A 55,993-nucleotide genomic window follows, 5' to 3' on the forward strand; every position below is an offset into this window, starting at 1 on the left:
CTTATCCTTGTTTTTCAAGAAGGTCTTAAAAACAGTTTGAAAAATAGGATTTACATAAGAAATGGTATCTTCAATGAGTCCAAAGACAAGTAAGGGAGCAGGAGCTGGAGTTGATTTATTACGGTGAAGATTTTGCGGATGTTCTCTTGTCAGTCATGGAGCAGAAAGCAGAAGCGACTGATCAAGAGTGTCTACAGGCTCTACTTTACTATTATGGGCATGATGACTTTATGGATTTTGATAAAGATCCAGTTTTGAAGGAAGATGCTTATAAACAATAATTATCATTTTAGAAAGACAGGAGAGATGATGACCCCAAAAGAAATGTGGCAGGCATATAAGAAAATCAATCCAGAAATTGGCGACGAGATTGATGCCTGGGCCTTCGGTGTCCAAGCAGACCAACTGGCTGATTTGGTGCTACGTGGTGAGAAGACAGCGACGGTTTCGGCCTATGAGCTCTATAAGCTTGGAAATGAGCCCTTGCCACAGGTAGGAAGCTTTGATGTCATTTTAGACAGTCAGGATAGGGGAGTCTGTATCGTTGAAATCACCAAAGTCTCTGTGCTACCTTTTAATGAGGTTTCAGCCGAACACGCCTTTAAGGAAGGAGAAGGAGACAAATCCTTGGCCTACTGGCAGCAAGTCCATGAGGAATTTTTTACGGAGTGTCTGGTGGAAGCCGATTTGGAATTTTCCCAAGAAATGGGTGTCGTCCTAGAAGAATTTCGCAAGGTCTATCCGCTGGATCAAGCTTAAGTCTATTTTTGAATAGGCTTTTTGTTTGTCCTTGATAAATCGAAACAAAAATGTTACTATTAGGTATATAAAGAAATCGTAATTTGGAGGAGAAATGGACAAATTAATTTTAGGCTTACTCATGATAAAACATTTTACAGTTTATGAAATTCGTCAGGTGATGCGGCAAAATTTCAGCTCTATGTGCAGTGACAGTCTAGGTAGTATCCAAGCAGCCTTAAAAAAACTGTCCCAGCAAGGAGCAGTGACTTATTCGGAGTATGTAGAAAAAGGAAAAATGAAGAAGGAATATGCCATTACCGCTTCGGGACGAATCTTGTTTTTGGAGTGGCTTAAAACGCCTATCGACATGAGCAAGAACAAGAATATGGACTTGGGGAAATTCCTCTTTATGGGTTATCTACCTAAGAAAGAGCAGCTCCAGATGCTGGATTTGACCATTGAGGGACTGGAAGTTGAAGTCCAAGAGTTTGAAGCTGTCAAAGACGCGATTCGTTTTACAGAGGAACAGGAAAAAGTAAAGGCCTATCTAGAGCAGAACAGCCATCTGGCTACAGAGCTGATAGAGACCAGTCAGGCGGCTGATTTAGCTGAAAGTATTTCCCAGATTGGTTATTTTGAAATAAAGACGCTCGAATTTGGGCTGGATTCGGCCCGCTTTCAGTTGGAATGGTTTAGCAAGCTTCGCCAGCAGTTGGCTGAAAATGAGAAAGAGGACTGAGATATTAAGTATTTGAAAAGCAGTGGATACTTGCCATGTCGATACATTTGGCAATGACTTTGAGAGTTTGAAAAACCAATTAGCATTTCTTCCGCTACAGTCTACAAAGACCGTTTCTGAAAAAGATTGAAAATAGGTCTAAAAAAGCTTATAATATAAGCTATAAAACGACAGAAGGCTTCTAGGAGGATTGGTTTTGAAGAAGGTTCATTTTTTTATCATTTACGGCTGTGTCTGCTTTGTACTGATTGGCGGAACCTTTCTTTATACCTACTTTAAACCTGGAGGAATCGCAGAAGCTCTTGAATCCCGCTTTAAGCTGTCAGCTGTAGTGGATGCATCCTTGAAAAAATTCGACCATGATAGCTTCTACATGGATCGGCTGTCTGAGTCGACCTATCTAGAAGGCTACAAAAAAAGAAAAGCTGAGACCGTTAAACAGCTGACCGTTTCAGAATCACCTTATTTAGCTAAGCTTTATGAAACCTATGATGATCAAGAACTGACCCATTATTTCAGTGAAGATCGGATGTACTTGGAAGAAAAAGACGGCTTTGAGACCATTGATGACACCGACTCCCGGAAACATATTGATGGCTATTCGGGCATGTCCTCTTTTAAGGCTTTGCTGCAGGTCATGGTAGATAATGAGTCAGAACTGACTAAGAAGAAAGTGGAAGGCGGCTATGAGTTTTCGGTGACAGCAGAAGGTGATTTGGCCTATGACCTTATCGATGCCTTCTACTTTGCTTATAATGATGAACATTATGATACGACCATCGATATTGAGAAGTGTCAGGTTGCCTTTGTGGTTGACCCTAAGACTCGGACCATTCGCTCTATTGATATGACTATGGATTTGGACGAAGATACAGCTTTAGATGGAGAATTGATTTACTTCAAGCAGCGGGCGGTCTTCAAGGACTATGGCAAAGCAAAAGTTCATCTTCCAAAGAAAATCAAAGAAAAAGAAGCAAAATCAGCTGTTTAAAGGCTGATTTTTTGTGCGAAAGGCTTTTATTGTAGCATTTTCTCTGGTATCTTGATTTTAATTTTTAAAAATTACCTTTTAGTGATATAATAAAGGTGATATCCTACAGAAAAGAGATAATTGATGACAAATTACGCGATTATTTTGGCTGCGGGTAAAGGGACTCGCATGAAGTCAGATTTACCAAAGGTTCTGCATAAGGTTGCAGGAATTTCCATGCTGGAACATGTTTTTCGCAGTGTCAATGCTATTGAGCCAGAGAAGACCGTGACAGTTGTTGGCCATAAGGCGGAGCTAGTTGAGCAAGTCTTGGCAGGTCAGACAGACTTTGTCCGTCAGACTGAGCAGTTGGGAACGGGGCATGCCGTTATGATGGCAGAGCCTGTTTTGGAAAATCTGACAGGTCAGACGCTGGTCATTGCTGGTGACACTCCCCTGATTACAGGAGAAAGCCTGAAAAATCTGATTGATTTTCATATCAACCACAAGAATGTTGCGACTATCTTGACAGCAGAAGCAGATAATCCTTTCGGATACGGCCGTATCGTTCGCAACCAGCACGAGGAAGTTTTGAAAATTGTCGAGCAGAAGGATGCTTCTGACTTTGAGCAGCAAATCAAGGAAATCAATACAGGGACTTACGTCTTTGATAATGCCCGACTCTTTGAGGCCCTCAAAAACATCAATACCAATAATGCTCAAGGCGAATACTATATTACAGATGTGATTGGCATTTTCCGTGAAAATGGTGAAAAAGTCGGCGCTTATACGCTGAAAGACTTTGATGAGAGTCTGGGGGTTAATGACCGCGTGGCTTTGGCGACAGCTGAAAGCATTATGCGCCGCCGGATTAACCAGCAACATATGGTTAGCGGTGTCAGCTTTGTCAATCCAGATGCTACCTACATCGATGTGGATGTAGAAATTGCGCCAGAGGTTCAAGTTGAAGCAAATGTGACCTTGAAAGGTCAGACCAAGATTGGGGCAGAGACCATCCTGACCAATGGTACCTACATCGTGGACTCTGTCATTGGAGAGCGGACTGTGATCACCAATTCTATGATTGAGGAGTCAATTGTTGCGGATGGAGTAACGGTTGGACCTTACGCTCACATTCGTCCGGGTTCTAGTCTGGCCAAGGATGTTCATGTCGGAAACTTTGTAGAAGTTAAAGGATCGTCAATTGGCGAAAATACCAAGGCTGGTCATTTGACCTACATTGGAAACTCTGAAGTTGGCGCTAATGTCAACTTTGGTGCAGGTACGATTACGGTCAATTATGATGGCCAGAAGAAGTACAAGACTATCATTGGCGACAATGTCTTTGTTGGTTCTAACTCGACCATTATTGCCCCAGTTGAGCTGGGTGATAACTCACTGGTAGGTGCGGGTTCTACTATTACCAAGGACGTACCAGCAGATGCCATCGCTTTGGGACGTGGCCGTCAGATTAACAAGGAAGATTATGCTAAGCGACTTCCTCATCACCCTCAAAATAAGTAGGTTCAGTCATGGAATTTGAAGAAAAAACCGTCCAACGTATAGAAATTTATCAGGGACCGATTTTTAAAGTGGTCCAGGACCAGGTAGAGCTGCCAGAGGGTAAGGGTCAAGCCCAACGGGATTTGATTTTTCATAATGGTGCTGTGGCTGTGATTGCTATCACTCCGGAAAACAAGATGATTTTAGTCAAGCAGTACCGCAAGGCGATTGAAGCGACTTCTTACGAGATTCCAGCTGGTAAGCTTGAGCTAGGAGAGAATGCAAATCCCCAAGCGGCTGCCCTCCGAGAATTAGAAGAAGAGACAGGCTACACTGGACAGCTGGAGTTGGTCTATGATTTCTACTCTGCTATCGGTTTTTGCAATGAAAAAATCAAGCTCTACAGCGCCAGCCATTTAACAAAGGTCGAAAACCCTCGTCCCCAAGACGAGGATGAAACATTGGAACTTTTTGAAGTCAGTCTGGAGGAGGCACATAAGTTGCTGCAAAACGGTGATATCTGTGATGCCAAGACCATCATGGCCCTTCAGTACTGGGAACAAAAAAATCTGAATAAATAGGAACGTAGATCAATGGGAAAAGCTTTATTAACAGATGAAATCATTGAGCGGGCTAACCGCGGTGAGGATATTTCGGGGCCGCCTCTCATAGATGACGAGGAAACCAAGATTCTTTCAACTGGCAGAAGCTCCTTTAGCTCGCAGCAGTCTAGCCAACAGGATACTCAGTTTGGTTATCAGAGTCCTCAAAACCGCTTTGGTTATGGAGAAGCTCGGTCTCAGCAGAATCAGAGTCGTTTTGGCTATCAGACTGCTCAAAACCAAGAGGAGTTTACAGATGAGACTCTGCACATTGAGGTAGATCCGACCGTGACTAAGAGCCGTCGGATTGAAAACCAAAAGCGGAGCCTCTTTCAAGCCAAACTCAATAAGATTCTCCTTTGGGTAGTCATCCTGCTGATTGGTTTGATTGCTGCTATTATTTGGTGGCCTTAAAGACCTGCTCTATTGCACTTAAAAGGAAGCCTAGCCTGTCTAAGCTTCTTTTTCATCAGATGATTTGAGGTATTATATGAAAATTGGAATTATCGCAGCCATGCCTGAGGAATTGAAGATTCTGCTGGAGCATTTAGAAAATCCAAAGAAGCACCTGCGTTTGGGACATGTCTATCATACAGGAACCATCGGCTACCATGAAGTGGTGTTGGTCGAAAGTGGGATTGGCAAAGTTATGTCCGCTATGAGTGTGGCTGTTTTGGTCAATGACTTCAAGGTTACAGCCGTGATTAATACAGGCTCAGCTGGAGCAGTGGCAGAAGGTCTAGCTATCGGCGATGTGGTGGTCGCAGATCGTCTGGTCTACTATGATGTGGATGTGACGGCCTTTGGCTATGACTATGGTCAGATGGCGCGGCAGCCACTCTATTTTGAAGCAAGCCGCTATCTGGTTGCTGAGATGAAGAAAATTTTGGAAAAAACCCATCAAAATGCAAGAGTAGGTTTGATTGCGACAGGTGACAGCTTTGTTGCAGGTCAAGACAAGATTGACCGCATCAAGGAGCATTTTCCAGATGTCCTGGCTGTTGAGATGGAAGGAGCAGCTATTGCTCAAGCTACACATTCGATTGGTCTGCCTTTTATGGTTATTCGAGCCATGAGCGACACAGCTAGCCATGATGCAAATGTCACTTTTGATGAATTTATTCTTGAAGCTGGTAAACGCTCGGCAGAAACCCTGATTCAATTTCTGAAAGAGTTGGTTTAAAGGGGGAGATAGTATGTACAAAGAGTCTTATTTTGATGGTGGTCTCTTTTCTTACATCGGTCATGTGATTTTAGCTACCTTGATTACAGTATTTACGCTGGGAATTTGTGCACCTTGGGGCATGTGCATTCTATATAATTGGAAGATAAAACATACAGTTATTGACGGGCACCGTCTTTACTTTGACGGTACTGCTATGCAGCTTTTTGGAAATTGGATCAAGTGGTGGCTCCTGACCATTGTTACTTTTGGTATTTATGGCTTTTGGCTGAAAATCAAACTGACCCAGTGGATTACCAAGCATACACATCATGCGAATTGAGAATAAGCAAGCGAGACTTCAGTGGCTCGCTTTTCCTTTTCTTCTGTCTTGCCAAAAAATCCCTTTTGATGGTATAATCAAGGAACTGCAATCAATGATAGAGGAGAAAAAATGAGTATTTTAGAAGTAAAAAATCTCAGCCACGGTTTTGGAGACCGGGCTATTTTTGAGGATATATCCTTCCGCCTGCTCAAGGGTGAGCATATCGGCCTGGTCGGTGCCAATGGCGAGGGAAAGTCAACCTTTATGAGCATTGTGACGGGTAAAATGCTGCCAGACGAAGGTAAGGTCGAGTGGTCCAAGTATGTGACGGCTGGCTATCTGGACCAGCATGCTGTGCTGGAGCAAGGTCAGTCTGTCCGTGATGTCTTGCGTACGGCCTTTGACGAGCTTTTCAAGACCGAGACTCGTATCAATGAAGTCTATATGAGTATGGCTGAGGAAGGAGCTGATGTTGATGCCCTGATGGAAGAAGTGGGCGAGCTGCAGGACCGCTTGGAGAGTCGAGATTTCTATACTCTAGATGCCAAGATTGACGAGGTCGCACGGGCACTGGGTGTTATGGACTACGGTATGGAGAGTGATGTGATGGAGCTATCTGGTGGACAGCGGACCAAGGTTCTCTTGGCCAAGCTGCTTCTTGAAAAACCAGATATCCTGCTCTTGGACGAGCCAACCAACTATCTGGATGCTGAGCACATTGATTGGCTCAAGCGTTACTTACAGAACTATGAAAATTCCTTTGTTCTAATCTCGCATGATATTCCTTTCTTGAATGACGTGATTAATATCGTCTACCATGTGGAAAATCAGCACTTGACCCGCTATTCTGGCGACTACTATCAATTCCAGGAAGTCTATGAGATGAAAAAATCTCAGCTGGAAGCGGCCTATGAGCGTCAACAGAAAGAAATTGCGGACCTCAAGGACTTTGTAGCTCGCAATAAAGCCCGCGTAGCGACCCGTAATATGGCCATGTCCCGCCAAAAAAAGCTGGATAAGATGGACATCATCGAGTTGCAGAGTGAGAAGCCAAAGCCTACCTTTGACTTCAAGCCTGCCCGCACACCTGGCCGTTTTATCTTTCAGGCTGAGAATTTGCAGATTGGTTACGACCGACCGCTGACCCAGCCCCTTAACCTGACCTTTGAGCGCAATCAGAAGGTGGCTATCATCGGGGCAAATGGGATTGGGAAAACGACCCTGCTCAAGAGTTTGCTAGGGATTATCCCGCCTATCGAAGGTCAAGTCGAGCGCGGGGACTATCTGGAGCTGGGCTATTTCGAGCAGGAAGTCGAAGGCGGCAATCGTCAGACACCGCTGGAAGCAGTCTGGAACGCCTTTCCGGCCCTTAACCAAGCAGAAGTCCGAGCAGCTCTGGCCAGATGTGGCCTGACTTCCAAGCACATCGAGAGCCAGATCCAGGTCCTTTCAGGTGGAGAGCAGGCCAAGGTCCGACTTTGCCTCCTCATGAACCGAGAAAATAATGTTCTGGTTCTGGACGAGCCGACCAACCACCTAGATGTCGATGCCAAGGAGGAGCTCAAACGAGCTCTGAAAGAATACAAGGGCAGCATTCTCATGGTCTGCCATGAGCCTGATTTCTATGAAGGCTGGATGGATCAGATCTGGGATTTTAACCAGTTGACTTAATACTAAACAAAAGAAAAGAGACGGTTCATTGCGAGTCGTCTCTTTCTATTACTAATAATTCAAAAACTGCTCTATTTCCTGCTTTTCAATCTGTTTGCCATGCTGACAGACAGGGCAGGTGAGGTAATGATTTCTACCGTAAGGAAAGGTAGGAATCCAATAAAGTGTAAACTTTCGGCCGGTTTCAATAATGTCCCAAGGTGCGACATTGTGGCAGTTGGCACACTCGATATTGCTTTGGGTCTGTCCTAAGTTTTTCTGATAACCTTTATATCCCCAGATAATCATATTGATTTCCCTCCTTTATTGGTTGGGCAGCAAGCTTATTTGCTGAAGTCATAGTCCTTGATAATCTCGATTTTTTCAATCTTGATATCTTTTTTAGGCTTGTCATTGTCGTCTGTTTCTGCGGCAGCGATTTTGTCGACCACATCCATACCTTCCAGCACTTGACCAAATACGGTATAAGCTCCGCCATCTAAAGTAGGATTTCCACCGTTTTTATAGGCTTCGATGATTTTAGCAGGGAAGGAATCCGTAGACATTTGGCTAGACAGGTCTTTCTTGCTTTGGTTGATGAAGAACTGACTGCCATTGGTACCAGGGCCTGCATTGGCCATGGATAGGGCACCACGAATATTATAGAGATATGGAGAATACTCATTTTTAAAGCCGTTTCCAGAGTCTTTAGACTTGTCTTTTCCCTTCCAGATAGACTCGCCTCCAGTGCCGTCACCTTTAGGGTCTCCGGTCTGAATCATAAATTCATTGATAACGCGGTGGAATAAAACGCCGTCATAGTAGCCTTCCTTGGCATGGGTCAGGAAGTTTTCAACGGCTAGTGGGGCTTGTTTTGGAAAGAGCTTGATGCGGATATCGCCTTCAGTCGTTACCAACTTGACCTCCGCTTCATCTTCAGCAACTTCTGTAGACAGCTGCGGGAAGTTGGCATTTTCGTTGGTCATGGCATCCTTGAATTGCTCACGGAGTTTGCTGGTTTCCTCTGGATCAGAGCTAGAGCTCACTAGAGAGGAACTGCTGGATGAGTTGGAGGAGCTAGTAGTCTCCTCTTCTTTGCCTTTACCAGAGCAGCCAGCCAAGATAAATCCTGATAAGAGGCCGATAAGAAGAATTTTTTTCATATAAAACCTTTCTCACATTTGATTGTAAACTACTGATATTTTACTACAATTAGGCTAGTTTTTCAAACCCTCCTGTGTCAGACAATCCAGAAGCAGATTTTTAAGTCCTGCTGGCCGTAAGTTCAGGCCGCAAATTGCTTCTATGTCTAGCCATTCGGGTTGATAGATATTCTGGGCATGCCTGCGAAGGGCTTCCTCACCCTGAATCATTGGAGCTGATGTATGGCTGATAGTGGCATGGAAATAGATTTCTAGGCGTTGGCCATTTCTGAAAGTAAAGGCTGGCTGCAGCTGCTTTTCAGACAAGCTCCAACCCAGCTCTTCCTGAATTTCTCGCTGGGCTGCTTGGACTGCAGTCTCACCTGACTCAGCCCTGCCGCCCGGTATCACAAAATACTCTTCTCCATTTTTCCAGCGGTGGATGAGCAGTATTTGCTTAGTTTGGGGATTGAAAAGAATGACTCCGGCTCGCATTATCTTCCTCCTGAAATATTTTTACTGTTTACTAATTAGAATTTCCTTTTATTCTAACACAAGAACAAGAGTTTTGCTTGGACTTGTTAAAAGTATGGTAGAGTGAACAAATTCATCTTGATGTAATTAAATTTTATCTGAAGAGAGAGCTTAATAGCAGGCGAACTTGTGCATTGAGAGATGTTATGGTAAAATAAACAGAGTAAAAATAATAAGGAGTGTTTTCCATGGAGAAAAGACTGACAAGAGATGTCAAAAACAAGAAAATCGCTGGTGTATGTGCTGGTATCGCAAACTACTTTGATTTAGATCCAACCTTGGTCCGTGTTATTTGGATTCTTTTGGTCTGTGTGGCAGGTACAGGTGTTTTGGCTTACTTGATTGCTTGGGCGGTTATGCCAGAGGCTTAATAAGAATTTTGTGATAGTGAAATGAGAACTGGTTAGCCCAGTTCTTTTTGCGTGGATAAATAAGTTTTTTTGCTTCTGATTTAGATAAAAGATTTCTCATCTAAGGCTCAAATATGGTATAATAAGGGTTATGGCAACTAAGAAAAACACGAAAAAAGGCCGGACAACTCGTCGGCCGACAAAAGCAGAATTAGAAAGACAAAAAGCAATAAAGAGAATGATTGCCACCTTTGTATTGGCTCTTATTCTTTTGTTTGCAGCAATTAAGCTGGGCGCCTTTGGAGTCACCATTTATAATATGATTCGCCTCTTGGTGGGAAGCTTAGCTTATCTGGCTATTCTGGCCAGCTTTGGCTATCTCTTTTTTTTCAAGTGGCTGCATAAGCACGAGGGGAAGGTTTCAGGATTTATCAGCCTCTTTTTGGGACTGGAGTTAATTTTCCAAGCTTATTTCGTCAGTGTGTTGAAGCTAGAAGGGGCAGCTGTCTTATCCACAACTCTAGGCAGGGTCTTGACTGATCTGACAGCCTTTAAGGTCAGCTCCTTCGCGGGTGGCGGCCTGCTGGGCTCTCTCCTGTACGCACCTATCTCTTTCCTTTTTTCAAATATCGGTTCTTATTTCTTCGGCCTGCTGCTCATTCTTTTGGGCGGTCTGCTTATGAGCCCTTGGTCTATCTATGACATTTCAGAAAAGGCTATGGCAGCTTTTCAAAATTGGAGAGAAAAGCAGGAAGAAAAGCGTCAGCTCCGTTTCCTGGAGCAGGAAGAAAAAGCTGCACAGGCAGCTATGCAAGCCATTGAAGTAGAGCAAGAGGAAGCTGAAGTCAATCCTGAAACAGGAGAGATTTTAGATGACGAGGACTTGTCAGAAACAGCTGTGGACTTTGACGAAGCAGACTATGAGGAAATAGGAGAGTATGACCCTCATGAGCCTCTGGACTTTGGTCGCGAAGAAGAGATGGAGGAGGCAGACGCGGACGTGGACGTAGAAGTGGACTTCACCGCCAAGGAAAGTCTGGACTACAAGCTGCCGACCATCAACCTCTTTGCGCCTGACAAGCCTAAAAACCAGTCTAAAGAAAAGCGCATTGTCCGAGACAATATTAAGATTTTGGAAGAAACCTTTGCTAGTTTTGGCATCAAGGCTGCTGTTGAGCGGGCTGAAATCGGACCTTCCGTCACTAAGTACGAGGTCAAGCCAGCTGTTGGTGTTCGGGTCAATCGGATTTCCAATCTGGCTGATGACTTGGCTCTTGCCCTAGCTGCTAAGGATGTGCGGATTGAAGCGCCGATTCCTGGGAAATCTCTTGTCGGGATTGAAGTACCCAACTCTGAAGTTGCAACTGTAACTTTCCGAGAGCTTTGGGACCAGTCGAAGACGGATGCTAGTAAGCTTCTAGAAATTCCTCTCGGTAAGGCTGTCAACGGATCTGTTCGCTCCTTTGACTTGGCTAAGATGCCCCATCTCTTGGTAGCGGGCTCTACTGGCTCTGGTAAATCTGTGGCCGTCAACGGTATTATTGCCAGCATTCTCATGAAGGCCAGACCGGATGAAGTCAAGTTTATGATGGTGGATCCAAAGATGGTGGAACTGTCCGTTTATAATGACATTCCTCACTTGCTGATCCCAGTCGTGACCAATCCACGTAAGGCTAGCCGCGCCCTCCAGAAGGTTGTAGACGAGATGGAAAACCGCTATGAACTCTTCTCCAAGGTCGGTGCCCGTAACATTGCTGGCTATAATGCTAAAGTAGCCGAGTACAATGCTCAGTCAGAGTACAAGCAGGTTCCCCTGCCTTTAATCGTCGTCATTGTGGATGAGTTGGCTGACCTTATGATGGTGGCCAGCAAGGAAGTGGAAGACGCCATTATCCGGTTGGGACAAAAAGCGCGTGCGGCTGGGATTCACATGATTCTGGCTACCCAGCGACCATCTGTAGATGTTATCTCGGGTCTAATCAAGGCCAATGTACCCTCTCGGATTGCCTTTGCTGTATCAAGCGGGACAGACAGTCGGACCATTCTGGATGAAAATGGAGCAGAAAAACTCTTGGGGCGTGGGGATATGCTCTTTAAGCCTATTGATGAAAACCATCCGGTTCGTCTGCAGGGCTCCTTTATCTCAGATGAAGATGTGGAGCGAATCGTAGCCTTTGTCAAGAATCAAGCTGAAGCTGATTATGACGATAGCTTTGATCCGGGTGAAGTATCTGAAAGTGATTTGGATACTGGTGGGGGCGACGATGAAGGTGATCCCCTCTTTGAAGAAGCCAAGGCTTTGGTTATCGAGACTCAGAAAGCCAGCGCTTCTATGATTCAGCGGCGACTCTCGGTCGGCTTTAACCGGGCTACTCGTCTTATGGAAGAACTTGAAGCAGCAGGCGTTATCGGTCCAGCCGAAGGAACCAAGCCGAGAAAGGTTTTGCAGACGAATTAATTCTAATTTCACTAGTCTGCTAGAAAGAAAATTATTTGATAAAAACAAATCTGCCAGCAGTCAGCCGGCAGATTTTCTATACATACACATTGCCAAGGAAAGGAAAATAAGGTATGAAACTAGACACCATTCACCATATAGCTATCATCGGTCATGATTATGCCAAGTTCAGGGAGTTTTATGTGGACAAACTAGGCTTTGAGCAGCTGGATGAGCACTGCCGGCCGGACAAGCAGGATATCCTCTTTAATGTCCGCAAGGGAAATCTGACTCTGGAAATTTTTATCAAGGAAGAAGCTCCCAAGCGGCCAGCCTTTCCTTCTCCAGAACATACTGGTTTGCGGCATCTGGCCTTCCGAGTGACAAATGTCGAAGAAATGCTAGCGGAGTTTGACCGTTTGGATATTCCTCATACCGAGCTACGCTATGACGACTTCGACGGTCGTAAGATGGCTTTCTTCTTTGATCCGGACGGCCTGCCTCTGGAGATTCACGAATAAGACTAGGAGCATAGGAAGATTCTTTTTTCTCGGTAAAAGAATGACTTGTGAATCTCACATATAAAAAATCCATCGGCTATCTGATAACCGATGGATTTTGTTTTACATTGTTACAAAAAGAGTCCAATGACCATGGCTAGGTACATGAAGAAGGTCAAAAGAAATCCAGCCCGCCAGAAGAACTTAAAGAACTTTGGATAGTAGAAGCTTCGTTTTTTCTTGAGAAAATAGATGGTGATGGCGATAGCGAGAACTGAGAGAGCTAGGGTCAGCTGGGGCAGCAAGCTATGATAGTAGGCCTTGTCTGAAATGATATAAAATTCCACAACAAAAAGCGGAAAAGCCAAGTCCGCAAAGTTTAAACCGTATTTTCTTAATTGAAAAACTCGCACAGTAATAGTGGTTAAAATCAAAGTTAAAAAGATAAATAAAATCGAAGCAATCTTTAATAGTGTCATAAGATTATTTTACCATAAAAAAATCAAAAAAGAAGATAAAATTCCTTGCATTTAAGAAAGTTTAGTGTATAATAGAAAGGTATGCGAAAAGCATACTTGTGGGAGGTAAAAATCTTTATTTACCGCCAAAACCACAAAGGAGGATTTAAAAATGGCTAAAAAAGTCGAAAAACTTGTAAAATTGCAAATCCCTGCTGGTAAAGCTACTCCAGCTCCACCAGTTGGTCCTGCGCTTGGTCAAGCCGGTATCAACATCATGGGATTCACTAAGGAGTTCAACGCTCGTACAGCTGATCAAGCTGGTATGATTATTCCAGTTGTTATCTCAGTATACGAAGACAAATCATTCACTTTCGTGACTAAGACTCCGCCAGCTGCTGTTCTTTTGAAGAAAGCTGCAGGTGTTGAAAAAGGTTCAGGTGAACCAAACAAAACGAAAGTTGCAACAGTTACTCGTGCGCAAGTACAAGAAATTGCTGAAACTAAGATGCCAGATTTGAACGCTGCAAACATCGAGTCTGCAATGCGTATGATTGAAGGTACTGCTCGTTCTATGGGATTCACTGTTGTTGACTAATCAATAACGCTCATCCCATTTGCCCGCACTACACTTGATCAGATTGACGAGTGACGTGGGAGATGAAAATCGATTGAACCACTTACAAGGAGAAAGATAAAATGGCTAAAAAAAGCAAACAACTTCGTGCTGCTCTTGAAAAAATCGACAGCACAAAAGCATACAGCGTAGAAGAAGCTGTAGCACTTGCAAAAGAAACTAACTTTGCAAAATTTGACGCAACTGTAGAAGTTGCTTACAACTTGAACATCGACGTTAAAAAAGCTGACCAACAAATCCGTGGAGCAATGGTATTGCCAAACGGTACTGGTAAAACTTCACGCGTTCTTGTTTTCGCACGTGGTGCAAAAGCTGAAGAAGCAAAAGCTGCTGGTGCAGACTTCGTTGGTGAAGATGACCTTGTTGCAAAAATCAACGACGGTTGGTTGGACTTTGACGTAGTAATCGCTACACCTGACATGATGGCACTTGTAGGTCGCCTTGGACGTGTCCTTGGACCTCGTAACTTGATGCCAAACCCTAAGACTGGTACTGTAACAATGGACGTTGCAAAAGCAGTTGAAGAGTCTAAAGGTGGTAAGATTACTTACCGTGCAGACCGTGCAGGTAACGTACAAGCTATCATTGGTAAAGTTTCATTTGAAGCTGACAAGTTGGTTGAAAACTTCAAAGCTTTCAATGACACAATCCAAAAAGCAAAACCAGCTACTGCTAAAGGTACTTACGTAACGAACTTGACTATCACTACTACACAAGGTGTTGGTATCAAGGTTGACGTAAACTCACTTTAAGAATTTGAATAGAACTGCCTGCGGGTGGTTCTTTTTTTTGCAATAAAAATGATGATAGCGGTTACAATTGCAAAGAAACATGTTATAATAATATCGAATCAATTTATTTTATAACAAAAGGAGACGGTGTCATGAAAAAAGGTCAGAACCAGCTAACTTGGCTGATGGTATCTCTGATTGCTTTTAATATGGTCTGGGGTCTGGGAAATGTGGTCAACAACTATTCCCAGCAGGGCATCTCAGTAATTGTTTCTTGGATTCTTATCCTGGCTATTTACTTTATTCCCTATGCTCTCATCGTGGGGCAGCTAGGCTCGACTTTTAAGGAGAGCGGAGGCGGTGTCAGTGACTGGGTGGAGAAGACCTCTACCAAGCGACTGGCGTATTTTGCGGCCTGGACTTACTGGGTGGTGCATATTCCCTATCTAGCTCAGAAACCTCAGGGAGTTTTGATCCCGTTGGGCTGGGCCATTCAGGGAAATGGAGACTTTTTGAGCAGTCTTGATATTCACTGGATCGTTATTCTTAGCTTGCTGATTTTCGGTGCCTTTCTCTATTTGTCTACCAAGGGGCTGTCCACGCTCAAGGTGATTGGGGGCTTGGCAGGAAGTGCCATGCTCATCATGTCTTTCCTCTTCGTCCTCTTAGCGGTCGGGGCACCATTTATCAAACCTGATATGCAGTTTGCGACGGCCAATATGGATAAGCTCAGCACTTACATTCCCAATTTTGATTTTTCTTATTTCACGACTATCTCCCTCTTAGTCTTTGCGGTCGGCGGGGCTGAGAAAATCTCGCCTTACGTTAACCAAACACGCAATCCAGCCAAGGAATTTCCAAAGGGGATGATTGTCATGGCTGTTATGGTTGGTGCCTCTGCTATCCTAGGCTCTTTGGCTATGGGCATGCTTTTTGATGGCAGCAATATTCCTGAGGATCTGATGCGAAACGGCGCTTACCAAGCCTTCCAAAAGCTGGGCAACTACTGGGGAGTGGGCAATGTACTAGTAGTGATCTATGCTTTGACTAATATGGTTGGACAGATTGCTGCACTGGCTTTCTCTATTGACGCGCCTCTGCAAATCATGCTCAATAATGCTGATGAAGAGTTTGTCCCAAGCTGGCTGCGCAAGCGGACATCAAAAGGTGTTCTCATTAACGGTTACATCCTGACAGGGATTTTGGTTAGCTTCTTGATTATTCTGCCTATCTTTGGAATCAAAGAAATTGACGGCCTGGTCAAATGGATGACCAATCTCAACTCTATCGTTATGCCCATGCGGTATCTCTGGGTTTTCCTTGCCTTCATGATGTTAAATAAGGCCTGGAAGAAGTACAAGAATGCAGAGTACAAATTTACCAAAAATCCAAAAGTTGGTTTTGCCATCGGAGCTTGGTGTTTCCTCTTTACAGCCTTTGCCTGCATTTTAGGGATGGTTCCCAAAGTAGACTATGCTACAGACCCTGCTGGCTGGCAATTCTCTCTCTTGACCAATATTTTGACCCCAATCGTCTTAATCAGTCTGGGTGTCATCCTGCCAATCTTGGCTAAGCGAGAAAAGAAACGGTCTCTCGAATAGTAAGCAGATCTTGCAAGGCATGATTGAAATCATCACTTTCCAGCCCTATCTTATGATGGGGCTGGTTTTTCTGTGAAATGAGCTTGTCTGCTCTGCTATTTCCCAAAAAGGAAAAAAGAAAAATTTCAGTGATTTAACTATATAAAAATTTCAAAATGTGGTAAAATAGTACAGATAAAATAAGGAGTAAAAAAATGGTAGAACCTAAGTATAAGCGTATTTTGATTAAGTTGTCAGGTGAAGCTCTTGCCGGTGAAAAAGGTGTTGGTATTGATATTCAAACCGTTCAGAAAATGGCGGAAGAAATCAAAGAAGTTCACGATTTGGGTGTTCAGATTGCTCTGGTCATCGGAGGCGGAAACCTCTGGCGGGGTGAGCCGGCAGCAGAAGCGGGCATGGACCGCGTGCAGGCCGACTATACTGGTATGTTGGGCACTGTCATGAATGCGCTGGTAATGGCGGATTCGCTACAGCAGGTAGGTGTTGATACGCGCGTGCAGACAGCGATTGCTATGCAGCAAGTAGCTGAGCCTTACATCCGAGGTCGGGCTCTTCGTCATCTGGAAAAAGGCCGTATCGTAATTTTCGGTGCAGGTATTGGTTCTCCTTATTTTTCAACCGATACAACCGCTGCCTTGCGATCAGCAGAGATTGAAGCAGATGCGATTCTCATGGCTAAAAACGGTGTGGATGGTGTTTATAATGCTGATCCTAAGAAGGATAAGACCGCTGTTAAGTTTGATGAGCTGACCCACCGGGATGTTATCAGTAAGGGACTGCGGATTATGGACTCAACGGCTTCGACCCTGTCTATGGACAATGACATTGACCTAGTTGTCTTTAATATGAATGAGCCGGGCAACATCAAACGCGTTGTTATCGGTGAGCAAATCGGAACAACAGTATCAAATAATTTATAAGAACGGAGATTAGAAACTCATGGCAAATGCAATTGTAGAAAAAGCAAAAGAAAGAATGACCCACTCGCACCAAAGTTTGGCTCGTGAATTTGGCAGCATCCGTGCAGGCCGTGCCAATGCCAGCCTTTTGGACCGCATCCATGTTGAGTACTATGGAGTAGAAACTCCGCTCAACCAAATCGCTTCAATTACGATTCCGGAAGCGCGTGTTCTTTTGGTGACACCTTTTGACAAGTCTTCTATCAAGGACATTGAGCGTGCGCTTAATGCTTCTGACCTTGGGATTACGCCAGCTAGCGATGGCTCTGTGATTCGTCTGGTCATTCCAGCTCTGACAGAGGAAACCCGTCGGGACTTGGCTAAAGAAGTGAAAAAGGTTGGTGAAAATGCTAAAGTTGCTATCCGTAACATCCGCCGCGATGCTATGGACGAAGCTAAGAAGCAGGAAAAAGCCAAAGAAATCACTGAAGATGAATTGAAGACCTTGGAAAAGGATATTCAAAAAGTAACGGACGATGCTGTCAAACATATCGATGAGATGACAGCAAACAAGGAAAAAGAACTTTTAGAAGTTTAAAATTTTTATCAGAATCAAAACTCAGTTGGCCTTGGTTGACTGAGTTGTTTTAACATCAAAAATCCTTGCCCAGTTTGAAGAAGCAAGGTAGAAAATAGGTCTATATGAATACAAATCTTGCCAGCTTCATTGTGGGTATCATCACGGATGAAAATAATCGCTTTTACTTTGTTCAAAAGGACGGTCAGGTTTACGCTCTTTCTAAGGAAGAGGGAGCGCATGAGCTAGGTCAGTCTGTCAAAGGCTTTGCCTACAGCGATATGAAGCAGAAGCTTCGTCTGACAACTCTTGAAGTTACAGCTACTCAAGACCAGTTTGGCTGGGGAACTGTAACGGAGGTCCGCAAGGATCTAGGCGTCTTTGTCGATACTGGTCTGCCGGATAAGCAAATCGTGGTATCGCTGGACATCTTGCCAGAAATCAAGGAACTCTGGCCAAAAAAGGGCGACCGCCTCTATATCCGACTGGATGTGGACAAGAAAGATCGTATCTGGGGCCAGTTGGCCTATCAGGAGGATTTCAAGCGTCTGGCTCGTCCTGCCTACAATAACATGCAAAACCAAAACTGGCCAGCCATTGTTTATCGGCTCAAGCTTTCTGGCACCTTTGTCTATCTGCCGGAGAATAATATGCTGGGCTTTATTCATCCGAGTGAGCGCTATGCAGAGCCTCGTCTGGGACAGGTCTTGGACGCACGGGTGATTGGCTTCCGTGAAGTAGACCGCACCCTTAACCTCTCCCTCAAGCCTCGCTCCTTTGAAATGCTGGAAAATGATGCCCAGATGATTCTGACCTATCTGGAAAGCAATGGCGGCTTTATGACTTTGAACGATAAATCTTCACCAGACGACATCAAGGCTACCTTTGGCATTTCCAAAGGCCAGTTTAAAAAAGCTCTGGGTGGGCTGATGAAAGCTGGTAAGATCAAGCAAGATCCGACTGGAACGGAGTTGGTATGAGGCTAAAGAGTTGATATCTAGAGCTAATGCCTGAAAGGATACAATCTTAAAGAAATGAAAGGAACCTATGAGAAAATCTTTTTACAGCTGGCTGATGACAGAGCGCAATCCTAAGAGCAAGGAGCCAAAGGCTATTTTGGCGGATTTGGCTTTTCAGGATACGGCCTTTCCCAAGCATACGGATGATTTTGATGAGGTCAGTCGTTTTCTGGAGGAGCATGCAAGTTTTTCCTTTAACTTGGGGGAGTTTGATGCTATTTGGGAAGAATATCAAGCCCATTAAGTGGGTAGTGGCTAGGGATAGTCATTTTCTGCTTGCTTTGATATAATAAAGATAATTCATTCAAAAAAATAAAATAGAGAGGTTCTTTGTTTGCAGGAACATTCAGTAGAATTGAAACTGGGCCATCCAGATGATGCTTTTCATCTCTTTGGCTCTAATGAACGCCATCTGCGCTTGATGGAGCAGGAATTGAAGGTAACCATTCATGCCCGAACCGAGATTGTGCAGATTTTGGGTACGGAGGCTGCCTGCGAGGAGACTCGACAGGTCATTCAAGCTCTCTTGGTCTTGGTCAATCGTGGCATGACCATTGGCACACCCGATGTTGTGACAGCCATTACCATGGTCAAAAATGATGAAATTGATAAGTTTGTAGCTCTTTACGAAGAAGAGATTATCAAGGACAGCTATGGCAAGCCAATTCGGGTCAAGACACTTGGTCAAAAAATCTATGTGGACAGTGTTAAAAATCATGATATTGTCTTTGGTATCGGGCCAGCCGGGACAGGGAAGACCTTTCTGGCGGTGACCTTGGCCGTGACAGCTCTCAAGCGTGGGCAGGTCAAGCGAATCATCCTGACAAGGCCGGCTGTGGAAGCTGGTGAGAGTCTGGGCTTTCTGCCTGGTGACCTTAAGGAAAAGGTAGATCCTTATCTGCGGCCAGTCTATGACGCCTTGTATCAGATTTTGGGTAAGGACCAAACGACGCGGCTGATGGAGCGAGAAATCATTGAGATTGCACCCTTAGCCTATATGAGGGGGCGGACGCTGGATGATGCCTTTGTGATTCTGGACGAAGCGCAGAATACCACCATCATGCAGATGAAGATGTTTCTGACTCGGCTGGGCTTCCAGTCCAAGATGATTGTCAATGGAGATATCAGTCAGGTCGATCTGCCTCGCAATGTCAAATCTGGGCTCATTGACGCTCAAGAGAAACTGAAAAACATTTCGCAGATTGACTTTGTCCATTTCTCAGCTAAGGATGTAGTCCGTCATCCGGTGGTGGCAGAGATTATCCGGGCTTATGAACCAGCTCCTGTTAAAGAGACTGCAACTGAGCCAGAAGAAATAAAATAGCATACAAAAAGAGCAGAAGGAAATCTGCTCTTTTCGTATGATTAATTTCAAGTCTCGGTTGCTTGCTAATAACCTAGTAAATCAACTAAACGAGTTCATCGATAGATGTGTAGTCCTTGTTGAGGCCTTCTGCAACTGGCTGGCTGGTGATGTGACCTTGGTAGGTTGTGACACCTTGGCGCAGGCCTTGGTCATCTGCAATGGCTTGCTTGAAGCCTTTCCCTGCCAAAGCTTCAACATAAGGAAGGGTGACATTAGTAAGAGCGATAGTAGAAGTGCGGGCTACGGCCCCAGGGATATTAGCAACTGCATAGTGGAGGACACCGTGTTTTTCATAGACAGGCTCGGTGTGAGTCGTTACACGGTCGGCTGTTTCAATGACACCGCCCTGGTCAACGGCTACGTCTACAATGACAGAGCCTGGACGCATTTGCTTAACCATATCGTCTGTCACCAGTTTTGGAGCCTTCGCACCTGGAATGAGGACAGCGCCAATCACGACATCTGCCTCTCGAACGCTAGCTTCGATATTGAAAGGATTAGACATGAGAGTCTGGATTTGATGACCGAATACATCTTCTAGGACAGACAGACGCTTAGCGCTGATATCCAGAATAGTCACTTGAGCACCCAATCCTAGAGCGATACGAGCGGCATGAGTTCCTACTACACCGCCACCGATGATGGTAACTTTCCCTTTCGGAACACCCGGAACACCGCCGAGAAGCACGCCAGATCCGCCTTCACGCTTAGTCAGGAAGTGGGCTCCGATTTGGACAGCCATCCGGCCAGCTACCTCACTCATAGGTACCAAGAGTGGCAGTTGTCCATCTTGATCGCGGACAGTTTCGTAGGCCAGACCGGTTGTCTTAGCACTAGTCATAGCATCTGCTAGCTCAGGAGCGGCAGCCATGTGCAGGTAGGTAAAGAGCAAGAGGTCATCACGGAGGAAGCCGTATTCAGAGGCCAGAGGTTCTTTGACCTTGACCACTAGCTCAGCTGCCCACGCTTCTGCAGCAGTAGGGACGATTTTTGCACCTTGCTTTTCATAGTCTGCATCGGCAAAGCCAGATCCCAGACCAGCATCTGTCTCAATCAGAACTTCATGGCCTTTGCCAACGAGACTATGAACACCAGCTGGTGTCAGAGCGACGCGATTTTCATTGTTTTTGATTTCTTTTGGAATACCGATTAACATAAAAAATATGCTCCTTTTTTAAGATGTTTTTATTGTATAGGAAAACGCTTCAAAAATCAAGAAAAAATCAGAGTGGTTTGCTTTCATTAGTGAATTGTGCTATTCTGTTAAGAAAATCTAGGAGGTCCAAATGGAAAATATCTATGTCAAACTGGTTCGTCATACCAGACTGGAAACTGAGCGGCTGATTCTGCGTCCGGTGACCTTGGAGGATGCCTCGGCGATGTTTGAGTATGCTTCGGATGAGGAAAATACTCGCTATACCTTTGAGACAAATAAAAGCCTGGAAGAAACACGCAATAATATCGCTCTCTTTTATCTGGCCAATCCTCTGGGGCGCTGGGGGATAGAAGTGAAGGAGAGTGGCAAATTCATCGGGACGATTGACCTTCATAAGATTAGGCTAGACTTGAAAACGGCGGCTATCGGCTATGTAGTCAATAAAAAATACTGGAATCAGGGTTATACGACAGAGGCCAATCGCGCAGTCATCAAGCTGGCTTTTGAAGAAATCGGGATGAACAAGCTTGTAGCGCTGCACGATGTGGATAATCCATCGTCTGGCAGGGTTATGGTCAAGTCTGGTATGAAATATTCCCACGAAGAGCCTTACGCATCACTAGACAAACATGAGAACGGCCGCATTGTGACACGGGTTCATTACTATCTGACTAGGGAAGATTATTTTGCAAAAAAATGAGAAAGGATATTGACAAGCACCTATCTACATGATATATTAGATAGGTACGCTGATTTAGCTCAGTTGGCAGAGCGCATCCATGGTAAGGATGAGGTCGCCGGTTCGATCCCGGCAATTAGCATCTTGTAGGACAAGGTTGGGTTTTCCCAGCCTTTTCTTTTTGTCAATGATAGCTGGTAATGAAAGGCAAAGTTTTGAGGAGGGGAAAAATAGCTGCTTTTGTCTTTGCGGTGAGAGGTTGACAAATCTGCTCTGCTATTTTCCAAAACCCTGCCCTCGGCTCCCTAAAGTGAGCCAAAATATGATATAATAAGGTAATACTAGCAAAGCGGGTAAGATATGTATATCGAAATGGTAGATGAGACGGGTCAGGTTTCGGAAGAGATTCTTAAACAGACTCAGGAAATTTTGGAGTTTGCGGCCCAGAAAACGGGCAAGGAAAAGAAGGAAATGGCTGTGACTTTTGTTAGTAATGAGCGCAGTCATGAACTCAATTTAGAATATAGAGATACGGATCGGCCGACGGATGTGATTAGCTTGGAGTATAAGCCTGAGCTGGATATCGCTGTTGACGAGGAGGATTTGCTGGACCACCCTGAGCTAGCTGAGATGCTGGAGGATTTTGACGCCTATATCGGCGAGCTGTTCATTTCAGTGGACAAGGCGCGTGAGCAGGCTGAAGAATACGGCCATAGCTTTGAGCGGGAGATGGGCTTTTTGGCAGTGCATGGTTTTCTGCATATCAACGGCTATGATCACTATACGCCTGAAGAAGAAGCAGAAATGTTTGGTTTACAGGAAGAAATTTTAACTGCTTATGGACTCACAAGGAAATAACAAACGCAAATGGAAAAATCGAGACGTGGTCTCGAGTCTGGAATTTGCTTTAACCGGTATTTTTACAGCCTTTAAAGAGGAGCGCAATCTGCGCAAGCACGTCCTTTCGGCTCTGGCAGTGCTGGTCGCAGGACTGATTTTTGACTTGTCTGCGATAGAGTGGCTCTTTCTCTTTTTGAGCATTTTTCTGGTCATTGCCTTTGAGATTGTCAATTCTGCTATTGAAAATGTCGTGGATCTGGCTAGTGATTACCACTTTTCTATGCGGGCCAAGAATGCCAAGGATATGGCAGCGGGAGCTGTTCTGGTCGTGTCTGGCTTTGCAGTTGTGACAGGACTGATTATTTTTGTTCCAAAGATTTGGGATTGGATTTTTTAAAGATTTGAAAATCGGGGGAGACTGCCGATTTTCTGCTGTTTTAATGGAAATAATAGAGGTGAAATAATGACTTTTAAATCAGGTTTTGTAGCTATTTTAGGACGTCCTAATGTTGGGAAATCAACCTTTTTGAATCATGTTATGGGGCAAAAAATTGCCATCATGAGCGATAAGGCTCAGACCACACGTAATAAAATTATGGGAATTTACACGACGGATAAGGAGCAGATTGTCTTTATCGACACGCCGGGAATCCACAAGCCCAAGACGGCTCTAGGTGATTTTATGGTGGAAGCGGCCTACAGCACCCTGCGTGAGGTGGATACTGTCCTCTTCATGGTGCCGGCTGATGAGCCGCGTGGCAAGGGTGATGACATGATTATCGAGCGCTTGAAAGCGGCTAAGGTGCCAGTTATTTTGGTGGTTAATAAGATTGATAAAGTCCATCCGGATCAGCTTTTAGCGCAAATTGATGATTTCCGCCAGCAGATGGACTTCAAAGAAATCGTGCCGATTTCAGCCCTGCAGGGCAATAACGTTTCCCGTCTGGTTGACATCCTCAGTGAGAATTTGGAAGAAGGCTTCCAGTATTTCCCAGAAGACCAGATTACCGACCATCCAGAGCGTTTCCTAGTGTCTGAGATGATTCGGGAGAAGGTTTTGATGCTGACACGGGAGGAAATTCCCCACTCAGTCGCGGTGGTTGTTGACAGTATGAAGCGAGACGAGGAGACGGACAAGGTTCATATTCGAGCGACCATCATGGTAGAGCGTGATAGTCAAAAAGGCATTATCATCGGCAAAGGCGGCTCTATGCTGAAGAAAATCGGCTCTATGGCTCGGCGCGATATTGAGCTTATGCTGGGGGACAAGGTCTTCCTAGAAACTTGGGTCAAGGTCAAGAAAAACTGGCGGGACAAGAAGCTGGACTTGGCGGACTTTGGCTATAATAAGAAGGAGTATTGAGGTTTTCTAAGCCAGCTTGGAAAAATTATGTTTGAAATAGCGGTGAAAGAGAGCATAACATTTTGTTATCTCTTTTTACTACAAACTAGCAGCAAGATAGAAAATTGTTGATATTACGTTATTAAATATTTGCTATCCTTCCGTTAATTTGCAAACATTGTTCCGTTATTCCTCATATTGTTCCGAACTATGGTATAATAGAGGGAGAAAGTGAGGAGTGCTCATGTATATGACAGTGAGGCAGGTAGCTGATCTCTGGGGGATTTCTGATCGTCGAGTTCGGTCTCTGTGCAGTCAGGGAAAGATTCCGGGTGCTGTCCAAGAAGGGCGTTTGTGGAGAATTCCCTCAGATGCCAGAAAGCCAGCAGATGGCCGTTATAAAAAAGTCGAGAGTCTCTTGCCCTTGATTGATGAAAAGATGATGCAGCTGTCAAAACTTCGCCCTTTGACGGATGGAGAGTTGGAGCGGTTGAATGAAGAGTTCACAGTCGAATATACTTATAACTCAAATGCCATTGAGGGCAATACTCTGACCTTACGTGAGACAGATTTGGTCCTGCGTGGATTGACTATTGACCAAAAGCCTTTAAAAGATCATATGGAGGCAATCGGTCATCAGGAGGCTTTTCAGTATGTTCAAAGGCTTGTTGAGGAGAAACAGCCTTTGTCAGAACAGATGATAAAGGATATTCATTATCTAGTATTAGCGGATAAAAAAAATGACCGAGGCATTTATCGGAGAGTCCCAGTGCGCATCATGGGAGCAGCTAATGAACCGGCTCAGCCGTATATGATTGCTCCATTGATGGAAAAACTCCTAGTGGACTATGCTGCAAGTCAGGAAAATATGGTGACCAAACTAGCTCAGTTTCATATTTCCTTTGAGAGTATCCATCCGTTTATTGACGGCAATGGCCGAACGGGTAGGCTCTTGGTGAATTTGGAGTTGATGAAGGCGGGCTATCCACCGATTGATATAAAATTTATGGATAGATTGGCCTATTACCAAGCATTTGACGACTTTCATTCAAAAGGAAGTTTATCGGCAATGGAGGATTTATTTGCCAAATATATCAATGAAAGATTGGATATGTATTTGGAGATTCTATCTCTTGATGACGAAGGATAAGGAGATTAGATTTATAGTTGATATAAATCATTCCAATCCTGCTTTCTTTGTCTCAGGTGAGAAAGAAGCCGAAACCATTCATGACTGGCATCGCAGGTTAGCGCAGAAAAATGTTAGGTCTGAATGCGCCTATTATTCTGGCAAAGGGCATGCTTGGCTTTTTAGTGATATGGATACGCATATTCAGCTACTAGGCTACTTCTTTCAAAACGCTGCCTTCCCAGAGAAATTGAAAGGATTTTGATATGGACTATATTTCCTATATTCGCTCCAAAGTGGGACATGATAAGGTTATTCTGAATTTTGCGGGTGGAATTCTGGCAGACGAGGACGGTCGTGTGCTTTTGCAGTTGCGAGGTGATAAGAAAACATGGGCGATTCCTGGAGGAGCTATGGAACTTGGGGAAACTTCTCTGCAAGCAGCCGTGCGTGAATTTTACGAAGAGACAGGCATTTCTGTTGAAGCCAAGCGCTTGCTGAATGTTTACACTAATTTTGATGAATCTTATCCTAATGGTGACAAAGTGCAGACGGTTGTCTTTCTGTATGAATTGCAGGCACTGGAGAATTTTGATATTTCCAATTTTCACAACGAGGAAACACTGCTTTTAGGCTTTTTTTCTAAAGAAGAAATAGCAGAGCTGGAAAATATATCGGATAAACATCGCCTGATGCTGGATGAATATTTTTCAGACAGCTTTGCTATGGGACTTTGATATTAGGAAGAATAAGAAAGGAGCTTTATGCCTGAATTACCTGAAGTGGAAACGGTTCGGCGCGGTTTGGAACGTCTGGTTGCTGGCAAGACGATTGGGCAGGTGCGAGTCCGCTATGCTAAGATGATTGGAACGGGAGTGGATAGCTTTATTCATGACTTGCCAGGTCAGACCATTGAAAGGATTGGCCGTCGGGGCAAGTATTTGCTCTTTTACCTGACGGGTGGAGTGCTGGTTTCCCATCTGCGAATGGAAGGCAAGTATCTTTTTTATCCTGATGCGGTGCCTGAGTGCAAGCATGCCCATGTCTTTTTCGAGATGACGGATGGTGGAACGCTTGTTTATGAGGACGTTCGCAAGTTTGGGACCATGGAGCTCTTGAGAAAGGATCAGTTGGAGTCTTATTTTGCTGCTAGAAAGCTTGGTCCTGAGCCGACAGATGCGGACTTTCTTTTGTCGCCTTTTGCCGCAGCTTTGAGTCGTTCCAAGAAGCTCATCAAACCCTATTTGCTGGAGCAGACCTTGGTCGTTGGACTGGGTAATATCTATGTAGATGAGGCTCTTTGGCGGGCGCGGATTCATCCGGCAAGGCCAGCAGATAGTCTGAAGCCTGCTGAAGTGAAGCGGTTGCGTGAGCAGATTATAGAAGTTTTGCAGCTTGGGATTGAAAAGAGAGGATCGACCATTCGGACCTATCGTAATGCTTTGGGTGAAGATGGCACTATGCAGGATTTTCTGCAGGTCTATGGAAAGACTGGTCAACCTTGTGCTAGATGCGGCAGCCCGATTGAAAAAATTAAGCTGGGTGGACGCGGTACTCATCTCTGTCCTCATTGTCAGAAAGTGAGGTAGCTGTCATGGCAAGAATTATTGGTATCACTGGCGGCATTGCCTCGGGTAAGTCAACTGTGACAGAGTTTTTGAGGCAGCGGGGTTATCAGGTCATCGATGCGGATCAGGTAGTGCATGAGCTGCAAGAGCCGGGGGGACGGCTTTATCAAGCTCTTTTATCCGCTTTTGGCTCAGCTATCTTACAGGAAGATGGGCGCTTGGATCGGCCCAAGCTGGGAGCTATGATTTTTGGGAATCACGAACTCTTGGAGCAATCCAGTCAAATACAAAATCAGATTATCCGCGAGGAACTGGTTGGCAGGCGAGATTTGCTGGCAGAGACGGAAAACATCTTTTTTATGGATCTTCCCTTGCTGTTTGAGTTACAATATGAGGACTGGTTTGACCAAATCTGGCTGGTGGATGTGACGGTGGAAACTCAGCTCAGTCGTCTTATGACTCGAAATGCTCTCAGTCAGGAAGAAGCAGAGAAACGCATAGCAGCTCAGCTATCTTTACAAGAAAAACGAAAGAGGGCGGATGTGCTGATTGATAATAATGGCTCGCTTGAGGAAACTCGACAGCAGATTCGCGATGCTTTGCAGAAATTAGAAAGAAGATGATTTATCACGACACAAGTAAACTGGAAACATAACCTGAAAGTCGCTTGGTTTGGGAACTTCCTGACGGGCGCCAGCATTTCTCTGGTGACGCCTTTTATGCCACTTTTCGTGGAGCAGCTAGGGGCTAGTGGTCATGAGGTGGAGTATTACGCTGGGCTAGGGATTTCACTCTCTGCCATCTCAGCGGCGCTGCTCTCTCCTGTCTGGGGAAGTCTGGCCGACCGATATGGCCGTAAGCCTATGATGATACGTGCAGCTACTGCCATGGTTTTCACTATGGGCGGCATTGCTTTTGTGCCCAACATTTTCTGGCTCTTGCTCCTACGCTTTCTAAACGGTGTTTTCGCTGGTTATGTTCCCAACAGCACAGCTCTGATTGCCAGTCAGGCTCCCAAGGAAAAAACGGGTTATGCTCTGGGAACTCTCTCGACGGGTGTCGTTGCGGGTAATCTTATGGGGCCGTTTATTGGCGGTCTGATTGCGGAGATGTTCGGTATCCGCAATGTCTTTCTTCTGATTGGCGGCTTTTTTCTAGTGGCAGCCTTGATGACCTTTTATTTGATTCGGGAGGATTTTGTGCCAGTGACCCGACAAGAAGAGGTAGGCTATAGGGAATTGCTGCGTCAACTCAGGTATCCTAAGATGCTGATGAATCTCTTTCTGACCAGCTTTGTTATCCAGTTTGCAGCTCAATCTATCAGCCCTATCCTTGCCCTCTATGTCAGAGAACTGGGTCAAAAGGACAATCTGATTTTTATTTCGGGTCTCATCGTTTCTAGCATGGGACTTTCCAGTATGATGAGCTCCAGCATTCTGGGGCGGTTAGGAGACCGTATCGGCAATCACCGGCTTCTGGTGCTGGCTCAGTTCTATTCAATCCTGATTTATCTGCTCTGTGCCAATGCTGGCTCCCCTATGCAGCTAGGCTTTTATCGCTTTTTATTTGGTCTAGGAACAGGGGCGCTGATACCAGGTGTCAATGCTTTGCTAAGTAAGATAACACCCAAATTTGGAATCTCTAGGATTTTCAGCTATAATCAGATTTTCTTTTATCTGGGTGGGGTGGTCGGCCCTATGTCTGGATCGGTCATTGCGGCAGCCTATGGCTATCATTCAGTCTTTTATGCAACAGCAGGGCTGGTTGCCGTTAGTATGCTGGCCAATCTCTTTAGTTTTCGAAATTTATTTAAAAAGAAGGATATCTAGTGCGCGTTAAAATAAATTTAAAATGTTCCAGCTGCGGCAGTCAGAACTATCTGACCAGCAAAAATACTAAAACGCATCCGGAAAAAATAGAGGTCTTAAAGTATTGTCCCAAGGAAAGAAAAGTTACCTTACATCTTGAATCCAAGTAGATTTTATGATAAAATAGATAGGATTTTAAGGAGTTTTTATTTATGTACAACCTATTATTAACCATTTTAGTCATTTTATCAGCTATTATTGTCATTGCAATTTTCATGCAGCCAACCAAAAATCAGTCCAGCAACGTTTTTGATGCCAGTGCCAACGACTTGTTTGAACGTCCTAAGGCACGCGGTTTTGAAGCTGTGATGCAGCGTATGACGGGAATCATGATTTTCTTCTGGCTACTGATTGCATTGGTATTAGCAGTATTATCTAGCAAATAAAATGGGCTCTGACTTCGTCTTGGCCTATTTTTTAAGTTTTAAAGAGATTTAGAAGAGATGAAGAAAGAACTCATCAAAAGAAGAGGAATATGAAATCAGAAATCATTGAATATTTAGAAGACAGGCAGCAGGCCAGCGTAGATGAGCTGGCGGCTGCTTTGGGGAAAGAATCTTCCAAGGACTTTAGTAGCTTGGTCAAGACCATTTCCCAGATGGAAAGAAAGCATCAGATTCGTTTTGATGACAAGGGGCGGATTGAGCTTTATGAGAAGAAAAAGCAGGAGCGTCTGACGCTCAAGGGTGTTTTTCATGCCCACAAGAATGGATTTGGCTTTGTTACCTTGAATGAGGAAGAGGATGACCTCTTTGTCGGCCGTAATGATGTCAATCATGCCATTGATGGTGATACGGTGGAAGTAGTCATTACCAAGGTGGCAGACCGTATCAAGGGAACATCAGCTGAGGCTAAGATTATCGATATTTTGGAGCACAGCCTGACGTCAGCGGTTGGTCAGCTGGTTCTGGATGAGGAAAAGCCCAAGTATGCGGGTTATATCCGCTCGAAAAATCAGAAAATAAGCCAGCCTATTTATGTCAAAAAACCAGCTATGGTTCTGGATGGTACAGAGGTGCTCAAGGTCGCTATTGATAAATATCCGACCAAGAAACACGATTTCTTTGTGGCCAGTCTGGTCGATGTGGTCGGTCATGTCAATGATCCAGGCATTGATGTACTGGAAGTGCTGGAGTCTATGGACATTGTCTCTGAATTTCCAGAAAAGGTCTTGGAAGAAGCTGAGCAAGTTCCGGATGCACCGACTGAGAGTGATTTGGCAGGCCGTTTGGACCTGCGTGAAGAGATTACCTTCACCATTGATGGAGCGGATGCCAAAGACTTGGACGATGCGGTCCATATCAAGCGACTGAAAAATGGCAACTTTGAGCTTGGCGTCCATATCGCAGATGTGTCCTACTATGTCAAAGAAGGCTCTGAGCTGGACAAGGAAGCCCTCAATCGGGCGACTTCAGTCTATGTGACTGACCGTGTGGTGCCTATGCTGCCGGAGCGCCTGTCAAACGGAATCTGCTCTCTCAATCCCAATGTGGATCGGCTGACCCAGTCGGCTATCATGGAGATAGATGCCAAGGGGCGCGTGGTCAAGCATAGCATTACCCAGACAGTTATCAAGACAACCTTTCGCATGACCTATAGCGATGTCAACGACATCATCGCAGGAGATGAGGAAAAAGCTGAGCAGTTCAAGGCCATTGTACCTAGCATTGACAGTATGATCCAGCTGCATGAGATTCTGGAAAGCATGCGATTTAAACGCGGTGCGCTTAACTTTGACACCAATGAAGCCAAAATCATGGTCAACAAGGAAGGATGCCCAGTGGATATTGTCCTACGTCAGCGGGGAATTGCCGAGCGTATGATTGAGTCCTTTATGCTAGTGGCGAATGAGACGGTGGCTGAGCATTTTGCTAAGCTAAATCTGCCCTTCATCTATCGAATTCACGAGGAGCCTAAGGCGGAGAAGGTGCAGAAGTTTATCGACTACGCCTCTAGCTTTGGGATTCGGATATACGGGACGGCTAGCTCTATGAGTCAGCAGGCTCTGCAGGATATTATGGAATCGGTCAAAGACCAGCCTTATGAGGAAGTGCTGTCCATGATGCTTTTGCGCTCCATGCAGCAGGCTCGCTATTCTGAGCACAATCACGGTCACTATGGTCTGGCAGCGGAGTTTTATACGCATTTCACCAGTCCCATTCGCCGCTATCCTGACCTTCTGGTTCACCGGATGGTGCGGGATTATGGCAAGTCTAAAGAAATAGCAGAGCATTTTGAGCAAGTGATTCCAGAGATTGCCAGTCAGTCTTCCAGCCGAGAGCGTCGGGCTATCGAGGCCGAGCGTGAAGTCGAAGCCATGAAGAAGGCTGAGTACATGGAAGAATTCGTTGGAGAAGAGTTTGACGGTGTGGTTTCAAGCGTGGTCAAGTTTGGACTCTTTGTTGAGCTGCCCAATACGGTCGAAGGCTTGATTCATGTCACCAATCTGCCAGAGTTTTACAGCTACATTGAGCGGACGATGACCCTGCAAGGAGAAAAGTCTGGCGTAGTCTTCAAGGTCGGTCAGCAAATTCGCATCAAGCTGGTTCGAGCGGATAAGGCTACGGGCGAGATTGACTTTGAATACCTGCCTAGTGAATTTGACCTGATAGAAAAGACTAGCAAGAGTGGCAGAGGCAAGTCAGGCAGAAAGAGACGCCGTGAAGATGACAAGCGCAGCCATTCTTCCAAAGAAAAAGGCTACAGAGATAAGAAAGATAAGAAGTCCAAGAAAGGCAAGAGCCAGAAGGCATTTTACAAGGAACTAGTCAAGAAAGGAGCCAAGCATGGCAAAGGGAGAAGGAAAGGTCGTCGCGCAAAATAAAAAGGCCAGACACGACTACACCATCGTGGATACCATCGAGGCCGGCATGGTGCTGACAGGGACGGAAATCAAGAGCGTCCGTGCCGCCCGCATCAATCTCAAAGACGGCTTTGCTCAGATCAAGAACGGTGAGGCCTGGCTCAGCAATGTCCATATCGCGCCTTATGAAGAGGGAAATATCTGGAACCAAGAGCCTGAACGTCGCAGAAAGCTGCTGCTGCATAAGAAGCAGATCCAAAAGCTGGAGCAGGAGACCAAGGGAACTGGTATGACGCTGGTGCCGCTCAAGGTCTATCTCAAGGATGGCTATGCCAAGCTCCTCCTGGGCTTAGCCAAAGGGAAGCACGACTACGACAAGCGCGAGTCCATCAAACGCCGCGAGCAAAACCGCGACATCGCAAGACAAATGAAGAACTTTAATACAAGATGAAAGACTGGGTGACCGGTCTTTTTTTATTTTAGGGAGCAAGTTTTCCAGTTATTCGATTGTCTTCGATGACTTTTCTAATTTAAAAAAAGAAGTGAGCATAATAGTTGATAAGTAACCATCCAGGTGATATACTTGTTCTTGTATCAGATACAAGTTTATGAAAAAGGAGTTTCTATGGATACAAAATTCTCAGTGGCTTTGCATATCTTGACAATGATTAGTGAGAGTAGGGAGACTTTGAGTTCGCAAAACTTAGCGACGAGTGTAGGAACTAATTCTAGCTATATCCGAAAAGTCATTACCTTGTTGAAAAATGCAGGTTTAATTATTTCTCATCAAGGTAAATCGGGCTATCAACTCGGCAAAACTCCTAAGAAGATGAGTTTACTTGAGATTTATTATGCTACCCAAGAAGTTAAGCGCATTAGTTTGTTTCAAATGCATCAGAACGCTAATCAAGAATGTCCTGTCGGACAAAATATTCAAGAAGCGGTCTCGCCGATTTTTGCTATTGCAGAAGCTCAACTAGAAAAGGCATTGCGCCATCAAACATTAGATGATGTCATCAATAATTTATATAAAACAGCTAATCAAGTTCGAAACTGACTTGTAAAATCTTAGTTTTAAAAACAAAAATACAGTCTTGCACTTGATGCAAAGAAGATAAAGGATAGAAAAGAGATTATAATGAAAGCAGCACTACATATAAAATATGACAAAAAGAACATCAACCTTACGATAACAGAAATAGCAAAGCCTATCATTACAGATAATCAAGTTTTGGTTAAGGTCACTGCAGCGGGAGTCAATCCTTTGGACAATATGATTTCCCGAGGAGAAGTTAAGATGATTGTTCCTTACAAATTGCCGCAAACAGCTGGAAATGAAGTTGTTGGAGTTATTGAAGAACTTGGAAGCCGTGTCAGCAACTTCAAACTTGGCGACCGTGTTTTTGCTCGCCTCCCACTTGATCATATCGGAGCTTTTGCGGAATATGTTGGTGTAGATAGTGAAGCCTTGGCAAAAGTTCCAGAATATTTGACAGACATAGAAGCCGCTGCGGTGCCTTTGACAGCTTTGACTATTATGCAAGCTCTTGAGCTTATGGGAGCTCAAGCTGGTAAAACAATCTTCATCTCTGGAGGTACAGGTGGTGTTGGTGGCATGGCGATTCCCATTGCTAAAGCAAAAGGCTTGAAGGTCATCACGAATGGTGCTGCCGTTAACGCTGAGCGTGTCTTGAACCTAGGGGCAGATCGCTTTATTGATTACAAGACGGAGGATTATACAAAAACTGTCAGCAATGTGGACTATGTTTTGGATACACTTGGTGGTGCTGAAACAGAGAAGCAAATGTCTATCATGAAAAAAGGCGGACACTTAGTTTCTCTTCGAGCGATGCCAAATGGTGCTTTTGCTAAACGCATGAACTTGCCAAAATGGAAACAAATCTTGCTAGGACTTGCTGGTCGTAAGTTTGATAAGATGGCTGAGAAGTATGGTGTTCATTATCATTTTATCTTTGTTGAAAGTAATGGTGCCCAATTACAAGAAGTGGCAGATATTTTCAGTAATCTTGAAATCAAACCATCTATTGATACAGTTTACACGTTTGATGAGGTGAATGCTGCTCTCGATAAGGTTGCGAATGGACGTTCACGTGGGAAAACAGTTCTCAGCTTTGAATAATTAGAAAGAAGTTTATGTCTTACATTACAACAAAAAATCAATACATTACTGTTGCTGGCAATCAAATTGCCTATCGTGAACTTAGCAAGGGTAAGTCTGACTTTCCGCTTGTTATGTTAGTTCACTTGGCTGCGACCTTGGACAATTGGGATCCAAAACTTTTAGATTTGATTGCGAAAGAGCATCATGTCCTTGTCTTAGACCTACCAGGTGTTGGGGCAAGTCAGGGAAAAGTTGCAACGACTATCCCAGGCATGGCAGAGCAAACCATTGCCATTATAAGTGATTTAGGTTACAATCGTATCAACCTTTTAGGACTGTCTATGGGCGGTATGATTGCTCAAGAAATAGTTCGTATGGATTCTGATTTGGTTAATTCTCTTATTTTGGCAGGAACTGGTCCTCGAGGTGGATTTGAAATGGATAAGGTTACCGGAAAAACATTCAAATATATGTTTAAAGCTGCCCTTGAGCGTATTGACCCAAAACGCTATATTTTTTACAATCATGATGAGCAAGGTAAAGTAGAAGCTTTGAAAGTTTTAGATCGTATGGGCGCGCGGACTGAGCAATTTAAGGACAAAGACATGAAAATTTCTGGTTTCTTAACGCAGCTCAAGGCAATCAAGGCTTGGGGCCAAGCTCCACAAGACGATCTGAAATATATCAATCAACCAACCTTAATTGTGAATGGTGATAAGGATATGCAAGTCCCAACAGAAAATTCTTATGCTATGCATGAAAAGGTAGAAGGCAGCAAACTTCTTATCTATCCAAATGCTGGACATGGTTCTATTTTCCAATATGCGGATGAATTCTCAAAGGAATTGTTGAGGTTTTTAGCAGCATAAAATAGTCAAAATGGTAGGGTTAAAAAAAGGACATAGCAACTTTCATACAAGATGAAAGACTGGGTGACCGGTCTTTTTTAGTTTTATATTAGTGATTTTCATCTACAGTAGCTGTCTTAAATTGTTTATTGTCAAATTTACTAAACAGAAAAGTTCTGACCACTTTGCCACTTGTCAAGTCTGTGCTTTTCGAGTATGATAAAGACAGTTAAATTATTCGGAGCTTGGCTTTCAGAGAAAGGATTTTTTATGACAGAAGAATTGCTAGCCTATAAACGCATGCCGCTGTGGACGGCCGAGACAATGCCAGAAGCGGTAAAGAGAAAGCACAATACCAAAGAGGGAACTTGGGGCAAAATCACTGTTCTCAAGGGACGGCTTAAGTTTGTCGAGATGTCAGAGGAGGGTGAGGAGCTGGCTGAGCACATCTTTGAGGCTGGTCAGGACAATCCTTTTGCCCAGCCCCAAGCTTGGCATCGGGTCGAAGCTCTGACAGATGATTTGGAGTGGTATTTGGAGTTTTACTGTCGGCCTGAGGATTACTTCCCTAAGAAATACGGAAGCAATCCAGTGCACTCAGAGGTTTTGGAAGCCCTGCAGACAGTCCGACCAGGGCGGGCGCTTGATTTGGGCTGTGGTCAAGGCCGCAATGCTCTCTTTCTGGCCAAGCAGGGCTTTGAAGTGACGGCTGTAGATCAGAATGAGCTGGCACTGGAAATCTTACGCAGCATTGTGGAGCAGGAGGATTTAGATCTGCCAGTGGGTAGCTACGATATCAACTCAGCTAGTCTAACCCAGACTTATGATTTGATTGTTTCCACTGTTGTACTTATGTTCCTACAGGCGGAGCGGATTCCGGATATTATCCGAAATATGCAAGAGCATACAGCGCTTGGTGGCTACAATCTCATCGTCTGTGCTATGGATACAGAAGACTTCCCATGCTCTCTTCCCTTTCCTTTTACTTTTAAGGAAGGCGAGCTGGCTGACTATTATAAAGACTGGGAGCTGGTTAAGTACAATGAAAATCCTGGTCACCTCCATCGCCGGGATGAAAACGGCAATCGAATTCAGCTGCGCTTTGCGACGATGCTGGCTAAAAAGGTTCAGTAGGAGACAGTAGGAAAGAACCAAATTTTTTAAAATTTAGCTTGGCTCACTTATTTTGAGGTTCTGGTTTAAAAGGTCTGGGAGATAATTTAAAATGTCTCAGCCTCAATATTTTTTGAACAGAATAAAACTAGACTGAGGCATTTTTGTCTCAGTCTTTTTTTATTTTAGTAAAAAACTTTAGAAATATTTTAGAATTTCTTTAGAAATATCTGAAGTTTGGAGGCTATACTAGAAAGTGCAAGGGGGAGAGAAAAGAGCTGTAAGCAACAGGACAGCTGGTAGAAAACTTTAGTTTTTCTTTAAGTGTGACTCTAGACCAGATCACTTTTAAAAGCAGACTGAAAGGCCTTATTCTCTCCTCTTGCGGCAAATTTTTCCAGACCTTCAGTTTTCTGTTGACGAGGAAAAAAGAATATGTTAAAGTAAATGAGTAAAATAAAAAAGTCAATTATATTTTACTTAATATACAAGGAGGAACTCATGAAGAAAAGAACGAAAATCATTCTAACTTCTACGTTGACTGTGACCGGCCTAATCTTAGCTGCCGGTGGCTACTGGGCTTATAAGACCTTTGTCCCTCAGGAGACACCGATCGATAAGAATGCCACAGTGAGGACCAATTACTATCAAGCCATCAATAAAAAATGGTTGGAAAAGGCAGAGATTCCTAGCGATCAGCCGTCTAACGGTGTGTTTTATGAACTGAACGAGCAGGTCAAGGATAAGATGAAGGCGGATGTCAAAAATCTAGTCTCTGGTAAAGAAGAGTCAACGATTGAAGGCATGCCCGAGTTTATTAAATACTACCAGCAGGCTACTGACTTCAAGCAGCGGGAAAAGGATGGCTTAGATCCTCTCAAGTCCTATCTCAAGGAAATTGAAGACTTGTCCGATCTAAAGGACCTAGCTGGCAAGGCTGTTGACTGGGAAAAACGCGGTTTGGCTCTGCCGTTTACCTTTGAAATCAGTTCTAACCTAGAAAATACTAATCAGAAACAAGTGAATCTGTCCAGTCCAAGTCTTATGCTGCCGGATAAGAGCTATTATGAAGATGAAGGTGCTAAGAAAAGGATGATGGATCCGCTGGAAAAAGCATTCAAAGAAGCCTTGAAAAAGCTGGGATACAGTGAAAAAGAGAGCGAAAAGATTGCCAAAGAAGCCTTAGAATTTGATGGAGAACTGGCCAAGTATGCCCAAAGCAATGAAGAAACTTCGGAAATTAAAAATCTTCACCATCCTAAGACGGCAGAAGACATCAATGCTTACTCTGATACCTTTAAGTTTCACGATATTATCAATGACTATCTAGGTCAGGAATCTGGTGATGTCAATGTACCTAACCCTAAGTATTATGAAAATTTTGCCAAAGTAGTCAACGACAAGAACTTTGCCAAGCTCAAATCTTGGATGCTTGTGAAGCAGGCAGCATCAGCATCTAGTTTTCTAACCGATGACTATCGGCTGATTTTCGCAGAGTACCAAAAATCCTTGCAAGGAACTAAGGAAGCAACTTCAAAAGAAGATGCAGCATACAATCTGACAACAGGAACTTTTTCAGATGTCTTCAGTCTTTACTATGGACGTAAATATTTCGGTGAGGAAGCCAAGCAAGAAGTGACCCAAATGGTCAAGGATATCAAGGAAGTCTATCGGGAACGTATGCTGAAAAACGAATGGCTATCAGAAGAAACCAAACAGAAGGCAGTCAAGAAGCTGGATACTATGAAACTCTATATCGGCTATCCTGAAAAAGTTCGCGAAGTGACTAAGGCCTTGAAAGTGGATGATAAAAAATCCTTCTTTGAAAATGCAATTGCTTTGAGTCAGGCAAAGAATCAATATGATGTTGAGCACTTCTCTGAGCCAGTAGACAAGGACGAGTGGGTCATGCCTTCCTATGATATCAACGCTTACTACTCACAGGAAAATAACAGTATCAACTTCCCAGCCGCAATCCTGCAGAATCCATTCTTTGATGTTAAGCAAGAGATGGAAAAGAACTACGGCGGTATCGGTATGGTTATTGGTCATGAGATTACTCACGCCTTCGACTCAAACGGTGCAAACTTTGATGAAGAGGGGAATTTGAACAATTGGTGGACAGAAGCAGATAAGAAAGCTTTTGACAAGAAAATTGAAGCTGTTACCAAGCAGTGGGATGGTATTGAAATCTACGGCGGCAAGGTCAATGGCAAACTTACGGTAACAGAAAATGTAGCCGATGCGGGTGGACTTTCAGCTACTCTAGAAGTCGTTAAAAAGAAATATCCAGATGCAGACTTGAAGAATTACTTTGAAAACTATGCCAATATCTGGAGAAGCAAGGCAAGTCTGCAATTCAATCAGCTTCTCCTGAAAGTCGATGTCCATGCTCCGTCCGAACTGCGGGTCAACCAGCAACTCAAAAATGTAGAGGCCTTCTATGAGACATATCCAGAAATCAAAGAAGGTGATGCCATGTATCTGGCTCCAGATAAGCGAGTCAGCGTATGGTAAGATGGCTTGTCTAGAGAAGACGCTAAAATAATCTAAGCTATGAAGCACAACCAGTTTGGTAATAGGAGAGAAGTTTGTTCTTTTTCTCCTATCCATTCTTTCCTGCGACACATGCTCGGCTGCGGGTTGTGCCTCCGCAGCCACGTGTCTTTAAAGTCAGATTTTATCTGGCTTTTTTCTTTTACAAAAAAATTTTTATACAGCTTGATATACATCTATGGAAATTTATACAAGAGGTTTGGTGGGGCTGCTAGGTATAGAGCTAGAGTAATTTTTTCCTAGGGGAATTTATTCATTTTAGGCGGTATAAGAGATTTTGGAAACGCTTGCAACCGTAGTAAGAGAATAGTATACTAAATATGCGATAAATATTTTATCAATTAATATACAAAGGAGAAACTGATGAAAAAGAAATTTTTCAGTTGGGCTATTCCAGCCTTGATGCTTCTTACACTCTTCCCTTTTCAGGCTGTCTCAGCCTGTACCGGATTTATTATCGGCAAGGATTTGACGACGGATGGTTCGACTCTCTATGGTCGAACAGAGGACCTGGAGCCCAACCACAACAAGAATTTTGTGGTACGGGAGCGTAAGTATAACAAGGCTGGTGATAAATTTGTAGATGAGACCAACGGCTTTAGCTTTGATTTGCCGGCTGTTAGCTACAAGTATACGGCGGTACCGGATGTGACACCAGAGCAGGGAGTTTTCGATGAGGCTGGTTTTAATGAGGAAGGCGTTTCTATCTCTGCGACAGTCTCAGCTAGTGCCAATGATGATATTCAAAAAGTAGACCCTTATGTTAAGGACGGTATCGCTGAATCAGCTTTAACTTCTGTAGTCCTGCCTCATGTGAAAACAGCCAAAGAAGGAGTAGAACTACTAGCCAAAATTGTTAGAGAAAAAGGTGCGGCCGAAGGCAATATCGTGACGATTGCTGACAAGACGGGTGTATGGTATATGGAAATCCTTTCTGGCCACCAATACGCTGCCATCAAGTTTCCAGATGACAAATACGCTGTTTTTCCTAATACATTTTTCCTAGGCAATGTAGACAAGAATGATAGTGAAAACACCATCTTATCAGCTGATCTTGAAAAAATAGCGCAGGATGCTGGCACCTATAAGGAAATCAATGGGAGCTTCCATGTGGCTCAATCCTATAATCCGCCGCTGGCTGAAGCTGACCGCTCTCGGGTTTGGTCTGGTATCAAGGCGCTGGATCCCAATGCAGATGTGCAATATGATGATGAATACTTTGAACTCATGCACTCAACCAGCGAAAAGCTTAGTCTGCGTGATGCGATGAACTTGCAGCGCAATCGCTTGGAAGGAACAGACTTCAAACCGCAAGATCAGATGGAGTTGGATGGGAAAGGGATTCCTGATAAAACCAAAGCAGACCCAGTTTATAAGTATCCTATCTCCAATCCAAATGTCATGGAGGCTCACATCTTCCAGCTCAAGGATAATTTACCTGCCAATACTGGCGGGGGAATTCTCTGGCTGGCCATGGGAAGTCCGCGAAATGCACCCTACCTCCCTTACTATGGCAACATCAGCAATACCTCTCAGCCTTATCAAGAAATGAGTACAGCCTACAATGAGAATTCCTGGTATTGGACTGTTAGCCGCATCAATGATTTGGTTGCAAAATATCCAGAACTATTTGAAGATGATTCTATTCGCAGTGAAATTGAGCGTATGGAAAGCCAATGGATGGAGGAACAGCCAGCTCATGACAACGATCAGATTAGTCTATCTGAACAGCCAGAACAAGCCAGTCTGAAAGCAACAAAAGATTCTATGGAGCGAGCGGATTCAGTCTTTAAGCGCCTCAAGGAAATCCAGAAAATTGCTGAGGATAAGGTCGTGGCTGAATATGGTACAAGTGCTTTAGAAGAGATTGAGGAGTCAGAGGACTCTGACACAGAGGAGACAATTCGTCTAGAAGATTTTGACTACGATATTGCTATTGCCGGAGGCATCTTTGTGCTGACTGTCATTGGAATAGCGATTTATCTTGTCAAAGGAAAAAATAGAAAAGGAGCAGACAGTCATGAATAAAACAAGAAGAATTGCTCTCTATATCTACTTAGTCCTAGCTGGTATCGGCTTGCAGTTTGAGCTTGGGAGCATGGCAGAGAAGGATGTCACCTTAGAAGCTGGCCGCGACTTGGTTCTGAACTTAGCTGTTTTGGCTGCCTTTTTCCTGCCTTTCTATTTCTTGATTAAAAAACTTGCCAAGAAGTTATCGGTTGAGACGATCGTTCTAGGGACAGCCCTCTTTGGAGGTGCCTTTATCTCTGGCTGGCTCAGTTTTGCAGGCAATAGTTTGATTGATATTATTAACTCTAACTTTATCAAAGACCCTGCTGTTTTCAATGATTGGACCAATGCACTGACAGCTCCTTTTGCAGAGGAATTTTTCAAGTCTCTGACAGCTTTTGCCGCTCTCTACATTTTGGGGCGCAAGGATATTCAGTCAGTCTTAATCGCTGGGCTGAGTTCAGGCTTTGGCTTTCAAGTCATTGAGGATATTGCTTATGTATCCAGAGTGACTTTCGGAGGACAATATAGTGGTTCCTTAGAAGCAGTTGGCAGAATTGCTGGCGGATTGGCTTCACATACTCTCTATACAGCAGTGGTGACCGTTGGGGTTTATCTTCTCTTCTCCACGGCTTACAAGAAATACCGTCTCTTTGGTCTCTGGTGCGTCGTATCAACAGTTGCTAATCACTTTATTTGGAACTCTCCTTTCTTCGAAACAGAGCATCGGATTAACATTGTTGTCGGATTCTTATTTGCCTTTCTCGTTGCTACTTTTATAGAAGTTTACCGACTGGTTTTGAAGGAGAAAAAGACAGATTTAGAAATTTAAATAATTTTCAGGGAATATATAAAACAAGAACTTGTAATCGCTTGCAAAACCTGAAGTAAAAGGCTATACTGAATATAGTATTTAATTTTGTAATTTTTTACAAAAAAACAAAGGAGATATTTTTATGAAAAAAATATTGTTTCGTTCCTTGTTAGCTCTTTCGACCATTTTTCTCTTTCCTTTCCAAGTGGTCGAAGCCTGCACAGGATTTATCGTCGGGAAAGACCTGACTGCAGACGGCACGACGCTTTACGGTCGGACGGAGGACTTGGAGCCCAATCACAATAAGGTCTTTCTGGTTCATCCGAGAAAGACCAATGCGAGTGGTGCCAAGCTGGTCGATGAAACCAACGGCTTTGAATGGACCCTGCCGGCAGAAAGCTACAAGTATACTTCGGTATCAGATGTGACCCCATCCCAAGGTATTTTTGACGAGGTTGGCTTCAATGAGTACGGTGTTTCCATTTCTGCGACTGTTTCTGCCAAGGCCAATGATGCCATCCAAAAAGTGGATCCTTATGTAGAAAATGGCTTGGCAGAGTCTATCCTGACAACCGTCGTTCTGCCCCATGTTCAGACAGCCCGTCAGGGTGTGGAGCTGATGGCACAAATTGTCAGAGAGCAAGGAGCAGCAGAGGGGAATATTATCACTATCGCTGACAAGACTGGTGTCTGGTATATGGAAATCCTATCTGGCCACCAATATGTTGCTATTAAATTCCCAGATGACAAGTATGCTGTCTTTCCTAATACTTTCTTCTTGGGCAGTGTTGACTTTGACGATACAGAAAATGTTATTGCCTCAAAGGGTGTTCAGGACGTAGCTAAGCAGGCTAACTCTTATAAAGAAATTGACGGCAAATTCCATATTTCTCAGTCCTACAATCCACCGATGGCAGAGGCAGATCGTTCACGTGCCTGGGCAGGTATCACCAGTCTGGACCCAAACGCAGCCGTGTCTTATAATGACTCTTACTTTGATCTCATGCACTCCACAGACAGAAAGATCAGTGTAGCAGATGTCATGGCTATGCAGCGCAATCGCTTTGAGGGCACTCAGTTCAAACCGCTGGACCAAATGGAGCTGGACGGTAAGGGGCTGCCACAACGCGGTACGACAGATCCTGTTTACAAATATCCGTTGGGCAACCCAAATGTTATGGAAGCTCATATCTTCCAGCTCAAAGACGGCGTTCCAGCCAATATGGGCGGAGGCACTATGTGGCTGGCAGTAGGCAGCCCGCGCTTCTCACCTTACCTGCCTTATAATGGTAATATCACAGATACTTACGATGCTTATAAGGTCAACACAACTAGCTACAGTCCAGACTCTTGGTACTGGGTAGCATCTCATATCTACGATATGGCGGCCAAGCATCAGGACCTCTTTGGTACTTCTGTCCAAGACAAGTGGAAGGCTTTGGAAGCCCGCTTTATTGAGGAACAAAATGCTCTAGATGTGGCCAATGCAGCTCTGCCAGACTCTTCAGCCAAAGTTACAGAGGAAACACAGGCTCGAGCAGCGCAAGTCTTTAAGGAAATGAAAGATCTAGAAGCTGAAATGGAAGCTAAAATCAAGGAAGCAACAAAAACTACTCCTTCCAGCTCCAGCAAAGATTCTAGCAGCTCTTCGTCATCTCAAAGCTCGTCAAGTTCTTCCTCTTCAGCAACTTCTAGCAGTTCTGATAGCCGGACGGAAGTCAATGTAGAAGATGACAGCTTGGTAAATGTTGCAACTGGTATTCGCTTGAAAAATGCTGACTTAGTCAAGGCCGGTCTTCAGCTGTCTGTGCAAAAACTGGAAAGCAAGAATCAGCCGACAGATACCTATGACATTCGCTTGACCGATCCGAATGGTCAGCCGGTACATCAGGTCAGTCCAACCCTTGTGACGATTCCAGTTCGCAAAGACCTGCCGGTGGATGCCGTCTATGCTTTGGATGAAAATGGCAAGCAGGTTGAGAAATTTGATGTAACGGTTAATCAAAACCAGACCATCAGCTTCACGACCAATCATTTCTCTGTTTACCAAGTGCAGTATCGAAATGAGCAGTCCGTCAAGGCTAAGAAAAAAGACCTGCCATCAACAGGTGAGCAAGTCACCATCATGGGCCTTGCAGGCTTGATTATACTAGCAGGAGTCTTCTTCCTTTTGAAGAAAACAAAGAAAAACTAATCTAAAATAAAAAGAAGGCCGAGCATTCAGTTCGGCCTTTCTTAGTGGAAAAAAAGACTCTTGTCTAGGCTATCCTTTAAGCTAGAACCTTTTATCTTAAATAATCATAGTTATAAGTAGTCAAAATTATGTCAGTGAGTTCTTCAGGTTCTTCTTGAGCTCCGCCGGCTATCCAAAGAGAAATAATCCCCTCAACACTGGATAGGAAGATTTCCAGTGCATATTTCGGAGGAATCTGAAAGTTCTCCTCTAAAAAACGCTGGGTAGCAGTCTCTTGCTTGTCACTCAGAATGATAGTGGTTATGTACTCCCGAATAGCCTCTCGAAAGTCAATATAATGGCTTTTGGTCAGGGCATTGATTAGACGCTCATTGGCACGCAGTATATGAAATTTTGCTATCATTAACTTTTGGGGATATTCGTTCTCCGCTTCAAACAAGCTATAACTAGAAAGTTGGGAAATAATTTCGCTTTTGAGACTATCAACCATCTGATACTTATCTTGGTAGTGGAGGTAGAAGGTGCCGCGATTAATCCCTGCCCGTTTGCAGAGCTTGCTGATAGAGATATTATCAAATCTTTCCTCTGAAAGCAGCTGGATTAAGGCTTCTTTGATGTCTTCTTTAGTAGTAGTTTTTCGTTTCTGGGCCATTTTTCTTCCTTTTTGCTTAAATCAACACTTTGTTGATTTTTGATTATTGCTTTTTATATAAGCTCATTATATAATATCTGTGATTTAGAATCAACATCTTGTCTATTTAAGGAGATGAGGTTTGAAAAGGAGAGAAGCGATATGGCTTATATTGAAATGAAACATAGCTTTAAACGTTATCAGATGGGGGATACGGAAATAGTCGCCAATCACGATATTTCTTTTGAGATTGAAAAAGGCGAATTGGTCATTATCCTAGGCGCTTCAGGTGCTGGTAAGTCTACCGTGCTCAATATCCTAGGCGGTATGGATACTAATGATGAGGGAGATATCCTGATAGACGGCCAGAATATTGCTGACTACAATTCCCATCAGCTGACGGACTATCGGCGCAGTGACGTAGGTTTCGTCTTTCAGTTTTACAATCTGGTGCCCAACCTGACGGCAAAGGAAAATGTCGAATTGGCTTCTGAGATTGTCAAGGATGCTCAAGATCCAGTAGCGGCTCTGACCGCAGTGGGACTGGAAAAACGCCTCAATAACTTTCCTGCTCAGCTATCAGGTGGGGAGCAGCAGCGGGTGTCTATCGCTCGGGCTGTGGCAAAAAATCCTAAGATTTTGCTCTGCGATGAACCGACAGGAGCTTTGGACTACAATACCGGCAAGCAAGTGCTGCAAATCTTACAGGAAATGTCCCGCAATCAAGGGGCGACGGTGATTATTGTGACCCACAATGCTGCCTTGGCTCCCATTGCTGACCGGGTCATCCGCATGCACGATGCGAAAGTCAAAAGTGTTACGGTCAATGAATCGCCTCAGGACATAAGTACATTGGAGTATTGATATGAAGAGAAAGATTTATTGGAAAGATATTCTGCGCTCCTTCACTAGCTCTAAAGGACGTTTCCTATCTATTTTAATCCTCATGATGCTGGGGTCTTTAGCTCTCGTGGGACTTAAGGTCGCTCCACCCAATATGCGCAGAACAGCAACAGATTACTTGACAGAGCAACGAACCATGGACCTGGCTGTTATGGCGGACTATGGTTTGGATAAGGCGGATCAGAAAGAGCTGGAAGATATTAAGGGAGCTGATGTCGAGTTTGGCTATCTGACAGATGTCACCATAGACGAGGAGGCCCTACGAGTATTCTCGGATACTAAGGATATTTCAAACTTTCAAGTGACCTCAGGCCGTCTTCCTAAAAATGAGCAAGAAATTGCCTTAGCTAGCTTTTGGTCTAAAAAATACAAGCTTGGTCAGGAGATTGATCTGACCGAGAAGGCAGGCAGGCCGTCAGTTCTGAAAAACAAGACCTATAAGGTCGTGGGCTTTGTCAACTCAGCAGAGCTCTGGTCTGATAGAAATTTGGGCAATGCGACTAGTGGCAGCGGGGCTTTATCGGCCTATGCTGTAGTCAGCCCCAAGGTCTTTGATTCGGATGTTTATACTATTGCCCGCCTGCGCTATCATGATTTAGAAAAGCTGGCTCCCTTCTCTGCAAGTTATCAGGAGCGTTTGGAGGAGCACCAGACTGCTTTGGACAAGAGCCTTGAAGATAATGGAGCGGCCCGGTTTAAGCGATTAGAGGTGGATGCCAAAAGTACCATTCAGGATGGTGAAGATAAGATTAGTCAGGCCGAGAATGAGCTGACCCAAGGTAAAAAACAGTTAGAGCAAGCTCAGAATCAGCTGGACCAGCAAAAGAGCCAGCTAGCGGCAGCTCAATCCGCTTCTATCCTAGCTCCCGATCAGCTCAGTCAGAGCCGGCAGCAGATTCAGGAAGCTGAGTCCCAGCTCAATCAGAAAAAAGCAGACCTCGCACAGGCAGAGAAAGACTTATCAGCTAGCAAGGACAAGCTAGCTGGCGCTAAGGTAGACCTGAGTCGTTTGAAAGAGCCTGCCTATCATAGCTATGACCGCAAGTCTCTGCCAGGTGGCAATGGCTATCATATGTATAAAAACTCCATGAATAGTATTGCGTCGATTGGTAATATCTTCCCGGTGGTGCTCTATCTGGTGGCAGCTATGGTGACCTTTACCACCATGACTCGCTTTGTCGATGAGGAGCGAACAAATGCAGGTGTCTTCAAGGCTCTAGGCTATCATAGCCGCGATATCATTCGCAAGTTTGCTCTTTACGGTTTGGTAGCAGGCAGTCTAGGTACCCTCATGGGGATTCTGCTGGGACATTATTTCTTGTCTGGAGTGATTTCTTCTATTATTACCAGAGGGATGGTGCTCTCTGCCCCTCATGCATATTTTTATATTTCTTATAGTTTACTGGCCCTTGGGCTTTCCCTTCTATCCAGTGTTCTCCCTGCCTATTTGGTGGCAAGACGGGAGCTGACAGAGGAAGCAGCTCACTTGCTTTTGCCCAAGCCACCGGTCAAGGGTTCCAAGATTTTCTTGGAAAGACTGCCCTTTATCTGGCGACGTCTTAGCTTTACTCAGAAGGTCACAGCACGCAATATCTTTCGCTATAAGCAGCGGATGTTTATGACCATCTTTGGTGTGGCGGGTTCTGTTGCCCTGCTCTTTGCCGGCCTAGGACTCCAATCTTCTATTGGTGGTATTCCCAAGCGTCAGTTTGAGGAGATTCTGCGATACGACTTGATTGTTGCTGTCAATCCTGGGGAAAATCAAGTCGAACAAGACAAGCTGAAAAAGATGTTGGCAGATGACTCGATTGCTGATTATCAGGAGATCTATAGTGAAACCTTGACAGAGAAATACAAAGGAAGAAAAGAGACAGAAACAGTCACTTTGATGGTCACGGACAAAGAAAATTTTGAACCTTTTATTTCTCTGGAAAGTCCTAACAACCAGCAGAAGCTGACCCTCAAAGATGGTGTAGTCGTTTCGGATAAATTGGCCCGCATAGCTGGAGTTAGCCCCGGTGGCAGTATAGAGCTGAATGGCAAGTCTGTCAAACTCGCAGCAGTCAGTGAGAATCATTTTGGTCATTTTGCCTTCATGAAGGCAACTGACTACCAGAAAATTTATGGGAAAAAGCCCGAAAAAAACGCTTATTTAGTAAGGCTCAAGGACTCTTCCAGCAAAAATATTGTGGACAAGGCCAATGAATTTATGAGCCTCAAGTCTGTCAAGAGTGTTTCCCAAAATGCTAGTATGGTGAAGCAGTTCAACGTTCTAGCTGATTCTCTTAATAATACGATGCTTATTTTGGTAGTGATCTCTGTTCTTTTAGCAGTTGTCATTCTCTACAATCTGACCAATATCAATGTTGCTGAGCGGATTCGCGAGCTGTCCACTATCAAGGTTCTGGGCTTCCATAATAAGGAAGTGACTCTCTATATCTATCGAGAGACCATTATTCTTTCAGTGATCGGGATGGCAGTTGGGCTTCTAGGTGGTTTCTTCTTGCATCGTTTTTTGATTGAGAAGGTTGCGCCTAGCATTATTAGCTTAAACCCTCAAGTAAGTCCCTCCGTCTATCTGTTTCCTCTAACTGCAGTGACTCTTATTTTGACCTTACTTGGCTTCTTTGTCAACTACCGTCTCAGACGGGTGGATATGCTGGAAGCACTTAAGTCTGTCGATTGAAAAAAACATTTCAAAACTTTCACTCACTTGATGGGTGGAAGTTTTTTTGAACTTTGATATAATATTCCTTGTAAAGAAAGAGAAAGACACACGATGACACGAAAAATTGCCTTATTATCTGATGTGCATGGGAATAGCACAGCCTTGGAAGCAGTACTGGCGGATGCGGAAAACCAGCAGGTGACAGATTATTGGTTTTTGGGGGACTTGCTCCTGCCAGGAACCGGTCGCAGAAATATCTTAGATAGGATGGAGCAGCTGTCTATTAGCCTCCAGGTCAGAGGGAATTGGGAAGACAGTCTCTGGCATGCCCTGCACCAAAAGTTAGACTTGACACGTCCCAGCCATCTCTACCTGACCCGGCTCTGTCATTTTGTCCTAGAGGAAATCAAGCCAGAAGAGATTGACCGTATGCAGGAACTTCCTCTGCAAATCTTGACAGAAGTAGAAGGCTTGAAGATTGCGGTCAGCCACCATCTGCCAGATAAGAATTGGGGGCGGGAGCTGATTCATATTGGCGAGCAGAGCGATTTCGACCGACTTTTTGAGGGCAACGACTGCGCTGTTGCTGTTTATGGTCATATTCACCAGCAGTTTCTCCGCTACGGGACTAAGGGCCAGTTGATTATCAATCCCGGCTCTATTGGTCAGCCATTCTTTCTAGATTCGGCTTTGCGTCAGGACTTGCGAGCCCAGTATGCCATTTTAGAGATTGATGAGACGGGGCTGGCTGATGTCGACCTGAGGCGCGTGGCCTACGATGTGGAGCAAGAGCTGAGATTGGCTCGGGAGCTCCACTTGCCTTATTATGAGATTTATCAGGAGAGTTTGGTCAATGGGATCCACCATACCCACAACCATGATCTGCTGCGGGAAATCAGTGAGCGGGAAGGGTATGCTGATGAGATTGCAGCTTTCTTAAAGTCCAGTCGTAACTCTTGAAGTTACACCATTTTTGAGATATAATAGTGAGAGAAAATGATGAGGGAGGAGAAAAATGCAGATTTCTAGCCGTTTTACCATTGCCACTCATATGCTGATTGTACTGGCTTTGGAGGGAAAAAAACAAAAACTGACAAGTGATATTCTTGCTGGCAGTGTTGGCGTCAATCCAGTTATTATCCGTAAGACCCTGTCCCAGCTCAAGAATGCTGGGATGATTACCGTTGCTCGTGGGACTGGAGGAGCAGAGATTGCCAAAGATTTGAAAGACATTAGCCTGTTGGACGTCTATAGCGCGGTTGAATGTCTGGGCAAGAGCGGACAGCTCTTTAGCTTTCATGACAAGCCCAATCCAGACTGTCCTATCGGCAAGAACATTCACAATGTCTTAGATGATCGATTGGCGGCTATTCAGGCAGCCATGGAAGCTGAATTGGCTCAGACCAGCCTTGACGAAGTTGTCGCAGCAACCGAAAAAGAAATTAAAGAACAATCTGTTTCCTAGTGAGCAGATTGTTTTTTTGGTGAATAATATTCTGAGATGTAATTGTTGACATTACATTAGAATGTGCTATACTAATAGTTGTAATAAAAACAGTTACAATCTGAATAATCCTTCGGAGCAAATAGAGATGTGGAAAACCGTATCAAGGAACCTATCTCTGTTTTGGAGAAATAAAAAAAGATGGAGCAGGCGGACTGCTGAAATTTTAAATTTAAGAGAGGAGAAAGTACATGACTTTTGAATATCAAAGCAAGATTTATCTAGGAGAGGTGGCACTTTATGTGGCTGACCTAGCAAGACAAAGGGATTTTTATCAGCGCGTTTTAGGCTTGGAACTTTTGGAAGAGCAGGATGGAGAGGTGGCTTTGGGCAGGGACGGACAAGTGTTGGTGCGGCTTTTAGCGACCAGTGACCGGCAGTCCGTTAAGTCGGCTTACGGTCTTTATCATCTGGCACTCTTGCTTCCAAGCCGTCAAGCTTTGGCAGATATCCTTAAGCATTTATCAGAAAATAAAGTTCCTATGGTCGGAGGAGCGGATCACGGTTATAGTGAAGCCATTTATCTGGAGGACCCAGAAGGCAACGGCATTGAGCTTTATCGGGACAAGCCTCAGGCTGATTGGGATATTCGAGAAGATGGTCGCATTATCGGAGTGACGGAAGCGCTCGCGGCTCAAGAAATCTATGAACTAGGTCAGGAAGTCCAGCCGTTTAGTATTGCTGCAGGTACTCGTATGGGCCATGTCCACCTGTCTGTGAAAAATAGTAGAGCAGCCAGTCATTTTTACCAAAAGCTTCTAGACTTGGAGGATAAATTTTCTGTACCTTCTGCTAGCTGGCTGGCATCCGGAAACTACCATCACCATTTAGCAGTCAATGAATGGGGAGGTTCTCACTTGAATCATCGCCAACCTAAACAACAGGGACTAGTCTATTTTGAGGTACAAGTAGAAGGAAAAGAAGACCTAGTAGCAATTTATGAAAATGCTCTGGATTTGCAGGCGCCAGTTCGATGGATTAGCTCCCAAGAGCTAGAAGTCACAGACCCAGATGGAATTGTGGCTAAGCTTCAAGTCACATAGTTAAATACGATGTCATCCCCCATCTGCTAAAGATAGGGGATTTTGTTTTTCTGATGAGAAAGCCAGATTGTTATATTTCCGCTTCCAAAATGATGGTATAATAACTAAAAGAAAGGTGGAGAAATGTTAGCTAAAAATATAATCTATTTAGAAACGTCATCTATCTTTGACTGGGGACAAATCATTTCCTACTTATCAAGAGAGGAAAAGGAAGTGATGTACCAAGTTGCAAATGACAGAATTAAGCGCTTGTTTAAAGTTGAAAATGAATTTTATCTTTGTACGATTTTTTACAATGAGCAAGTTCAAGAGATATGTATCCAGGCGGAAAATCAGACTATTTTTTCTGCTGAGGCTAGAAAAGTTATTAGCAATTTTGTCAGAGATTGGTTGGATTTAGATCAGTCGTTAGATAACTTTTATCAGTTTGCACAAGAAGATGATATTTTATCTCCTTTGGTTCAGAAATTTTACGGACTTCGTTTGATTGGTGTCCCAGATTTTTATGAGGCTATTACTTGGGGAATTTTAGGACAGCAGGTAAATCTTGCTTATGCTTATACCCTAAAAGAACGTTTTGTCAAGAAATATGGCGAAGCTTTTCACTATAACCATGAAACTTACTGGCTTTATCCAAAGCCAAAGATGGTTGCAAATAGTATGGCTGAGGAGTTATTGGAGTTGCAAATGACTCGTAAAAAAGCAGAATATTTGCAAACAATATCAAAGCTCTTGTATCAGGGCACCATTTCAAGAAGTTATTATCAAAAGTTAGATACAGCTGAGCAAATTGAAAAAGAGCTGCTTAAACTTTATGGTGTCGGTCCGTGGACGGCTCATTATGTGATGATGCGATGTTTTCGTATCCAATCGGCTTTTCCTATGGCTGACATTGGATTGCAGAATGGCATATCTTATATACTTGGTTTAGATGAGAAACCGTCTAAGGAATTGCTGTTAAAGTTAAAAAATGAGTGGGGAACATGGTGTTCATATGCAGTTTTTTATATTTGGCGTTTGCTTTATTAGTTGATTATCATCGAAAAGGAGAAGAAATGTACATAACTTATTACAAATCCCCAATCGGCCGTATTCTCATTATGACGGACGAAACTGCCCTGCTGGGGCTGTGGCTGGAAGGACAGAAATATTATGGTGCAGGCTATGATTTGGAGCAAGCACAGCAGGAGGAAACAGAAGTCAGCCAACGCGTTGTTGCATGGCTAGATGCATATTTTAAGGGGGAAAATCCCCCAACAGATGAAATTCCATTGGCACCTCAAGTGACTGAGTTCAGAAGCAAGGTTCTGGCAGTGTTGCAGAAGATTTCCTACGGTCAGACGGCTACCTATTCAGATATTCTACGAGAGTTACAAGCCGAGTATGGTAAGATTGGTTCGGCCAGAGCAGTCGGAGGTGCGATTGGGCATAATCCTATTTCTATTTTAATTCCCTGTCATCGGATCGTTGGAAGCGATGGCGAGCTGACGGGTTATGCCGGCGGACTTGATAAAAAAGCTTACCTGCTGAAGCTGGAGGCGAGGAAATGATGGCGTTAGGACATATGGCTGAAGATTGGGAGTGGGAGGCTATTAAAAGTAATAACAGTGATTATGATACGTTTTTTTGGTATGCTGTTAGAAGTACCGGAATTTTCTGTCGTCCCTCATGTGCCTCTCGTCTTCCCAAAAAAGAAAATGTAACAATTTTTCAAAAAGCAGAGCAGGCAGTTGAAGCAGGATATAGACCATGTAAACGATGCCGTCCACTAGGAAAGCCGGTTAGCAAAGAGGAGTGGGTGGAAGAAATTGATCATATTTTAAAAGAATATTTCCAGCAAAGTTTAACTTTGAAAGATTTAGCTTTTATGGCAAAAGGCTCTGAGTCTTATCTTCGGCATGTCTATAAGAGTGTGACTGGAAAAACACCACAAGAACGTTTACGCGAACTTCGATTAGAATACTCTAAAGAAATACTAATCAACACTAATCTCTCAATCCAAGAAGTTGCAGAGCATTCAGGCGGCCTGCATGCAGCCTATTTCGCAAAATTATTTCGGAAGACTTACGGAGTGAGTCCGATGGAGTATAGAAAACGACGTTATAAATAAAAGTATAATGAATTCTCATGATGTTACAGCGTAGATTTTAATAGCGAATACCTGTTGGTAATAAATACTTATTGAAAACCAATTGTCAAAGAAGAAAGGAGATTTTTACTATGCCTAAACAAATTGTAGACCCGATTCAATTGCGTCATGGTGCCAAATTAACCAACCGTTTGGTGCTGTCCCCTATGTATACTTTCAGTGGCTTAGAAGGAGGATTTGTGTCTGATGATACTTTACGATACTATGGAGCACGCTCTCAGGCAGCAAGTCTTTTGATTACTGAATTTCATTATGTTAGTCCATCAGGAGGGCCTTGTTACCAGACTGGTTACCCAGTTCAATTAGGTATTTACTCTGATGACCACATCGAAGGGGAGAGAAAATTAGCTGCTGCCCTTCAAAAAGATGGCAATAAAGCGATTTTGCAGCTTCATCATGGTGGGATAGCAGCTTCCGGCCGTGCTTTGAAGGGTGAGGAAGTATTGGCTCCAAGTGCCTTAGATTTTTCTTTCCTGCCATATCCGGTGAGAGAATTGACTGATGAAGAAATCCTTGAAATTATCAAGGATTTTGGTCGGGCAGTCAAACGTGCAGTTCAAGCTGGTTTTTCAGGAGTGGAAATCCATGGTGCCAACCACTATCTGCTGCAGCAATTCTTTTCTAGCACTTCCAATGTTCGTCAGGACAGATGGGGCGGAACTTTGGAAAAACGTATGGCCTTTCCTTTGGCAGTAGTCGAGGAAGTGAAGCGTGCTGCGGCCAAGTATGCGCCGGAAGATTTTATTATTGGCTATCGGATTAGCCCAGATGAAATCCATGAAGATCAAGTCGGCTATACTTATGAAGAAGCCAAGCTTTTGGTCAAGGAGCTGGTCAAGCACGAACTAGACTACATCCATTTGTCGCTTTTGGCTGGCTATGCTTCAAAACCTGCAGGATCTGACAAGACCTATGCAGATCATTTTAAGGAAGTGATGGATGAGCAAACTAAACTGATTACAATCGGTGGTGTCTTTAGTCAGGAAGATGCAGAAGCTGCTATTGAGAATACGGCTGCGGATTTGGTTGCAATCGGGCGTGGTACCTTGATTGACCCGCTGTTTGGCTATAAAGTACAGACGGGACGAGGAGCAGAAATTGTCCATGAGATTAGCCCTGAGCAGTTGGAAAACTCTCGATTGACACCGGGCTTGCTTGAAGTGTTCAGTCGTAAGGATTCTGGCGGGCTGCCTCCTCTACCTGGTCATGACAGTATTACCCACCTTCATACTGGTAAATTTGGGGATGAGGGGCAGTAATAATTTTGGTGTAATTTTTTTTCAAGACTTTTACCATTTTACTGGTGAGAGTCTTTTTTACGTACAGCAATAAACTAAAAATCCCTTTGTCAGCTACTGTTAGTGACAAAGGGGATTTTCATTAGTCAATATGCCATTGTGTGGCCAGCCAGTCGGAAAAGGCAGCATAGCGCTTTTTGAGGGCTTCATGATGACCGTAAGGGTCAAAGATGGAGAATGTGGTAAGAATTTTTTTCTGAATCAAGCGATGAATTTCTGCAGCATAATGAGGAGCTTTGGAAAGTCGGTTCAAGTGATTCGCTCCTTCTGTCTTTCCATTCTGCAAATAGACTAGACAGTCCTTGTTTTTCAAGTCCTGGGTCCGGCAAAAGTCGGTGAAACCTGGGTACCAAAAGGAACCGCAGATAGAAAAGACACAGGGGATTTTGCAATTGCTATAGAGACTGTACACAGCCGCTAGTCCACCGAGAGAGTAGCCACCATAAGCAATTCTCTTGTCATCCAGTAGGTAGTGCTGTCTGATTTCTGCTAATATACGGTTGAATAGTTTCTGATGGTAGCTATCTGCTCTGCCGCCAAAATCAGGATTGCCAGGCTTTAGAGCATTGGCTTTCCAGGGTGTGTAATCGTCCAGCCTGTTGTTTGATATCAGTCCGATTAAGATTACCGATGAAGAAAGCCTGCTCAGGTAGTTTATCTTTCCATCATTTAGCAAGATTGCTGGATAAGGTCGTGATCCGTCATAATCTTGGGGCAGGGCAATATTGACAGTAATCCCCTCCCAGACAAAGGTCTTATTTATTGACAAAGTCATTGATTTTCTCAAGTGAGTCAATTACAGCAGGACCATAATCCATGAACTCATCATAGGAGATGGTCATGATCTTCTGATTTTTGACCGCTGGTACATCTTCCAGAACTGGATTGGCTTTCATTAGATCAACTGCTTGCTCATCCATGGCCTTGTTGCGGTCGCTGGTTACGTAGATGATGACTTCAGGATCCATAGAGACCAGATTTTCCAAGGTCAAGTCAGAGGTTCCAGTCGCTACATTGGTATAACCGAGCTGGTTAAGCAAGCTCTCCTGCAGGGCTGACTTATAAGCACCGAAAGTCTCATCGTTGTAGGCACACATGATGAGCGCTTTTTTCTTTTCCCCTTGACTAGCCTTATTGGTCTTCTTGACACCGTCAATTCTTGCCTGCAGCTGGTCGGCATACTGATTGGCCTTGTCTTGGACATTAAAGATGGTTCCTATATTCTTGACATCTTCAACGATATTTCCTAGGTCTTGCTTGGTATTGGACAGGGAAGCCTTCTGTGTGTAGACAGGGATTTTGTTTTCATTCCAGGCACTGACTGTCCCCAGAGACTTCTCGGAAAACATCATGTTTCGGCCAAGAAGAGCATCTGGCTCATAGGATAGCACAGTTTCCTGTGATACGGTTTTCTTGTCGCCGACTTGCGGAATGGTGGCAATATCAGCCTTGTATTTATCTGTGACATCGTTGTCTGGATTGAGCATACCGGCGATCTTGTCTTTCAATCCTAGTTCAATCAAGATTTCGGTCGTCGAAAGGTTGTTGGTGATGACCTTTTCCGGTGCCTTTTCAAAGACCTGATCAATCTCCTTGCCTTCGGCATCGTAAGTTTTGATTGTCACGGGATATTTTGTCTCTGCTGTGCTCTTTTTCGCGCTTTCTGTTTTGGAGGAAGATTGTGAAGTTGAGCTTTCTTTCGTACTTTCTTTAGATGAAGAATTGCAGGCTGCCATTGTCAGTGCAGCAGTTGCGACGAGTAAGATACTGAGTGTTTTTTTCATATTGCCTTCCTTTCTTGGGCTTGGAGCTTGTATAGATAAAGCTGAGAGCAGGCTCTTATAGATACTGAATCATGGCCTGTCGATCCTTGGTCCAGATCACTTTGCTCTGAATACCGTAAACGGCTTGCAGTGAATCATGGGTGATGGCCTCCTTTGGAGCACCTTGGTATGCAATCTCACCTCCTTTCATGAGGTACAAATAGTCTGAATACCGACAAGCCAGTTGGATATCGTGTAAAACAGCCAAAACATTGATGTTCAGGTCTTTCACGATACGTAGCATATCCAGCTGGTATTTGATATCCAAATGATTGGTCGGCTCGTCTAGGAGCAGTAGGCTTGGCTGCTGAGCCAAAGCGCGTGCCAGCAAGACTCTCTGCTTCTCACCACCAGATAGGGAGAGATAGGTTCGCTCTCCCTTATCCAGCATATCCACCTGTCTCAAGGCATGACGGACAAGGGCATAGTCTTTTTCGCTCTCTTTTTGAAAAAGGGACAGATGCGGCGTCCTACCCAGCATGACGATTTCTTGGACGGTGCAGTCAAACTGAAGATGGTTAAACTGAGTTACAACGGCTATTTTCTGGGCTGCTTTTTTTATGCTGACCTGTTCAAGTGGTCTACCGTTTAGATAAATGTCCCCGCTGTCAGGTTTGATTTGGCGGTAGATGGTTTTGAGCAGACTAGTTTTGCCGCTTCCGTTGGGCCCTAAAATGGTATGAAACTGATTTCCCTCGACCTTGAGCGAAATCCCTTTCAAAATCTCTTTTGGGCCAATAGAATAGTGGATATTTTGGCAAGTTAGATCCATATCAGCTGCTTACCTCCTTTCGGCTTTTGGCTACAATGTAGATAAAGAAGGGGGCACCGACCAAAGCGGTGAAGATCCCAATCGGCAGCTCGGCATTTTTGACCAAAATTCTAGCTAAAACATCTGCCCAGACAAGAAAGAGAGAGCCGAGCAGGGTAGCGATAGGAAAGAGCCCTTTGTAGTTGGTACCGACTAATCTTCGAGCAATGTGCGGAGT

Annotated in this window: 60 protein-coding genes, 1 tRNA gene and 2 pseudogenes (1 of these 63 cut by a window edge); 53 read left to right on the forward strand and 10 right to left on the reverse strand. The window is 44.2% G+C overall.

What is annotated here, in order from left to right; all coding sequences use genetic code 11:
• Positions 1-83 precede the first annotated feature (83 nt).
• From RWS24_RS03675 to RWS24_RS03720, 10 genes and pseudogenes are all read left to right on the forward strand, one after another.
• Positions 84-281 (forward strand): annotated as a pseudogene (locus RWS24_RS03675) (hypothetical protein); the annotation flags it as partial.
• Between the two features lie 28 nt (positions 282-309).
• Entirely contained in the window at positions 310-759 is a 450-nt protein-coding gene (locus RWS24_RS03680; protein ID WP_314365504.1) for an ASCH domain-containing protein, read from the forward strand.
• Positions 760-853: 94 nt separating this feature from the next.
• Complete coding sequence (locus RWS24_RS03685) at positions 854-1,480, forward strand: PadR family transcriptional regulator (RefSeq protein ID WP_314365507.1); 627 nt, start codon at positions 854-856, stop codon at positions 1,478-1,480.
• A gap of 196 nt (positions 1,481-1,676) precedes the next feature.
• Positions 1,677-2,471, forward strand: coding sequence for a hypothetical protein (locus RWS24_RS03690; protein WP_314365508.1), 795 nt, complete (start codon positions 1,677-1,679; stop codon positions 2,469-2,471).
• A 123-nt stretch (positions 2,472-2,594) separates the two neighbouring features.
• Positions 2,595-3,974: a bifunctional UDP-N-acetylglucosamine diphosphorylase/glucosamine-1-phosphate N-acetyltransferase GlmU gene (gene glmU, locus RWS24_RS03695; protein WP_314365511.1), complete on the forward strand. Its 1,380-nt coding sequence runs from the start codon at positions 2,595-2,597 to the stop codon at positions 3,972-3,974.
• A gap of 8 nt (positions 3,975-3,982) precedes the next feature.
• Positions 3,983-4,534 (forward strand): NUDIX hydrolase, encoded by a 552-nt coding sequence (locus tag RWS24_RS03700; protein WP_314365514.1) that lies wholly within the window; start codon positions 3,983-3,985, stop codon positions 4,532-4,534.
• A 12-nt stretch (positions 4,535-4,546) separates the two neighbouring features.
• On the forward strand, positions 4,547-4,969 hold the full coding sequence (gene macP / locus RWS24_RS03705) for a cell wall synthase accessory phosphoprotein MacP (protein WP_314365516.1): 423 nt from the start codon (positions 4,547-4,549) through the stop codon (positions 4,967-4,969).
• Positions 4,970-5,045: 76 nt separating this feature from the next.
• Positions 5,046-5,738 carry a 5'-methylthioadenosine/adenosylhomocysteine nucleosidase gene (locus RWS24_RS03710; RefSeq protein WP_314365519.1) on the forward strand — a complete coding sequence of 231 codons (693 nt, stop codon included), beginning with the start codon at positions 5,046-5,048 and terminating at the stop codon, positions 5,736-5,738.
• A 13-nt stretch (positions 5,739-5,751) separates the two neighbouring features.
• Entirely contained in the window at positions 5,752-6,060 is a 309-nt protein-coding gene (locus RWS24_RS03715) for a DUF898 family protein (RefSeq protein WP_002899871.1), read from the forward strand.
• Between the two features lie 111 nt (positions 6,061-6,171).
• The gene (locus tag RWS24_RS03720) at positions 6,172-7,713 is read left to right on the forward strand and encodes an ABC-F family ATP-binding cassette domain-containing protein (RefSeq protein WP_314365525.1); all 1,542 of its coding nucleotides are present in this window, start codon (positions 6,172-6,174) and stop codon (positions 7,711-7,713) included.
• 51 nt (positions 7,714-7,764) lie between these two features.
• On the opposite strand, the gene RWS24_RS03725 is transcribed toward RWS24_RS03720, so the two are convergent.
• From RWS24_RS03725 to RWS24_RS03735, 3 genes are read right to left on the reverse strand one after another with little or no spacing between them, the layout of a single operon-like run.
• A complete protein-coding gene (locus RWS24_RS03725) occupies positions 7,765-8,001 on the reverse strand; it encodes a zinc-ribbon domain-containing protein (protein ID WP_314365528.1) in 237 nt (78 codons plus the stop codon).
• Between the two features lie 35 nt (positions 8,002-8,036).
• Positions 8,037-8,855 carry a peptidylprolyl isomerase gene (locus RWS24_RS03730; RefSeq protein ID WP_125338453.1) on the reverse strand — a complete coding sequence of 273 codons (819 nt, stop codon included), beginning with the start codon at positions 8,853-8,855 and terminating at the stop codon, positions 8,037-8,039.
• Positions 8,856-8,909: 54 nt separating this feature from the next.
• Positions 8,910-9,329, reverse strand: coding sequence for an NUDIX domain-containing protein (locus RWS24_RS03735; protein ID WP_314365530.1), 420 nt, complete (start codon positions 9,327-9,329; stop codon positions 8,910-8,912).
• A 227-nt stretch (positions 9,330-9,556) separates the two neighbouring features.
• Between RWS24_RS03735 and RWS24_RS03740 the strand changes: the two genes are divergently transcribed.
• The 3 genes from RWS24_RS03740 to RWS24_RS03750 all read left to right on the forward strand — a co-directional run bounded on the left by RWS24_RS03740 (position 9,557) and on the right by RWS24_RS03750 (position 12,676).
• Entirely contained in the window at positions 9,557-9,739 is a 183-nt protein-coding gene (locus RWS24_RS03740) for a PspC domain-containing protein (RefSeq protein WP_002894843.1), read from the forward strand.
• 130 nt (positions 9,740-9,869) lie between these two features.
• Positions 9,870-12,176: a DNA translocase FtsK gene (locus RWS24_RS03745; RefSeq protein WP_314365534.1), complete on the forward strand. Its 2,307-nt coding sequence runs from the start codon at positions 9,870-9,872 to the stop codon at positions 12,174-12,176.
• A gap of 113 nt (positions 12,177-12,289) precedes the next feature.
• On the forward strand, positions 12,290-12,676 hold the full coding sequence (locus RWS24_RS03750; RefSeq protein WP_314365536.1) for a VOC family protein: 387 nt from the start codon (positions 12,290-12,292) through the stop codon (positions 12,674-12,676).
• Positions 12,677-12,786: 110 nt separating this feature from the next.
• Here the strand turns inward: RWS24_RS03750 and RWS24_RS03755 are convergent, their stop codons facing one another.
• The gene (locus RWS24_RS03755) at positions 12,787-13,134 is read right to left on the reverse strand and encodes a DUF3397 domain-containing protein (RefSeq protein ID WP_002897148.1); all 348 of its coding nucleotides are present in this window, start codon (positions 13,132-13,134) and stop codon (positions 12,787-12,789) included.
• A gap of 151 nt (positions 13,135-13,285) precedes the next feature.
• On the opposite strand from RWS24_RS03755, the gene rplK reads away from it, so the two are divergent.
• From rplK to RWS24_RS03795, 8 genes are all read left to right on the forward strand, one after another.
• Entirely contained in the window at positions 13,286-13,711 is a 426-nt protein-coding gene (rplK, locus tag RWS24_RS03760) for a 50S ribosomal protein L11 (RefSeq protein ID WP_002894851.1), read from the forward strand.
• Positions 13,712-13,812: 101 nt separating this feature from the next.
• Positions 13,813-14,502 carry a 50S ribosomal protein L1 gene (rplA, locus tag RWS24_RS03765; RefSeq protein WP_002894855.1) on the forward strand — a complete coding sequence of 230 codons (690 nt, stop codon included), beginning with the start codon at positions 13,813-13,815 and terminating at the stop codon, positions 14,500-14,502.
• A gap of 131 nt (positions 14,503-14,633) precedes the next feature.
• On the forward strand, positions 14,634-16,082 hold the full coding sequence (locus tag RWS24_RS03770; RefSeq protein ID WP_314365547.1) for an amino acid permease: 1,449 nt from the start codon (positions 14,634-14,636) through the stop codon (positions 16,080-16,082).
• Positions 16,083-16,276: 194 nt separating this feature from the next.
• Positions 16,277-17,002 (forward strand): UMP kinase, encoded by a 726-nt coding sequence (gene pyrH, locus RWS24_RS03775; protein WP_002894857.1) that lies wholly within the window; start codon positions 16,277-16,279, stop codon positions 17,000-17,002.
• 19 nt (positions 17,003-17,021) lie between these two features.
• Entirely contained in the window at positions 17,022-17,579 is a 558-nt protein-coding gene (gene frr, locus RWS24_RS03780; protein WP_002894858.1) for a ribosome recycling factor, read from the forward strand.
• Positions 17,580-17,683: 104 nt separating this feature from the next.
• A complete protein-coding gene (gene cvfB, locus RWS24_RS03785; protein WP_314365550.1) occupies positions 17,684-18,538 on the forward strand; it encodes an RNA-binding virulence regulatory protein CvfB in 855 nt (284 codons plus the stop codon).
• Between the two features lie 67 nt (positions 18,539-18,605).
• Complete coding sequence (locus RWS24_RS03790; RefSeq protein WP_314365552.1) at positions 18,606-18,821, forward strand: YozE family protein; 216 nt, start codon at positions 18,606-18,608, stop codon at positions 18,819-18,821.
• 90 nt (positions 18,822-18,911) lie between these two features.
• Positions 18,912-19,901: a PhoH family protein gene (locus RWS24_RS03795; protein ID WP_314365555.1), complete on the forward strand. Its 990-nt coding sequence runs from the start codon at positions 18,912-18,914 to the stop codon at positions 19,899-19,901.
• Positions 19,902-19,986: 85 nt separating this feature from the next.
• Here RWS24_RS03795 and ald read toward each other — a convergent pair whose 3' ends face one another.
• Positions 19,987-21,099 carry an alanine dehydrogenase gene (ald, locus tag RWS24_RS03800; RefSeq protein ID WP_314365557.1) on the reverse strand — a complete coding sequence of 371 codons (1,113 nt, stop codon included), beginning with the start codon at positions 21,097-21,099 and terminating at the stop codon, positions 19,987-19,989.
• A 130-nt stretch (positions 21,100-21,229) separates the two neighbouring features.
• Between ald and RWS24_RS03805 the strand changes: the two genes are divergently transcribed.
• The 23 genes and pseudogenes from RWS24_RS03805 to RWS24_RS03915 all read left to right on the forward strand — a co-directional run bounded on the left by RWS24_RS03805 (position 21,230) and on the right by RWS24_RS03915 (position 42,985).
• A complete protein-coding gene (locus RWS24_RS03805) occupies positions 21,230-21,799 on the forward strand; it encodes a GNAT family N-acetyltransferase (RefSeq protein WP_314365560.1) in 570 nt (189 codons plus the stop codon).
• Positions 21,800-21,847: 48 nt separating this feature from the next.
• Positions 21,848-21,920, forward strand: a tRNA-Thr gene (locus RWS24_RS03810).
• A gap of 218 nt (positions 21,921-22,138) precedes the next feature.
• The gene (gene ybeY, locus RWS24_RS03815) at positions 22,139-22,636 is read left to right on the forward strand and encodes an rRNA maturation RNase YbeY (RefSeq protein WP_125434438.1); all 498 of its coding nucleotides are present in this window, start codon (positions 22,139-22,141) and stop codon (positions 22,634-22,636) included.
• Positions 22,617-23,015 (forward strand): diacylglycerol kinase, encoded by a 399-nt coding sequence (locus RWS24_RS03820; protein WP_314365564.1) that lies wholly within the window; start codon positions 22,617-22,619, stop codon positions 23,013-23,015. Before ybeY ends, RWS24_RS03820 begins: the two co-directional genes overlap by 20 nt.
• A gap of 66 nt (positions 23,016-23,081) precedes the next feature.
• Entirely contained in the window at positions 23,082-23,981 is a 900-nt protein-coding gene (gene era, locus RWS24_RS03825) for a GTPase Era (RefSeq protein ID WP_002931140.1), read from the forward strand.
• Positions 23,982-24,204: 223 nt separating this feature from the next.
• The gene (locus RWS24_RS03830) at positions 24,205-25,110 is read left to right on the forward strand and encodes a Fic family protein (protein ID WP_314365570.1); all 906 of its coding nucleotides are present in this window, start codon (positions 24,205-24,207) and stop codon (positions 25,108-25,110) included.
• Between the two features lie 28 nt (positions 25,111-25,138).
• Positions 25,139-25,354 (forward strand): annotated as a pseudogene (locus RWS24_RS03835) (alpha/beta hydrolase); the annotation flags it as partial.
• Between the two features lies 1 nt (position 25,355).
• On the forward strand, positions 25,356-25,826 hold the full coding sequence (locus RWS24_RS03840; RefSeq protein WP_314365574.1) for an NUDIX domain-containing protein: 471 nt from the start codon (positions 25,356-25,358) through the stop codon (positions 25,824-25,826).
• A 27-nt stretch (positions 25,827-25,853) separates the two neighbouring features.
• Positions 25,854-26,678, forward strand: coding sequence for a DNA-formamidopyrimidine glycosylase (gene mutM / locus RWS24_RS03845; RefSeq protein WP_314365577.1), 825 nt, complete (start codon positions 25,854-25,856; stop codon positions 26,676-26,678).
• Between the two features lie 5 nt (positions 26,679-26,683).
• Positions 26,684-27,280, forward strand: a complete 597-nt coding sequence (gene coaE / locus RWS24_RS03850) for a dephospho-CoA kinase (RefSeq protein WP_314365581.1) — start codon at positions 26,684-26,686, stop codon at positions 27,278-27,280.
• 3 nt (positions 27,281-27,283) lie between these two features.
• Positions 27,284-28,486 carry a multidrug efflux MFS transporter gene (locus RWS24_RS03855; protein ID WP_314365738.1) on the forward strand — a complete coding sequence of 401 codons (1,203 nt, stop codon included), beginning with the start codon at positions 27,284-27,286 and terminating at the stop codon, positions 28,484-28,486.
• Positions 28,486-28,635, forward strand: a complete 150-nt coding sequence (gene rpmG, locus RWS24_RS03860) for a 50S ribosomal protein L33 (RefSeq protein WP_072074309.1) — start codon at positions 28,486-28,488, stop codon at positions 28,633-28,635. Before RWS24_RS03855 ends, rpmG begins: the two co-directional genes overlap by 1 nt.
• A 42-nt stretch (positions 28,636-28,677) precedes the next feature.
• Positions 28,678-28,911: a preprotein translocase subunit SecG gene (gene secG / locus RWS24_RS03865; protein WP_002894878.1), complete on the forward strand. Its 234-nt coding sequence runs from the start codon at positions 28,678-28,680 to the stop codon at positions 28,909-28,911.
• Positions 28,912-29,000: 89 nt separating this feature from the next.
• Entirely contained in the window at positions 29,001-31,349 is a 2,349-nt protein-coding gene (gene rnr / locus RWS24_RS03870) for a ribonuclease R (protein WP_314365587.1), read from the forward strand.
• Positions 31,312-31,779, forward strand: coding sequence for an SsrA-binding protein SmpB (smpB, locus tag RWS24_RS03875; protein ID WP_002894882.1), 468 nt, complete (start codon positions 31,312-31,314; stop codon positions 31,777-31,779). The genes rnr and smpB overlap by 38 nt, the downstream gene beginning before the upstream one ends.
• Positions 31,780-31,953: 174 nt before the next feature.
• The gene (locus RWS24_RS03880; protein ID WP_314365590.1) at positions 31,954-32,385 is read left to right on the forward strand and encodes an Rrf2 family transcriptional regulator; all 432 of its coding nucleotides are present in this window, start codon (positions 31,954-31,956) and stop codon (positions 32,383-32,385) included.
• 81 nt (positions 32,386-32,466) lie between these two features.
• Positions 32,467-33,468, forward strand: a complete 1,002-nt coding sequence (locus tag RWS24_RS03885) for an NADP-dependent oxidoreductase (RefSeq protein ID WP_314365592.1) — start codon at positions 32,467-32,469, stop codon at positions 33,466-33,468.
• 14 nt (positions 33,469-33,482) lie between these two features.
• Entirely contained in the window at positions 33,483-34,319 is an 837-nt protein-coding gene (locus RWS24_RS03890) for an alpha/beta hydrolase (protein ID WP_314365595.1), read from the forward strand.
• Positions 34,320-34,568: 249 nt separating this feature from the next.
• Positions 34,569-35,432: an SAM-dependent methyltransferase TehB gene (gene tehB / locus RWS24_RS03895; protein ID WP_314365597.1), complete on the forward strand. Its 864-nt coding sequence runs from the start codon at positions 34,569-34,571 to the stop codon at positions 35,430-35,432.
• A gap of 426 nt (positions 35,433-35,858) precedes the next feature.
• A complete protein-coding gene (locus RWS24_RS03900; RefSeq protein ID WP_314365599.1) occupies positions 35,859-37,928 on the forward strand; it encodes a M13 family metallopeptidase in 2,070 nt (689 codons plus the stop codon).
• Between the two features lie 402 nt (positions 37,929-38,330).
• A complete protein-coding gene (locus RWS24_RS03905) occupies positions 38,331-39,995 on the forward strand; it encodes a C69 family dipeptidase (RefSeq protein WP_314365600.1) in 1,665 nt (554 codons plus the stop codon).
• Entirely contained in the window at positions 39,988-40,809 is an 822-nt protein-coding gene (locus tag RWS24_RS03910) for a PrsW family glutamic-type intramembrane protease (protein ID WP_314365602.1), read from the forward strand. Before RWS24_RS03905 ends, RWS24_RS03910 begins: the two co-directional genes overlap by 8 nt.
• Positions 40,810-40,933: 124 nt before the next feature.
• Positions 40,934-42,985 carry a C69 family dipeptidase gene (locus RWS24_RS03915; RefSeq protein ID WP_314365603.1) on the forward strand — a complete coding sequence of 684 codons (2,052 nt, stop codon included), beginning with the start codon at positions 40,934-40,936 and terminating at the stop codon, positions 42,983-42,985.
• A 91-nt stretch (positions 42,986-43,076) separates the two neighbouring features.
• On the opposite strand, the gene RWS24_RS03920 is transcribed toward RWS24_RS03915, so the two are convergent.
• Positions 43,077-43,637 (reverse strand): TetR/AcrR family transcriptional regulator, encoded by a 561-nt coding sequence (locus RWS24_RS03920; protein WP_314365605.1) that lies wholly within the window; start codon positions 43,635-43,637, stop codon positions 43,077-43,079.
• A 141-nt stretch (positions 43,638-43,778) separates the two neighbouring features.
• Between RWS24_RS03920 and RWS24_RS03925 the strand changes: the two genes are divergently transcribed.
• From RWS24_RS03925 to RWS24_RS03965, 9 genes are all read left to right on the forward strand, one after another.
• Entirely contained in the window at positions 43,779-44,480 is a 702-nt protein-coding gene (locus RWS24_RS03925; RefSeq protein WP_314365608.1) for an ABC transporter ATP-binding protein, read from the forward strand.
• A gap of 1 nt (position 44,481) precedes the next feature.
• Positions 44,482-47,205, forward strand: coding sequence for an FtsX-like permease family protein (locus RWS24_RS03930; protein WP_314365611.1), 2,724 nt, complete (start codon positions 44,482-44,484; stop codon positions 47,203-47,205).
• Between the two features lie 93 nt (positions 47,206-47,298).
• Complete coding sequence (locus RWS24_RS03935; RefSeq protein WP_314365614.1) at positions 47,299-48,147, forward strand: metallophosphoesterase family protein; 849 nt, start codon at positions 47,299-47,301, stop codon at positions 48,145-48,147.
• Positions 48,148-48,202: 55 nt separating this feature from the next.
• The gene (locus RWS24_RS03940) at positions 48,203-48,652 is read left to right on the forward strand and encodes an Rrf2 family transcriptional regulator (protein WP_002912933.1); all 450 of its coding nucleotides are present in this window, start codon (positions 48,203-48,205) and stop codon (positions 48,650-48,652) included.
• Positions 48,653-48,882: 230 nt separating this feature from the next.
• A complete protein-coding gene (locus RWS24_RS03945; RefSeq protein WP_314365617.1) occupies positions 48,883-49,734 on the forward strand; it encodes a VOC family protein in 852 nt (283 codons plus the stop codon).
• A gap of 123 nt (positions 49,735-49,857) precedes the next feature.
• Entirely contained in the window at positions 49,858-50,763 is a 906-nt protein-coding gene (locus RWS24_RS03950; RefSeq protein ID WP_049540661.1) for a DNA-3-methyladenine glycosylase, read from the forward strand.
• A 26-nt stretch (positions 50,764-50,789) separates the two neighbouring features.
• A complete protein-coding gene (locus RWS24_RS03955; RefSeq protein WP_049540659.1) occupies positions 50,790-51,284 on the forward strand; it encodes a methylated-DNA--[protein]-cysteine S-methyltransferase in 495 nt (164 codons plus the stop codon).
• Entirely contained in the window at positions 51,281-51,844 is a 564-nt protein-coding gene (locus tag RWS24_RS03960; RefSeq protein WP_314365623.1) for an Ada metal-binding domain-containing protein, read from the forward strand. The genes RWS24_RS03955 and RWS24_RS03960 overlap by 4 nt, the downstream gene beginning before the upstream one ends.
• 110 nt (positions 51,845-51,954) lie before the next feature.
• A complete protein-coding gene (locus RWS24_RS03965) occupies positions 51,955-53,142 on the forward strand; it encodes an NADH-dependent flavin oxidoreductase (protein WP_314365625.1) in 1,188 nt (395 codons plus the stop codon).
• A 121-nt stretch (positions 53,143-53,263) separates the two neighbouring features.
• On the opposite strand, the gene RWS24_RS03970 is transcribed toward RWS24_RS03965, so the two are convergent.
• The 4 genes in view from RWS24_RS03970 to RWS24_RS03985 are tightly spaced (at most 55 nt apart) and all read right to left on the reverse strand, a layout consistent with a single transcriptional unit that may run on beyond the window.
• Positions 53,264-53,956, reverse strand: a complete 693-nt coding sequence (locus RWS24_RS03970; protein ID WP_314365627.1) for an alpha/beta hydrolase-fold protein — start codon at positions 53,954-53,956, stop codon at positions 53,264-53,266.
• On the reverse strand, positions 53,937-54,965 hold the full coding sequence (locus RWS24_RS03975) for an ABC transporter substrate-binding protein (RefSeq protein ID WP_314365629.1): 1,029 nt from the start codon (positions 54,963-54,965) through the stop codon (positions 53,937-53,939). The genes RWS24_RS03970 and RWS24_RS03975 overlap by 20 nt, the downstream gene beginning before the upstream one ends.
• Positions 54,966-55,020: 55 nt before the next feature.
• Entirely contained in the window at positions 55,021-55,776 is a 756-nt protein-coding gene (locus RWS24_RS03980; protein WP_268685971.1) for an ABC transporter ATP-binding protein, read from the reverse strand.
• Between the two features lies 1 nt (position 55,777).
• Positions 55,778-55,993, reverse strand: partial view of an iron ABC transporter permease gene (locus RWS24_RS03985; protein WP_314365633.1) — the 3' end only. Its footprint extends 831 nt past the window's final position; the window shows 216 of its 1,047 coding nt (coding positions 832-1,047); its start codon lies beyond the right edge, outside the window; its stop codon occupies positions 55,778-55,780.

Source organism: uncultured Streptococcus sp., from assembly GCF_963528215.1.
Taxonomy (GTDB): Bacteria; Bacillota; Bacilli; order Lactobacillales; family Streptococcaceae; genus Streptococcus.

What these genes read in the sequence shown, in the direction of transcription:
- RWS24_RS03680 (WP_314365504.1), top strand. Translation starts at nt 310, where the DNA reads ATGACCCCAAAAGAAATGTGGCAGGCATATAAGAAAATCAATCCAGAA.
- RWS24_RS03685 (WP_314365507.1), top strand. Translation starts at nt 854, where the DNA reads ATGGACAAATTAATTTTAGGCTTACTCATGATAAAACATTTTACAGTT.
- glmU (WP_314365511.1), top strand. Translation starts at nt 2,595, where the DNA reads ATGACAAATTACGCGATTATTTTGGCTGCGGGTAAAGGGACTCGCATG.
- RWS24_RS03700 (WP_314365514.1), top strand. Translation starts at nt 3,983, where the DNA reads ATGGAATTTGAAGAAAAAACCGTCCAACGTATAGAAATTTATCAGGGA.
- macP (WP_314365516.1), top strand. Translation starts at nt 4,547, where the DNA reads ATGGGAAAAGCTTTATTAACAGATGAAATCATTGAGCGGGCTAACCGC.
- RWS24_RS03710 (WP_314365519.1), top strand. Translation starts at nt 5,046, where the DNA reads ATGAAAATTGGAATTATCGCAGCCATGCCTGAGGAATTGAAGATTCTG.
- RWS24_RS03715 (WP_002899871.1), top strand. Translation starts at nt 5,752, where the DNA reads ATGTACAAAGAGTCTTATTTTGATGGTGGTCTCTTTTCTTACATCGGT.
- RWS24_RS03720 (WP_314365525.1), top strand. Translation starts at nt 6,172, where the DNA reads ATGAGTATTTTAGAAGTAAAAAATCTCAGCCACGGTTTTGGAGACCGG.
- RWS24_RS03725 (WP_314365528.1), bottom strand. Translation starts at nt 8,001, where the DNA reads ATGATTATCTGGGGATATAAAGGTTATCAGAAAAACTTAGGACAGACC.
- RWS24_RS03730 (WP_125338453.1), bottom strand. Translation starts at nt 8,855, where the DNA reads ATGAAAAAAATTCTTCTTATCGGCCTCTTATCAGGATTTATCTTGGCT.
- RWS24_RS03735 (WP_314365530.1), bottom strand. Translation starts at nt 9,329, where the DNA reads ATGCGAGCCGGAGTCATTCTTTTCAATCCCCAAACTAAGCAAATACTG.
- RWS24_RS03740 (WP_002894843.1), top strand. Translation starts at nt 9,557, where the DNA reads ATGGAGAAAAGACTGACAAGAGATGTCAAAAACAAGAAAATCGCTGGT.
- RWS24_RS03745 (WP_314365534.1), top strand. Translation starts at nt 9,870, where the DNA reads ATGGCAACTAAGAAAAACACGAAAAAAGGCCGGACAACTCGTCGGCCG.
- RWS24_RS03750 (WP_314365536.1), top strand. Translation starts at nt 12,290, where the DNA reads ATGAAACTAGACACCATTCACCATATAGCTATCATCGGTCATGATTAT.
- RWS24_RS03755 (WP_002897148.1), bottom strand. Translation starts at nt 13,134, where the DNA reads ATGACACTATTAAAGATTGCTTCGATTTTATTTATCTTTTTAACTTTG.
- rplK (WP_002894851.1), top strand. Translation starts at nt 13,286, where the DNA reads ATGGCTAAAAAAGTCGAAAAACTTGTAAAATTGCAAATCCCTGCTGGT.
- rplA (WP_002894855.1), top strand. Translation starts at nt 13,813, where the DNA reads ATGGCTAAAAAAAGCAAACAACTTCGTGCTGCTCTTGAAAAAATCGAC.
- RWS24_RS03770 (WP_314365547.1), top strand. Translation starts at nt 14,634, where the DNA reads ATGAAAAAAGGTCAGAACCAGCTAACTTGGCTGATGGTATCTCTGATT.
- pyrH (WP_002894857.1), top strand. Translation starts at nt 16,277, where the DNA reads ATGGTAGAACCTAAGTATAAGCGTATTTTGATTAAGTTGTCAGGTGAA.
- frr (WP_002894858.1), top strand. Translation starts at nt 17,022, where the DNA reads ATGGCAAATGCAATTGTAGAAAAAGCAAAAGAAAGAATGACCCACTCG.
- cvfB (WP_314365550.1), top strand. Translation starts at nt 17,684, where the DNA reads ATGAATACAAATCTTGCCAGCTTCATTGTGGGTATCATCACGGATGAA.
- RWS24_RS03790 (WP_314365552.1), top strand. Translation starts at nt 18,606, where the DNA reads ATGAGAAAATCTTTTTACAGCTGGCTGATGACAGAGCGCAATCCTAAG.
- ald (WP_314365557.1), bottom strand. Translation starts at nt 21,099, where the DNA reads ATGTTAATCGGTATTCCAAAAGAAATCAAAAACAATGAAAATCGCGTC.
- RWS24_RS03805 (WP_314365560.1), top strand. Translation starts at nt 21,230, where the DNA reads ATGGAAAATATCTATGTCAAACTGGTTCGTCATACCAGACTGGAAACT.
- ybeY (WP_125434438.1), top strand. Translation starts at nt 22,139, where the DNA reads ATGTATATCGAAATGGTAGATGAGACGGGTCAGGTTTCGGAAGAGATT.
- RWS24_RS03820 (WP_314365564.1), top strand. Translation starts at nt 22,617, where the DNA reads ATGGACTCACAAGGAAATAACAAACGCAAATGGAAAAATCGAGACGTG.
- era (WP_002931140.1), top strand. Translation starts at nt 23,082, where the DNA reads ATGACTTTTAAATCAGGTTTTGTAGCTATTTTAGGACGTCCTAATGTT.
- RWS24_RS03830 (WP_314365570.1), top strand. Translation starts at nt 24,205, where the DNA reads ATGTATATGACAGTGAGGCAGGTAGCTGATCTCTGGGGGATTTCTGAT.
- RWS24_RS03840 (WP_314365574.1), top strand. Translation starts at nt 25,356, where the DNA reads ATGGACTATATTTCCTATATTCGCTCCAAAGTGGGACATGATAAGGTT.
- mutM (WP_314365577.1), top strand. Translation starts at nt 25,854, where the DNA reads ATGCCTGAATTACCTGAAGTGGAAACGGTTCGGCGCGGTTTGGAACGT.
- coaE (WP_314365581.1), top strand. Translation starts at nt 26,684, where the DNA reads ATGGCAAGAATTATTGGTATCACTGGCGGCATTGCCTCGGGTAAGTCA.
- secG (WP_002894878.1), top strand. Translation starts at nt 28,678, where the DNA reads ATGTACAACCTATTATTAACCATTTTAGTCATTTTATCAGCTATTATT.
- rnr (WP_314365587.1), top strand. Translation starts at nt 29,001, where the DNA reads ATGAAATCAGAAATCATTGAATATTTAGAAGACAGGCAGCAGGCCAGC.
- smpB (WP_002894882.1), top strand. Translation starts at nt 31,312, where the DNA reads ATGGCAAAGGGAGAAGGAAAGGTCGTCGCGCAAAATAAAAAGGCCAGA.
- RWS24_RS03880 (WP_314365590.1), top strand. Translation starts at nt 31,954, where the DNA reads ATGGATACAAAATTCTCAGTGGCTTTGCATATCTTGACAATGATTAGT.
- RWS24_RS03885 (WP_314365592.1), top strand. Translation starts at nt 32,467, where the DNA reads ATGAAAGCAGCACTACATATAAAATATGACAAAAAGAACATCAACCTT.
- RWS24_RS03890 (WP_314365595.1), top strand. Translation starts at nt 33,483, where the DNA reads ATGTCTTACATTACAACAAAAAATCAATACATTACTGTTGCTGGCAAT.
- tehB (WP_314365597.1), top strand. Translation starts at nt 34,569, where the DNA reads ATGACAGAAGAATTGCTAGCCTATAAACGCATGCCGCTGTGGACGGCC.
- RWS24_RS03900 (WP_314365599.1), top strand. Translation starts at nt 35,859, where the DNA reads ATGAGTAAAATAAAAAAGTCAATTATATTTTACTTAATATACAAGGAG.
- RWS24_RS03905 (WP_314365600.1), top strand. Translation starts at nt 38,331, where the DNA reads ATGAAAAAGAAATTTTTCAGTTGGGCTATTCCAGCCTTGATGCTTCTT.
- RWS24_RS03910 (WP_314365602.1), top strand. Translation starts at nt 39,988, where the DNA reads ATGAATAAAACAAGAAGAATTGCTCTCTATATCTACTTAGTCCTAGCT.
- RWS24_RS03915 (WP_314365603.1), top strand. Translation starts at nt 40,934, where the DNA reads ATGAAAAAAATATTGTTTCGTTCCTTGTTAGCTCTTTCGACCATTTTT.
- RWS24_RS03920 (WP_314365605.1), bottom strand. Translation starts at nt 43,637, where the DNA reads ATGGCCCAGAAACGAAAAACTACTACTAAAGAAGACATCAAAGAAGCC.
- RWS24_RS03925 (WP_314365608.1), top strand. Translation starts at nt 43,779, where the DNA reads ATGGCTTATATTGAAATGAAACATAGCTTTAAACGTTATCAGATGGGG.
- RWS24_RS03930 (WP_314365611.1), top strand. Translation starts at nt 44,482, where the DNA reads ATGAAGAGAAAGATTTATTGGAAAGATATTCTGCGCTCCTTCACTAGC.
- RWS24_RS03935 (WP_314365614.1), top strand. Translation starts at nt 47,299, where the DNA reads ATGACACGAAAAATTGCCTTATTATCTGATGTGCATGGGAATAGCACA.
- RWS24_RS03940 (WP_002912933.1), top strand. Translation starts at nt 48,203, where the DNA reads ATGCAGATTTCTAGCCGTTTTACCATTGCCACTCATATGCTGATTGTA.
- RWS24_RS03945 (WP_314365617.1), top strand. Translation starts at nt 48,883, where the DNA reads ATGACTTTTGAATATCAAAGCAAGATTTATCTAGGAGAGGTGGCACTT.
- RWS24_RS03950 (WP_049540661.1), top strand. Translation starts at nt 49,858, where the DNA reads ATGTTAGCTAAAAATATAATCTATTTAGAAACGTCATCTATCTTTGAC.
- RWS24_RS03955 (WP_049540659.1), top strand. Translation starts at nt 50,790, where the DNA reads ATGTACATAACTTATTACAAATCCCCAATCGGCCGTATTCTCATTATG.
- RWS24_RS03960 (WP_314365623.1), top strand. Translation starts at nt 51,281, where the DNA reads ATGATGGCGTTAGGACATATGGCTGAAGATTGGGAGTGGGAGGCTATT.
- RWS24_RS03965 (WP_314365625.1), top strand. Translation starts at nt 51,955, where the DNA reads ATGCCTAAACAAATTGTAGACCCGATTCAATTGCGTCATGGTGCCAAA.
- RWS24_RS03970 (WP_314365627.1), bottom strand. Translation starts at nt 53,956, where the DNA reads ATGACTTTGTCAATAAATAAGACCTTTGTCTGGGAGGGGATTACTGTC.
- RWS24_RS03975 (WP_314365629.1), bottom strand. Translation starts at nt 54,965, where the DNA reads ATGAAAAAAACACTCAGTATCTTACTCGTCGCAACTGCTGCACTGACA.
- RWS24_RS03980 (WP_268685971.1), bottom strand. Translation starts at nt 55,776, where the DNA reads ATGGATCTAACTTGCCAAAATATCCACTATTCTATTGGCCCAAAAGAG.